This is a genomic window from Pseudomonas sp. F01002, assembly GCF_004402115.1.
GTDB lineage: Bacteria > Pseudomonadota > Gammaproteobacteria > Pseudomonadales > Pseudomonadaceae > Aquipseudomonas > Aquipseudomonas frigoris.
Genome location: NZ_SOPU01000018.1, coordinates 264,657 through 321,377, shown reverse-complemented (window position 1 = coordinate 321,377; position 56,721 = coordinate 264,657). Strand labels below are relative to the sequence as shown.

Genomic DNA, 56,721 nt, shown 5'->3' with positions numbered 1-56,721 from the left:
AGGGCAATCCCGCCATTTCCCGTTTTTTTCACATCTCGTCCGGATAATTCCGGGACTTGCCGCGTCTTAGCCGGTCCCACTTGTGCTATTACCCATAGCCTGAATTTCTGGAACGCATCCCTCGATGGTCACCCAACCACTGCCCAAGCTTAAAACTGCCCGCCGCTCGCGCTTTGTCATGCGTTGGTATTCCTGGCTTTTGCTGGTGGCCGCCGCCGCGTACGGCGTTGCGTTTGCCATGCATTGGGATGATCGTGGCGTGCTCTGGTTGCGCGAGCGTTTCGAAAGCCCGGCCAAGCGTCAGGCCAGTGTCTGGTTGCCGGATTACCGGGCAGTGATCGACGCCAAGCTACTGCCGGGCATGGAAAAGGACGAAGCGTCCGACCTGGCCTACAACCCTCAAACCAAAACCCTGTTCTCGGTCATGGGCAAGAACCCGTTCCTCGTCGAATTGACCCTGCAGGGCGACGTGCTGCGCAAAATGCCGCTGGTGGGCTGGAGCAACCCGGAAGGCGTGACTCTGATGGGCAACGGTCTGCTGGCCATCGTCGATGAACGTGACCACATGCTCTCCATCGTCAAGGTTGACGCTGACACCCGCGAGCTGAACATCGCCAACTTCCCGAAATACGACCTCGGCCCCTCGAAAGACCAGAACAAGGCCTTCGAAGCAGTCGTCTGGGATTCGCGCAATCAGCAGATGTTGCTGGGTGAAGAGCGTCCACCGGCGTTGTTCACCTGGAAAAGCAACGATGGCCAGACACTCACCGGTGACAAGCAAAAACTCGCCAGTGACCAACTGGACATCCGCAACCTCTCGGCGCTGGCCATCGACCCGCGCACTGGCCACACCCTGGTGCTGTCTGCCGACTCCCACTTGTTGCTGGAGCTGGACGAAAAGGGCGAGCAGGTCAGCTTCATGACCTTGCTGGGCGGCTTCAATGGTTTGAAGAAGACCATTCCTCGCGCCGAAGGCGTGACGATGGACGAGGCGGGGACGCTTTACATGGTGAGCGAGCCGAACCTGTTCTATCGCTTCGAAAAGCAGAAATAAGGCCTGAATGCGTCGACTTGCCCGCCCCAAGCCTCTGCTTTTGATCCTGTCGGTCATTGCGTTGATCGCGCTGGTTGCGGCCGGCCAGTACCTGCGCCTGTTCGAGCGCGCCTGGTTCAACCTGCACACGCTATGGCAACCGGAGAATGGTCAGTCCATCGCTCTGGATCAATACCAGGTGACGCTCGAAGCCCGAATTATCGAAGGCCTGGCCGACGATGTGTCGGCGCTGACCTTCGATCCGGTGCGCAAAAGCCTGTTCACCGTCACCAACAAAAACTCAGAGCTGATCGAACTGTCGCTGGACGGCCAGATTATTCGACGCATTGCGCTGGTCGGGTTTGGCGATCCGGAAGCGGTTGAGTTCATCAGCGCCGACACTTACGTAATCACTGACGAGCGTCAGCAGCGGCTGATCAAGATTCATCTGGAGAACGACACAACGTTCCTCGACGCAGCGGATGCCGAGCAGATGACCCTTGGCGTGCACATGAGCGGCAACAAGGGCTTCGAAGGCCTGGCTTACGACTCGGTGGGCAAGCGGTTGTTTGTCGCCAAGGAGCGCGACCCGATGCTGATCTACGAAGTGCAGGGCTTTCCCCATTACAGCCCGGAAAAATCCTACGCGGTGCACGTAGTGAACAACCCCAAGCGCGATGCCGGGATGTTCGTGACGGACCTGTCGAGCCTGCAATACGACGAGCGTAGCGGCCATTTGCTGGCGTTGTCGGATGAATCGCGGCTGATTCTGGAACTCGATGTCGACGGGCGACCGCTGAGCACCCTGTCACTGAGCAAGGCGCGTCAAGGGTTGCAGAAGACGGTGCCACAGGCGGAAGGGATCGCCATGGATGACGACGGTACGATGTACCTGGTGAGCGAGCCGAACCTGTTCTACGTCTTCAAAAAACCAGTACAACCCTAACCAACACCTTAAAACCAATGTGGGAGCGGGCTTGCTCGCGAAAGCGGTCTGTCAGTCGACATCTCTATCGACTGACACGGCCTCTTCGCGAGCAAGCCCGCTCCCACAGGTTTTGCTATGTGTTCGGCTTACTTTGCGCGCAGTGTTTTTACACCTTCGCTGGTGCCCAGCAGCAGCAAATCCGCTGGACGTGCCGCGAACAAACCGTTGGTGACCACGCCGACGATGGCGTTGATCTGCGTCTCCAGCTCCACCGGGTTGGTGATCTGCATGTTGAACACGTCGAGGATGATGTTGCCGTTGTCGGTCAACACGCCTTCACGGTAAACCGGGTCGCCACCGAGTTTCACCAGCTCGCGGGCCACGTGGCTGCGGGCCATCGGGATCACTTCCACCGGCAGCGGGAACGCACCGAGCACCGGCACCAGTTTGCTGGCGTCGGCGATGCAGATGAAAGTCTTGGCCACGGCCGCCACAATCTTCTCGCGGGTCAGGGCTGCGCCGCCGCCTTTGATCAGGTTCAGGTGTTCGTCGCTTTCATCGGCGCCGTCGACGTAGAACTCCAGGTCGCTGACCGTATTCAACTCATACACCGGAATGCCGTGGCCCTTGAGGCGGGCAGCGGTGGCTTCGGAACTGGCGACCGCGCCGTCGAACGCGCCTTTGTGCTTGGCCAGTGCATCGATGAAGCAGTTGGCGGTGGAGCCGGTGCCGACCCCGACAATGCTCTTGTCGTCGAGTTTCGGGAGGATGAAGTCGACGGCGGCCTGAGCCACTGCCTGTTTGAGTTGATCCTGGGTCATGCGGGCTCCGAAGCGGGCAAGGGGGGAACGGAAAGGCCGGCATTATAGCCCCATGCCGGGTTAAAACCTCTTGATTCGTGTGGTCGCCCGCCCAAAAGCCGGGTTAGACTCGTTGGCCCTGCCCAACCCGCTCAGTGATGCTTTCCGATGCTCGAACAGTACGTCAAAAAGATCCTCACCTCGCGCGTTTATGACGTTGCCGTAGAAACCCCATTGCAGACTGCCCGCCAGCTCTCCGAGCGGCTGGGCAACAGTATTTTGCTCAAGCGCGAAGACTTGCAGCCGGTGTTCTCGTTCAAGATTCGTGGCGCCTATAACAAGCTCACGCAGCTTTCCGAAGAAGAGCGCGCTCGCGGTGTAGTCACTGCTTCGGCAGGCAACCACGCGCAAGGCCTGGCCCTGGCGGCGAAAGTGTTGGGCGTGAAAGCGACCATCGTGATGCCCAAGACCACCCCGGAGATCAAAGTCGAAGGCGTACGTTCGCGTGGCGGCAAAGTGGTGCTGCACGGGGATTCGTTCCCGGAAGCCCTGGCCTACTCGCTGAAACTGGTCGATGAAAAAGGCTACGTCTACATCCACCCTTACGACGATCCCCACACCATTGCCGGGCAGGGCACGGTGGCGATGGAGATTCTGCGCCAGCACCCTGGCCGTCTGGACGCGATCTTCGTCCCGGTGGGCGGTGGCGGATTGATCGCCGGGATCGCGGCGTACGTGAAGTACTTGCGACCTGAAATCAAAATCATCGGCGTCGAGCCGGACGATTCCAACTGCCTGCAAGCTGCCATGGCCGCTGGCGAGCGAGTGATCCTGCCGACGGTGGGCCTCTTCGCCGATGGCGTTGCTGTGGCGCAGATTGGTCAGCACACCTTCGATATCTGCAAAGATTATGTCGATGAAGTGATCACCGTCAGCACCGATGAAATCTGCGCGGCGATCAAGGACATCTACGACGATACCCGCTCGATCACTGAACCTGCTGGCGCATTGGGCGTGGCCGGGATCAAGAAATACGTCGAGCAACGCGGCGTCACCGGTCACACCTTCGTGGCCATCGACTCCGGCGCCAACGTCAACTTCGACCGTCTGCGCCACGTCGCCGAGCGCGCTGAACTGGGCGAGGGCCGCGAAGCGATTATCGCCGTGACGATTCCCGAGAAGCCGGGCAGCTTCAAGGCGTTCTGCGAAGCCATCGGCAAGCGCCAGATCACCGAATTCAACTACCGCTACAACACCGGCAGCGAAGCGCACATCTTCGTTGGCGTGCAGACGCATCCGGAAAACGATCCGCGCAGTGCGCTGATTGCCAGCCTGACCGAGCAGGGTTTCCCGGTGCTGGACCTGACCGACAACGAACTGGCCAAGTTGCACATCCGCCACATGGTCGGCGGCCGTGCGGCTCATGTGGTTGATGAAGTGATTCTGCGTTTCGAATTCCCGGAGCGTCCGGGCGCGCTGTTCAACTTCCTCAACAAGCTCGGCGGGCGCTGGAACATCTCGATGTTCCACTACCGCAACCATGGCGCGGCGGATGGCCGGGTGGTCGCAGGTCTGCAAGTGCCTCACGATGAACGCCATCTGGTGCCCGCTGCGCTGGCAGAAATCGGCTACCCGTACTGGGATGAAAGCGACAATCCGGCCTATCTGCTGTTTCTCGGCTGAGCGGCTACGCTGATGGGCAAGCCATAAGGAGATCGAACAATGGAAACGTTAACCGCCCTGAAAGTCGCTCACATCGTGGCGACGGTGTTGCTGCTGGTCAGCGCACTGGGCTTGGCGATCTGGGTCTGGCGTACGCGCCGTAACGGTGACGCGACGGCTCACGCGCGCACGTTGCAACGGCCACGACTGTTTATCTGGCTGGTGATGGGGCTGGCGCTGCTGAGCATGCCGTTTACCGGCTGGTGGATGGTGCATCTGGTGGGCTGGCCGTTGGGGCAGACCTGGTTGTTGGCTTCCAGTGTGCTTTACACCGTCGCGGCGTTGGGCGGTTGCTGGTGCGGCTTAACAAGGTGCGCAAGGCGCCGGCAGCGGGCAATGGGCAATGGGAAATTTACCTTTGCCTTGGCGTTGTTCAGTTTTGTCTGCTTTATCGCAATTGCGGGGTTGATGGGCGCCAAACCGGTTTAAGGCTTGGGACCGCGGCGGCCCCTTCGCGAGCAAGCCCGCTCCCACACTAGATCTTCAGCGAACACAGATTTTGTGTACGACGCAGATCAAATGTGGGAGCGGGCTTGCTCGCGAAAGCGGTATCAGCCGCGCAGAGTAATCACCGGCCAGCCACGCTTCTCGGCTTCAGCACGCAGATTCGGGTCCGGATCGACAACGATCGGATGCGTCACCTGCTCAAGCAGCGGAAAATCATTCATCGAGTCGCTGTAGAAGTAACTGTCTTCCAACGAATATCCGGTCTCTTCCAGCCAGCGATTCAATCGCGTCACCTTGCCTTCACGGAAGCACGGGACGTCGGTGCTGCGCCCGGTGTAGCGGCCATCAACCATCTCGCATTCCGTGGCGATCAGGGTTTCGACGCCCAGACGCTGGGCAATCGGCCCGGTAACAAAACGGTTGGTCGCGGTGATGATCACAAGTTTGTCACCCGCCTCGCGGTGCTTGGCCAGCAGTTCGAGACCCTTGGGTAACACAATCGGCTCAATGCAATCGCGCATGTAATCCAGATGCCATTGATCCAGCGTGGCCATCTCGGTGCGGCCGAGCACTTCCAGGCAGAAGTTCAGGTAGGCATCGTTATCCAGTTTGCCGGCCAGGTAATCCTGATAAAACTCGTCGTTGCGTGCCTTGTAGGCGACGGCGTCGAGGAAGCCGCGTTCGCACAGGTAATCGCCCCAAGCGTGGTCACTGTCACCGCCCAAGAGCGTGTTGTCCAAGTCGAATAAAGCCAGCCGCATTGCAGTTACTCGCTGAAAAGTCTGTAGAAAGGCGTCCAGAATACGGACTTTTCACAAGAGTGCACATAAGGTAGACCGGCTCGTTGCTGCTATCACAACCTTTGTGGAACAATGCGGCGACATGCGTTTGCGAGGTTGTTGCCGTGATCGACCCCGATGGTTTCCGCCCCAATGTCGGGATCATTCTCACGAATGATGCCGGACAGGTGCTATGGGCTCGCCGTATCAATCAAGATGCCTGGCAGTTTCCACAGGGCGGGATCAACCCCCAGGAGACGCCGGAAGACGCCTTGTACCGCGAGTTGAACGAAGAAGTGGGTCTTGAACGCGAAGATGTTGAAATTCTCGCCTGCACCCGGGGCTGGTTGCGCTATCGTTTGCCGCAACGTCTGGTCCGCACGCACAGCCAACCGCTGTGCATTGGCCAGAAACAGAAATGGTTTCTCCTGCGCCTGGTCTCCAACGAGCAGCGGGTGCGGATGGATTTGACCGGTAAACCGGAATTCGATGGCTGGCGCTGGGTCAGCTATTGGTATCCGTTGGGCCAGGTGGTGACATTCAAGCGCGAAGTGTATCGACGCGCTCTCAAAGAGCTTGCCCCGCGCCTTTTATCGCGCGACTGACGACGGAGTTCGACCCCGAGCCATGCTCAATACGCTGCGCAAGATCGTCCAGGAAGTTAACTCCGCCAAGGATCTCAAGGCGGCGTTGGGGATTATTGTGTTGCGCGTCAAAGAGGCCATGGGCAGCCAGGTCTGCTCGGTCTACCTGCTTGACCCTGAGACCAACCGCTTCGTGCTGATGGCCACCGAGGGCTTGAACAAGCGCTCGATCGGCAAAGTCAGCATGGCACCCAACGAAGGTCTGGTTGGCCTGGTCGGCACGCGTGAAGAACCCCTGAACCTCGAAAACGCCGCGGATCACCCGCGCTACCGCTACTTCGCCGAGACCGGTGAAGAGCGCTACGCCTCATTCCTCGGGGCACCGATCATTCACCACCGCCGCGTCGTCGGCGTGTTGGTCATTCAGCAAAAAGAACGTCGCCAGTTCGATGAAGGTGAAGAAGCCTTCCTCGTGACCATGAGCGCGCAGCTCGCCGGCGTTATCGCCCACGCCGAGGCCACCGGTTCGATCCGGGGGCTGGGCCGTCAGGGCAAGGGCATCCAGGAAGCCAAGTTCATCGGCGTACCGGGTTCGCCGGGTGCGGCAGTCGGTACCGCGGTGGTCATGCTGCCGCCGGCCGATCTGGACGTGGTGCCCGACAAGACCATCACCGACATCGCCGCCGAACTTGGGCTGTTCAAGACTGCCATCGAAGGCGTGCGCGCCGACATGCGTGCCTTGTCCGCCAAGCTCGCGAACCAGTTGCGCCCGGAAGAGCGCGCGCTGTTCGATGTCTATTTGATGATGCTCGACGATGCCTCGCTCGGCAGCGAAATCACCACCGTGATCAAGACTGGTCAGTGGGCCCAGGGCGCGTTGCGTCAGGTGGTCACCGAACACGTCAACCGTTTCGAATTGATGGACGATGCCTACCTGCGTGAGCGCGCGTCGGACGTCAAAGACCTTGGTCGCCGCTTGCTGGCTTACTTGCAGGAAGAACGTCAACAGACCCTGGTCTACCCCGACAACACCATCCTGATCAGCGAAGAACTGACGCCGGCAATGCTCGGCGAGGTGCCGGAAGGCAAGCTGGTCGGTCTGGTGTCGGTACTCGGTTCCGGCAACTCCCACGTGGCGATCCTGGCGCGCGCCATGGGTATCCCGACGGTGATGGGCCTGGTCGACCTGCCGTATTCGAAAGTCGACGGCATCCAGATGATCGTCGACGGCTACCACGGCGAGGTCTACACCAACCCCAGCGAAGTGTTGCGCAAGCAGTTCGCCGAAGTGGTCGAGGAAGAGAAACAACTGGCCCTCGGGCTGGATGCACTGCGGGACTTGCCGTGCGTGACCCTCGATGGCCACCGCATGCCGCTGTGGGTCAACACCGGCCTGCTGGCGGACGTGGCGCGGGCGCAGAAGCGTGGCGCTGAAGGCGTCGGTCTGTACCGCACCGAAGTGCCGTTCATGATCAACCAGCGCTTCCCGAGTGAAAAAGAGCAACTGGCGATTTATCGCGAGCAGCTCGCCGCGTTCCACCCGCAACCGGTGACCATGCGCAGCCTGGACATCGGCGGCGACAAGTCGCTGTCGTACTTCCCGATCAAGGAAGACAACCCGTTCCTCGGCTGGCGCGGCATTCGCGTCACGCTCGACCACCCGGAAATCTTCCTGGTGCAGACACGCGCCATGCTCAAGGCCAGCGAAGGCTTGAACAACCTGCGGATCCTGCTGCCGATGATCTCCGGCACTCACGAACTGGAAGAAGCCCTGCACCTGATTCACCGGGCCTGGGGCGAAGTCCGCGACGAAGGCTGCGATGTGCCTATGCCGCCGATCGGCGTGATGATCGAAATTCCGGCGGCGGTTTATCAGACCAAGGAACTGGCGCGGCAAGTGGACTTCCTGTCGGTCGGTTCCAACGACCTGACCCAGTACCTGCTGGCCGTGGACCGAAACAACCCGCGGGTAGCCGACCTCTACGATTACCTGCACCCAGCGGTGCTGCAAGCCCTTCAGAGCGTAGTGCGTGACGCTCATGCCGAAGGCAAGCCAGTGAGCATCTGCGGTGAGATGGCCGGTGACCCGGCGGCGGCGGTGCTGTTGATGGCGATGGGCTTCGACAGCCTGTCGATGAACGCCACCAACTTGCCGAAAGTGAAGTGGATGCTGCGTCAGATCAACCTGAGCAAGGCCAAGGAATTGCTCGCGGAGCTGATGACCATCGACAACCCGCAAGTTATCCACAGCTCGCTGCAATTGGCGCTGAAGAACCTTGGGTTGGCGCGGATGATTAATCCGGCTTCGGCCAAGACCCTCTAAACGCTAATGGCCCCTTCGCGAGCAAGCCCGCTCCCACATTTAACCGAGTTTTCCCAGAAGAACGCGGTCGAATGTGGGAGCGGCGGTGCGACGACTCGACTTGCTCGCGAAGGCGTCAGTCCTGACAGCGCTAAACCCTGATCTCCACTTCCCCCAAATGCCCGCCATACGGCCCAAAACTCCGCTCAACCATCCACCGCGTCCCATCCGCCTGAACAATCAACGCCGTACTCGCCCGCGTCCCATAAGTCGGACTGGCAATAAACACACTCGACAGCAACGTCTCGGTGGCCAACCCGACCCCGGTATCCGGCAGTTCGGCAAATGGCGCCGTCTGCGGATCATTCAGCAACGCCAATAAAGCCTGGGGTTGCGGATCTTCCAGCACTTCCTCCAGCGCTTCCCGCGCCTTGAGCAGTTTCGGCCACGGCGTATCCAGCCCCGCGTTCGACAACCCATAAACCCCCGGTGGCAGCATCACGGCCTCAGTCTCCCGGGCATTGAAGTGCCACAGTTCGTTGGCATTGCCGATCAGCAGGTTAAACCCGGCATATTCCAGCGAACGTGCAACAACGTCGCTCAAATAGTCATCTATTGGCAAATCCCCGCTAAGAAATCGCGCCACCAGCTCGCCTCGCGACTTGCGTGCGGGCGGCTGGTGCGGATCGCGGATATTGGTCAGCGCGGCGAAGCGTCCATGGGCGCCAACACCGAGCCAGGTGCCCCCGGCCTCCAGATCGCGACCGGCATGCACGTGCGGTGCTTCGGTCCATTGCGCCAGCGGCAGGCTGGGCCGGGCATAGAATTCGTCGCGGTTGGCCGCCACGATCAGCGGCTGGGCGTGACCCGGTCGCCAAGCGAAAACAATCAGGCACATAAGGCAGTCCTTGTGTGTTTTCTGCTCACTCTACTCAGTCGTCGTGCGGGTATCCATCGCCATCCAGTGGAGCTTGAGGCCATGCATCCGTTACCATGCCGCTCTCATTTGGGGATGCGCATGGAATTTCTGCTCTATCTGGCGCTTGGCGCCTGTGCAGGTGTGCTGGCCGGGCTGTTCGGGGTCGGCGGCGGTATCATTATCGTTCCGGTGCTGGTCTACAGTTTCAAGTTGCAAGGGTTCGATCCGTCGATCCTCACGCACCTTGCGGTCGGCACGTCCCTGGCGACAATCATATTTACCTCGGTCAATGCGATCCGCGAACATCACCGTCGCGGTGCCGTGCGTTGGCCGATTTTTGCCTGGATGACCCTCGGTATTCTCATCGGCGCCGGTTTTGGGGCGCTGACGGCGGAGGCGATTTCCGGGCCCAACCTGCAGAAAATCATTGGTGTCTTCGCCTTGGTCATCGCCGCGCAACTGGCACTGGATTTCAAACCCAAGCCTTCTCGAACGGTGCCGGGTAAAGTCGGTCTGACCGTGGCCGGCAGTGTGATTGGCTGGGCCTCGGCGATTTTCGGGATTGGTGGCGGTTCGCTGACGGTGCCGTTCCTGACCTGGCGCAGCGTGCCGATGCAGCAAGCGGTGGCGACTTCATCCGCCTGCGGTCTGCCGATTGCCTTGTCCAGTGCATTATTTTTCATGATTCTGGGCTGGCACGATCCGTTGCTGCCGGCCCATAGTCTCGGTTTTGTTTATTTACCGGCGCTGCTGGGGATCGCCCTGACTAGCATGTTCTTCGCCCGCCTCGGCGCACGACTGGCCCACAGCCTGTCGCCGAAGTTGCTGAAAAAACTGTTCGCCGCTTTGCTGTTCTGCGTGGGCCTGAATTTCCTGCTCTGACGCAGCGCAATCCTGACTTAATCCTGGCGTGACAGCGTCGCCCGGGAATTTTAAAGGTTTCAACTCTAACGAGGAGTCGCAATGCTGCCTTACCCGCAGATCGACCCGGTGGCATTGGCCATCGGTCCGCTGAAAATCCACTGGTACGGCTTGATGTACCTGATCGGCATCGGCGGCGCCTGGCTGCTGGCGTCGCGCCGGTTGAACCGCTTCGACCCGACCTGGAGTAAAGAGAAACTCTCCGACATGGTGTTCTGGATGTCGATGGGGGTCATTGTCGGCGGCCGCTTGGGCTATGTGCTGTTTTACGATCTGAGTGCTTACATCGCCAACCCGTTGTTGATCTTTGAAGTGTGGAAGGGCGGCATGTCGTTCCACGGCGGGTTCATCGGCGTGATGCTGGCCGCGTTGTGGTTTGGTAAAAAGAACGGCAAGTCGTTCTTCCAGCTGATGGACTTCGTCGCACCGATGGTGCCGATCGGTCTGGGCGCCGGACGTATTGGCAACTTCATCAACGCCGAGTTGTGGGGCAAGGCAACCGATGTGCCGTGGGCGATGATCTTCCCGACCGATCCAGCGCAACTGGCGCGTCACCCGTCGCAGCTGTACCAGTTCGCGCTCGAAGGCGTGGCGCTGTTCGCCATTCTCTGGTTGTTCTCGCGCAAGCCGCGGCCGACCATGGCGGTGTCCGGGATGTTCGCGCTGTTCTATGGCATCTTCCGTTTCATCGTCGAATTCGTCCGCGTACCGGACGCGCAACTGGGCTATCTGGCCTGGAACTGGCTGACCATGGGTCAGGTACTTTGCGTACCGATGATCGTCGGCGGTCTGTACCTGATCTGGCTGGCGTATCACCGTGCACCGGCGGCTCCAGCGGCGGCCGTATAAATTCGAACCCCGGGGCGACGGTCCCGGGTTCAAGGACACAGGTAACTCATGAAGCAATATCTCGAACTGGTCGCCCACGTCATCAAGAACGGCACCAAACAGGCCAACCGCACCGGCGTGAACACCATCAGCTTCCCTGGCGCGATGCTGCGTTATGACCTGAAGGAAGGTTTCCCGGCGATCACCACGCGCAAGATGGCCTTCAAATCGGCCATCGGCGAGATGTGTGGTTTTCTGCGCGGGGTGAACAACGCCGCCGAATTCCGTGCGCTGGGTTGCAAGGTCTGGGATCAGAACGCCAACGAAAACGCCCAGTGGCTGGCCAACCCGTTCCGTCAGGGCGAAGACGACCTCGGCGAGATCTACGGCGTGCAATGGCGCAAATGGCCGGCGTACAAGCAGATCCCGGTCAGCAACCAGGCCGCCATCGAACAGACCCTGAGTCAGGGCTACCGCCAAATCGCCGAAGGCGAAGAAGACGGTCAAGCCTACGTGGTGCTGTACAAGGCGATCGACCAGATCCGCCAGTGCGTCGACACCATCATCAAAGACCCGGGCAGCCGCCGCATTCTGTTCCACGGCTGGAACGTCGCCCAGCTCGATGAAATGGCCCTGCCGCCGTGCCACTTGCTGTACCAGTTCCACCCGAATGTGGAGACCAAAGAAATCTCTTTGACTCTGTACATCCGCTCCAACGACCTGGGCCTGGGCACGCCGTTCAACCTCACCGAAGGCGCCGCGCTGCTGAGCCTGATCGGTCGCCTGACCGGCTACACGCCGCGCTGGTTCACCTATTTCATCGGTGATGCCCACGTCTACGAAAACCATTTGGACATGCTGAATGAACAGCTCAAGCGCGAGCCGTTCCCGATGCCGAAACTGGTGATTAGTGATCGTGTGCCGGAGTTTGCCAAGACGGGTGTTTATCAGCCGGAGTGGCTGGAGTTGATCGAGCCGAGCGATTTCTCGCTCGAAGGCTACGAGCACCACGCGCCGATGACCGCGCCGATGGCGGTTTAAGCCTTAACACCGACCAAATGTGGGAGCGGGCTTGCTCGCGAAAGCGGTATGCCAGTCGACATCATCGTTGACTGACACGACGCATTCGCGAGCAAGCCCGCTCCCACATTTGATTTTCGGTGTTTTTAGTGGCCGTGACTGCGGCCAACATGGGAATGCTCCACCTCCGTCGCCACAACCCCGCCGTTCACTTCAAGCCGCTGCAAAATCCCGCACTGATCAATATCCGGCCCCTCGCCACAACGTTGGCGCAGGTCGAGCAGTTGTGTCTGCAACGCCATCAACCCATCGATCCGCGCCTTCACGTGATGAATGTGCTCGTCAATCAACGCATTCACGCTTTCGCACTGATCCTGCGGACTGTCACGCAGGGCCAGCAGGCTGCGGATTTCCTCAAGCGTCATGTCGAGGGTGCGGCAGTTGCGGATGAAGGTCAGGCGCTCGGCGTGGGCCTGGGTGTAGACGCGGTAGTTGCCGTCGCTACGGGCCGGCTCCGGCAGCAGATTTTCGCGCTCGTAGTAGCGAATGGTTTCCACGGCGCAGTCGGTGAGTTTGGCCAGTTCTCCGATCTTCATGACGGCAATCTCCAAAAGGGTGCTTGACCCTATAGTGGCTATAGGGTCTTTACTTGGCAACAGGCACCTTTCCGGACGCGACCCAATGAGCGATTCCCTTCACACGCACAAACCCGAGGCTGATCACGATCACGATCACGATCACGATCACGATCACAGCCACAAGCTGCAGCCTGTACAGAAGCATGACCATGGCAGCCACGAGGATTCCTGCTGTTCGTCCAAAGTGGCGGCACCGTCGCTGATCAAACTCAGCGAAACGCCGACCGCTGGCGCGCGGCTGAGTAGCTTCCGCATCGATGCCATGGATTGCCCGACCGAGCAGACACTGATCGAGAACAAACTCGGCAAACTCGTGGGCGTGCAGCAACTGGAGTTCAACCTGATCAACCGCGTGTTGGGCGTCACCCATGACCTGCCGAGCACTGCTCCGATCATCGACGCCATCAAGTCCCTCGGCATGCAGGCCGAGCCGATAGAGCAGGGCGCTGAACCGTCAGCACCGGCTCCCGAGAAAAAGCCCTGGTGGCCCTTGGCGCTGTCGGGTATTGGTGCGCTGGCCGCCGAAGTGATCCACTTCACCAACGCTGCGCCGAACTGGGTTGTGGCAGTCATCGCGCTGATCTCGATCCTCAGCGGCGGCCTCAGGACCTATAAAAAGGGCTGGATCGCGCTTAAAAACCTCAACCTGAACATCAACGCGCTGATGAGCATCGCGGTGACTGGCGCGATTTTGATCGGCCAGTGGCCGGAAGCGGCGATGGTGATGTTCCTGTTCACCGTGGCCGAGTTGATCGAAGCCAAGTCTCTGGACCGGGCACGCAACGCCATCGGCGGTCTGATGCAGATGACCCCGGAACAAGCCACGGTGCAGCAGGCCGACGGCAGTTGGATTGAGCGGGATGTTAAAACCATCGAGTTGGGTGCGCGGGTGCGGGTGCGTCCGGGTGAGCGAATCGGCCTGGACGGTGAAGTGGTTTCGGGCAGTTCGACCATCGATCAGGCGCCGATCACCGGTGAAAGCCTGCCGGTGGAGAAGACCATCGGCGATAAAGTCTTCGCCGGCACCATCAACCAGGCAGGTTCCCTGGAGTACTCAGTAACCGCAGCGGCCAACAACTCGACACTGGCACGAATCATCCACGCCGTGGAACAGGCCCAAGGCGCGCGGGCACCGACCCAGCGTTTCGTCGACAGCTTCTCGAAAATCTACACCCCGGCGGTGTTCATCCTGGCTCTCGCCGTCGCTGTGATTCCGCCACTGTTCATGGGCGCCGTATGGTTCGACTGGATCTACCGGGCGTTGGTGTTGCTGGTGGTTGCGTGCCCATGTGCGCTGGTGATTTCAACCCCGGTGACCATCGTCAGCGGCCTCGCGGCGGCGGCGCGCAATGGGATTCTGGTGAAGGGCGGCGTTTATCTGGAGGGCGGTTACAAGCTCGATTACCTGGCCTTGGACAAGACCGGCACGATCACGCACGGCAAACCGGTGCAGACCGATTACCTGTCGCTTGATCCAACCGCTGACGCATCAGCCCCGGCGATTGCTGCTGCGCTGGCCGGTCGCTCCGATCACCCAGTGTCGTTGGCCATTGCCAACGCGGCTGTGGATAAACAACTCGCACCGCTGATTGTGGATAACTTTGCGGCGCTGGCCGGTCGCGGTGTACGCGGCGAAATCAATGGTCAGGTTTACCACTTGGGTAATCACCGTTTAGTGGAAGAACTGAACCTGTGCTCGCCTGCACTGGAGGAAAAGCTGTTCGCGCTGGAGAAACAGGGCAAGTCCGTGGTGCTGCTGCTCGACAAATCCGGCCCATTGGCGCTGTTCGCCGTGGCCGACACCGTGAAAGAGTCCAGCCGCGAGGCGATCCAGCAACTGCACGACTTGGGCATCAAAACCCTGATGCTGACCGGCGACAACGTCCACACCGCTCAGGCGATTGCCGCGCAAGTCGGCATCGACGAGGCCAAGGGCGATCTGCTGCCGACCGACAAGCTGCAAGCCATCGAAGCCCTTTATGCACAGGGCCATATCGTCGGCATGGTCGGTGACGGTATTAACGACGCCCCGGCACTGGCGCGGGCCGAGATCGGTTTTGCCATGGCGGCAGCGGGCACCGATACCGCCATCGAGACCGCCGATGTCGCCCTGATGGACGACGATCTGCGCAAGATCCCGACCTTCATCCGGCTGTCACGACAAACCTCAAGCATCCTCAAACAGAACATTGCCCTGGCATTGGTCATCAAAGCGATCTTTCTTGGGGTAACCTTCGCCGGGATCGCCACCATGTGGATGGCGGTGTTCGCCGACATGGGCGTGAGCCTGTTGGTGGTGTTTAACGGTTTGCGCTTATTGCGCAAATAGACGATGAGGAAAGGGTGTGCTGAGTGCCGAGCTGAAGGCGTTTTACATGGTTGCCCGCTTGGGCAGCATTACCCTGGCGGCGAAAAAACTCGGCCTGAGCCAACCCACGGTGACCACGCAGATTCGCAATCTGGAAAGCCAGTACTCGGTTGAGCTGTTCTACCGTGGCGGCCGCCGCCTCAGCGTCAGCGATGAAGGTGCGCGGCTGTTGCCGATGGTCAAGGCGCTGTTGCAGCAGGAAGCCGACATCGAGTTTTTCCTGCGTAACAGCGGTCAGGTCCAAGGCACGTTGCGTATCGCCGCGACCGCGCCGTATTACATCCTCGATCTGGTGAAGACCTTTCGCGAGCGCCTGCCACAGGTGGAAGTGTCGGTGGAGATCGGTAACTCCCAGCAAGTGCTTGAAGCCCTGGAGGATTACCGGGTGGATGTCGCGGCGTCGTCGCAGTTGCTCGACGATGCGCGGCTGATTCGCCGGGTGCTCGGCAGCGATCCGCTGGTGCTAGCTGTGCATCGCAATCATCCGTTGGCGGTCCACGACCATGTGCCGCTCAGTGCGTTGGCCGGGCATACGTTATTGATGCGCGAATCGGGTTCGACCACTCGACGTCTGACCGAGGAATTGCTGGCCAGCGCCGGGGTGAGTTTCGGGCCGCTGCTGGAAATTGGCAGCCGTGAGTCGATCCGTGAGGCGGTGTTGCGCAATATCGGCATCAGCATCATTGCCCGGCAGGAAGTGCCGCATGATCCGCAACTGCGCGTGCTGACCATCGAGAATGCGCCGCAGATCCCCGAGTATTTGTACTGCCTCAAAGAGCGAAAAGGCGCGCGGCTGCCGGCGGCGTTCCTGGGGTTGGCGCAGGAAATGGCTCCGGTCTGAGAGTTGCGCTGACTGTGCGGGCCTCTTCGCGAGCAAGCCCGCTCCCACAGGGGAAACGCATTCCAAAATGTGGGAGCGGGCTTGCTCGCGAAGGCGCCAGACCAGACAACCCATAACTCCAACCCAAATCCTTGAATACCACTATCAGCCGTTTTTGCCTCACTGCCACATGTCGGACGCATTACAAATCTAGGATGGCCTTCATCTGCTTGATGAGGCCTGTCCATGAACCACTCGATCGCAACTGCCCTGACCAACCCCGGCGCGCCGATGAAAGTGCGCGGCGTGCAGAAACGCTTCGGCGCCTTCACCGCGCTGGATAACGTTTCCCTCGACGTGGCGGCCGGTGAGCTGGTGTGTCTGCTCGGTCCGTCGGGCTGTGGCAAAACCACCTTGCTGCGCTGCATTGCCGGTCTTGAGAAGCAGGACAGTGGCGAGTTGTACCTCGGCAATCGCGACGTTTCCCATCTGGCGCCCCAGGCTCGGGACTACGGCATTCTGTTTCAGTCCTACGCGCTGTTCCCCAATCTTACCGTCGAAGCGAACATCGCCTACGGCCTCGCCGGCAGTGGTCGCGATGAAGTGCGCAAGCGTGTCGGTCAGATGCTGGAGCTGGTCGGCCTGATCGGCAGTGAGAAAAAGTACCCCGGCCAATTGTCCGGCGGCCAACAGCAACGTGTCGCACTGGCTCGGGCCTTGGCGCCGGCACCTTCGTTGCTGCTGCTGGACGAACCGATGTCGGCCCTCGACGCTCGGGTCCGCGAGCATCTGTGCACCGAACTGCGCCAACTGCAGCGCAACCTCGGCATCACCACCCTGATGGTCACCCACAATCAGGACGAAGCCATGCTGATGGCCGACCGCATCGCCGTGATGAACAACGGCAAGGTCGAGCAATACGCCACGCCGCAGGAAATCTACGACCGCCCGGCGACGCCGTTTGTGGCGGAGTTCGTCGGCCAGGGCAACTGGCTGCCATTCCAGCGCAGCAGCGACAGCCACGCCCAGGTCGGCGGGATGAACATGCGCCTGGCCGACGGCAGCGCCAAAACCGCGTCCGGACGTTTGTTCTGCCGCCCGGAAGCGATCAACGTCAACCCGCCCGTGCATGAAGAAAACCTGTTCCCGGCCAAGGTTCGCGAAATCACCTTCCTCGGCAACCGCTGCCGCATGAGCTTCGAACTCGATCAACTACCGGGTCATGCGCTGCTGGCGGAACTGGCGCCGGAAGCCATGCCGCGCCTCGGCGCGCAACAGATCATGGTCGCCTTGCCACCGCGCAGCCTGCAGGTGTTTGCCTGATGAGCGCGAACCTCGCGCTGCCGATACCGCACAAGCAGGTTCGGCAGACCTCCCGTGCCGAGATTGGCGACCGGGTGTTTGTGGTCGGGGGCAAGGCCCTGTTGTTGGTGTTGCTCGGCGTTGCGGTACTGATGCCGTTGCTGGCGATCTTCTGGCGCGGTTTCAGCTCTGAAGCCGGGCAGGGCGGCGGTCTGGTGGCCGCCCGTGAATTGGTTACCAGTGCCAATTTTCACTGGTTGCTCGGCAATAGCCTGAAGGTTTCCCTCAGCGTTGCGGCGATTGTCGTACCGCTGGCCTACCTGTTTGCCTACGCCCTGCAACGCACATTGATACCGGGCAAAGGCATCTGGCGTGGGATGTCGCTGTTGCCACTGATGGCGCCGTCGATGTTGCCGGGCATTGCGCTGGTTTATCTGTTCGGCAACCAGGGCATGTTGCGCGGTTTGCTCTCGGACAACATTTACGGCTTCTGGGGCATTGTTCTGGGTGAGGTCATCTACACCTTCCCACACGCGTTGATGATTCTGCTGTCGGCCCTGTCGCTGGCGGATGCGCGACTCTTCGATGCCGCCTCCAGCATGGGCGCCAGTCCGGCGAAAGCCTTTCGCAGCATCACTTGGCCGGCAACCCGTCAGGCCGTGTTCGCGGCGTTCTGTCTGGTATTCACCCTGACCATCACCGACTTCGGCGTACCCGTGGTGGTCGGTGGCGATTATCAGGTACTGGCGCTGGAAGCCTACAAAGCCGTGGTCGGCCAACAACAGTTCGGTCGCGGCGCGTTGATCGGCATGGTCCTGCTGCTGCCGGCGCTGTTCAGTTTTGGGGTCGACGCCTGGCTGCGTCGGCGTCACGGCGATTCCATGAGCGGTCGGGCGCAGGTCTTTCAACCGGCGCCGTCGAAACTGCGGGACGACTGCTACCTGGCCATCGTGCTGCTGATCTGCGCGGTGTTGCTGCTGGTGTTCGGCATGGCGGTGTATTCGTCACTGGTGAAATTCTGGCCGTACAACCTGTCGCTGTCGCTCAACCATTACCAGTTCAACGACACGGCGGGCGGTGGCTGGCTGGCCTACGGCAACAGCGTGAAGATGGCCTTGTGCACGGCGTTGATCGGCAGCGTGCTGATCTTCACCGGCGCCTACCTGATGGAAAAAACCAAGGGCCAGCGCGGGCTGAATCTGACACTGCGCATGCTCAGTTTCGTACCGATGGCGGTGCCGGGTCTGGTGCTGGGCCTGGGTTACGTCTTTTTCTTCAACCTCAGCGGCAACCCGCTGCATGTGCTCTACGGGACCATGACCCTGCTGGTGGTGTGCACCATTGCTCACTATTTGACCACCGCGCAAATGACCGCGACCACGGCGCTGCGTCAACTCGACGCCGAGTTCGAAGCCGCCGCGCTGTCGCTCAAGGCGCCGCTGTATCGGCATTACCTGCGCGTCACCGTGCCGATCTGCCTGCCGGCGCTGCTGGACATCGTGCGTTACCTGTTCGTCTCGGCCATGACCACTGTCTCGGCGGCGATCTTCCTCTACAGCCCCGACACCATCCTCGCGGCGGTGGCGGTACTGAACATGGATGACGCCGGCAACGTCGGCGGCGCGGCGGCGATGTCGACTTTGATTCTGTTCACCTCGGCGGGCGTGTCCCTGTTGCTGGCCTGGGCCTCGCGCGGTTTGTTGCGCCGCTCCCAGGCCTGGCGGCAGACCGCGCCAGGCCATTGATTCGCTTCAACCCCTCAACTCAAACAGGAAAAGATCATGTTCAAGCCTATGGCCCTGGCCGCTGCTGTCCTCACCGCTTTCAGCCTGAACGCCTTCGCGGCGAAAACCGAGTTGACGGTGTACACCGCCCTCGAAGCCGAACAACTGAAGACCTACAAAGAAGCCTTCGAAAAGGCCAACCCGGACGTCGAGATCAAGTGGGTGCGCGACTCCACCGGCATCATCACCGCCAAACTGCTGGCCGAAAAAGCCCGCCCGCAGGCTGATGCGGTGTGGGGCCTGGCCGCTTCGAGCCTGGCGATCCTCGACCAGCAAGGCATGCTGCAAAGTTACGCGCCGAAGGACCTGGGCAAGATCGGCGGCAACTACCGCGACGCCGCCAACCCGCCGGCCTGGGTCGGCATGGACGTCTGGGCTGCGACCATTTGCTTCAACACTGTCGAAGCCGAAAAGCAGGGCCTGAGCAAACCCGTGAGCTGGCAGGACCTGACCAAGCCTGAGTACAAAGGCAAAATCGTCATGCCCAACCCGGCGTCGTCCGGCACCGGTTTCCTCGACGTCAGCGCCTGGCTGCAAACCTTCGGCGAGAAGCAGGGCTGGCAGTACATGGACGACCTGCACCAGAACATCGGCCAGTACGTTCACTCCGGTTCCAAGCCGTGCAAGCTGGCAGCGGCGGGTGAATTCCCGATCGGTATTTCCTTTGAATACCCGGCCGTTCAGCTGAAGCGCCAAGGCGCGCCGCTGGACATCATCCTGCCGAAAGAAGGTCTGGGCTGGGAGATCGAAGCCACCGCCGTGATCAAGGGCACACCGCACGAGGATGCCGCAAAGAAACTGGCTGACTTCTCTGCCAGCCCGGCGGCGATGGAGCTTTATAAAGAGAACTTCGCGGTGCTCGCGCAGCCAGGTATTGCCAAGCCGCAGACCGAATTGCCGGCGGATTATGAGCAGCGTTTGATCAAGAACGACTTTGCCTGGGCGTCGAAGAATCGCGATGAAATCCTCACCGAATGGCGCAAGCGCTATGACGGCAAGTCCGAGAAAGTGGCTGCCAAGTAAGATCTTCATCGGCTGACAGGGCCCCTTCGCGAGCAAGCCCGCTCCCACATTTGGAATGCGTTCCCCTGTGGGAGCGGGCTTGCTCGCGAAGGCGGCTTCGAACTTTGGACACCTCTTCATGACACAACACAACGACATGCTGATCGTCGGCGCTGGCATTCTCGGCCTGTCCCACGCCTACGCCGCCGCCAAGCGCGGTCTGAAAGTCACCGTTTTCGAACGCAGCGAAACGCCTTTGGGTGCCTCGGTACGAAACTTCGGTCAGGCACTGGTCACCGGCCAACCACCGGGCCTGATGCTCGAACTGGCCAAAGCCAGCCGCGAGATCTGGGGCCAATGGGCCCAACTCGCCGGTCTGCAACTCAAGCGCAACGGCTCGTACCTGTTCGCCCGCACCGAAGCCGAAGAACACCTGCTGGAAGCCTTCTGCGCCGGTCGCGCCGTGGAACACGGTTACCGCGTCGACCTGTTGCGCGGCGCTGCATTGCGTGACGTATACGGCGGCCAGTTCAGCCATCACCGCGCCGCATTGCACGGAATGGACGATCAGCAACTGTATTCGCGCGAAGCGATTCCGGCGTTGATCGACTACCTGCACCGCGAACTTGGCGTCGCGTTTCACTTCTCCACCCTGGTGCGCGACATCGAGCCCGGCCGCTTGCACAGCACCGCCGGATCCTTCAGTGCCGAACAGATCATCGTCTGTTCCGGCCACGATTATCAGACGCTGCTGGCCGAGCCAATCGCCGAGCTCAACCCGCAAATCTGCCGCCTGCAAATGCTCCGCGCTCGACCGCAAATCAACCTCAACCTGCAACACGCGTTGCTCACCGGTCTGAGCTGCGTGCACTACGGCGCCTTCGCCGATCTGCCGGAAGCGGCGGCGGTGCAAGCGCAAATCCTGCGAGAGGAACCGCATCTGCATGAAAACGGCATTCACCTGCTGATCAGCCCGACGCCTTACGGTGAGTTGATCATCGGCGACTCCCACCATTACGGCAGCGACCCGTCGCCGTTCAATGCCGAGCAAGTGGACAACTGGATGATCGAACTGGCCGAGCAGACGTTGGGTTGCAAGGTGCAAGTGGTGGAACGCTGGCAGGGTGTCTATGGTTCGCGGGGACCCGGGCCATTCTCGTTTCTGCGTCCGATGCCGGGTGTGAGCGTGGCACTGATGCACACCGGTGTCGGCATGAGCGTCGGGCCGGCGATGGCTGAACGCAACGTAGCGACGTTGTTGGGAGAGCGTTGATGGACCGCAATGAGCAAGTGATCGCCGAGGTGTTCGCGTTATACGAGCGCTTTGGCGACAGCGATTACATTGGCGAGCCGGTGTCGCAGATCGAGCACATGTCACAGGCCGCCGAACTGGCCATGGCCGAGGGCTTCGATGACGAAGTGGTGCTGGCCGCGTTCTTCCACGACATCGGGCATATCTGCGCCGAGAGCGCCGAGACCATGGGCGGCTTCGGCGTGGTCAGTCACGAACGGTTGGGCGCGGATTACTTACGTCGCGCAGGTTTCAGCGAGCGCTTGGCGCGGCTTGTGGAATACCACGTTCAGGCCAAGCGCTACCTGACGCTCAAAGAGCCTGGGTATTACGAGAGATTGAGCGAAGCCAGTCGCCGGACGCTGGAATATCAGGGTGGCGTGATGACCGCTGAAGAGGCTGAAGCTTTCGAGCAGGATCCGTTATGTGCGGTGAGTTTGCGGATGCGTCAGTGGGATGAGCAGGCCAAGGAAATGGCGGTGCCGGTGATTGATCTTCGTCTCTTGAAAGAAAAGGCGTTGCGCCTATTGGTGGCGTAATGCAAATGAACCGAGGTGCGGCCTTCGCGAGCAAGCCCCACATTAGATCCGTGTCATACACAAATATTGGGTCACTGAAAATCAAATGTGGGAGCGGGCTTGCTCGCGAAGGGGCCGCCCCAACACCCAGACCTAAAGCTGCTGCGCCAATACCTCAACCTGCTCTTGCCTTTCCGCCTGATTCAACTTCGGATGCGGATCAAGCGACGACCACTGCGGATGCGCCCGCGCCTTGGTCAGTGCCTCGGGCAGTTTGCCTTCGCGCCAGGATTTGTCCTGGGGCGTGGCGACCTGAATGCTGTCCATCGCCGCATGCCCTCGCGCATTAAGCGCTTGCAGCAGTTGCCGCTGACGCAACGCCAATAGCCGCAGCACGCCGTCATCGACGGTCAGCTCTCGCTGGCCTTTGATCTTGCCCATTAACCGGCTGCCATAACTGCGCGCGGTTTGCAGGGCGCCGCCGGCAATTGCGCCGGCGAGTGCCGCTGCGCCAAGGGTCAGACCGCCTACCAGCAAGTCGACCCCGGCCCCGGCTGCCGCGCCGGCCGCGATACCGCCACCGACTCGCACGCCGAGCTGTTTCAGGGTTTCCGGGTTGAACAGGTCGTCACCCCAGCGGCCATCAAGCAGTGGCAGATCACTGGCCGCCGCGTCCTGTGGACGGAAAGCGTAGAGCTTGAGCAGCGCTTCGACGCAGCGTTGTTCCCGTTGTCGAACCGCTTTGCGCAGTTCGTTGATGGCCTGCTGTTCTTGCTCGGCTTCGCTGACCACGCTGCGTCGGCACGCGGCGCAGTCGATCAATAATTCGGCAATCAGCCGCGCCGCACTCTGTTGCCGGGCCTGGCGTTGGGCTTGCTGATCGGCGATCAGGCGCTCCAGTTGCGGGCGGGCGTTTTCCAGCAGCAGTGCGAGGCTTTCATACAGTCGACGTTCGCCATCCTCCGGCGGTGCGACGCTGTCGAAACGCACCAAGGCGTGCAAGCCGAGGCGTGCCAACGCTTCGCGCCAATCCGGCTCGCGGTGGTTGGCGCTGCTGACAAAGTTCAGCACCGGCAGCAGCGGTTTTCCGCAGCTGGCCAACACGTCCAGTTCGTCGCGGTACTTGGCCAGCACCGGTTCCCGGGCGTCGATCACGTAGAGACCGGCGTCGCAGGTCAGCAGTTGCCGCAGCACCTTGGCTTCCTGTTCGAAGCGCTGCCGGGCTTCGCTGCCCTCAAGGAATCGCGCCAGTCGTGCCGGGCCGTCGAGGCGTTCGCCGGGGCGTTCCAGACGCTCGAGGTAGTCGAGCAGGGCGATGGCGTCTTCCAGACCGGGGGTGTCGTAGAGGTCGAGCAAAGGTTCGCCGTCCACCGACAACCGCGCGCCTTCGACGTGTCGTGTGGTGCTAGGGCGATGAGACACCTCACCGAAACCGACATCGCGGGTCAACGTTCGCAGCAATGAGGTTTTGCCGACATTGGTGTGGCCGACCACGGCGAGCTTCAAGGGCGGTTTCCAGGGGTTAGTCATGACCGCTCTCCAGCCAGTTCAACGGCGCGCAATCGGCGAACGGCAAGTCCAGCTGTTGCAGCGCCACGTGCCAGTCACCCAGCCTTTCGGCATCCAGCGCTTCGCCCGGCGGTGCTTGCAGCAGCCAGACGCGGGTGGCGCTGGCGCTGCGGGCCAGTTCGGCGATCAGTGCCAGACTGCCACGGTCCGGAGAACGTCGCGGATCGCAAGCGATGGCCAGGCGGGCCGGGGGGAAACGGCTCAGTTGTTCGAGAAGTTTGTTGCGCGATTCGCGACTGTCGAGAATCCCGGCGTTGCCCACGGTTTTCGGTAATTGCGGCGGCCATGGACGTTGATCGTCCAGCTCGATGGCGACCAACAACGCGCCATCGCTTTGCAGGTCGCTGACGCCGCTTTCAATACGATGCAATTGCTCTGGCGCAGCGTCGCTGATACCCAGGCGTTCACTGGTCGGCATCAGCCGTTCGCGCAGTTGGGCGTAACCGGGCAGGTTCAAATCCAGACGCAATGCCGCTTGCCCGGTTTTCCAGCGCCACAGGCAGAACAGCGCCAGCAACAGTCGCGGCAAAACACCGTAGACCACCAGTACACCGACCAGCCATGTTGCCCAGGCCTGACGGGCGCTTTCGATGTTGAGCGCGGCATCGCCGCTGGCGCGGATCATTTCCACGGTCGGAACGTTGAAACCAAGCATGGCCGGCAGGGCGCCGAGGGCTTGAGTCATGGCGACGAAGGTGTCGCCGCCGAGGAGCGTGGTTTCCCAGACGAAACCGTAACGCCGGGTCGCCATCAGCAACAACAGCATCACCAGCGCGCTGAGCATCGCCAGCAACCACAAGCCGTTGACCAGTACGCCGACCGCCCAGCGATTGAGTTTCTGTCGTTGCAGCAATAGCAGCAGGGACGGGGCCAGTTGCGCGGCTTTGGCATCGCGAGCGAGTTTTTCGCTGAGCCATAACCATAATCGGCCGAGGGTGGCGCCGTGTTCGCCGGCGAAGGCCAGGCCCAACGCCCAGCTCAGCAATAGAATCAGGTTCAGTCCGAGCAAGCTGCCCAAGGCCCAGAACACATTGACCGGGGTTTGTCCGTCGCCCAGCGCGGCAATCGCCAGGCCGGCGCCGCTGGCAACGGCGAGAACAGCCAGCACCAACAGTGCCAGTCGCGAACCTTGCAGCCAGTGTTTGAGGGCGCTGGTCAGTCCATCGCGCTCGGCCAGCCACAGGGCACGGCGTTGAATGCGTGTCGGCAGGTCGCCGCCGGCGCTGCGGGCCAGTCGGTTGGCTTCCAGATCATCCAGGGGACCGGCGTGTTCTTCGCGCAGGCGCACCGTCTCGGTCAGCCAGAGGTTTTGCAGTGGAGTCAGTTCAGTCACGCGGCATCCCGTCGCTCAATTGAACGGTGAGCATAACCGCTGTGGCGCTTATCGGGGTACGGGAGGCTCTGGTATCCTCGCCGGCATGACTAAATCACTCCCCCTCAGCCTGATCGCAGCCCTCGGTGAAAACCGTGTGATCGGCGTCGACAACAGCATGCCCTGGCACTTGCCGGGGGACTTCAAATACTTCAAGGCCACCACCCTCGGCAAGCCGATCATCATGGGGCGCAAGACCTGGGATTCCCTCGGTCGTCCGTTGCCGGGCCGGTTGAACATCGTGGTCAGCCGTCAGGTGGATCTGCAGCTCGAAGGCGCGGAGGTTTATCCGTCGCTGGAAGCTGCAGTGGTTCGCGCCGAAGAATGGGCAAAGGAGCAAGGCGTCGATGAGCTGATGCTGATTGGTGGGGCGCAGTTGTATGCGCAAGGGATGGCGCAGGCTGATCGGCTGTACTTGACGCGCGTGGCGTTGAGCCCGGAAGGGGATGCGTGGTTTCCGGCGTTTGATTTGGGGCAGTGGAAGCTGGTGTCCAATGTTCCGAATGCGGCGGAAGGCGACAAGCCAGCGTACAACTTTGAGGTGTGGGAAAAGGCCTAAAAGCTTCGCGAGCAAGCCCGCTCCCACACTTGATCTGCGTCGTGCACAAATCCAATGTGGGAGCGGGCTTGCTCGCGAAAGCGGTCTCTCAGTCGCCGATTAAGCCTGAGCCAACTCCGAATGCTCATCCGCCTCCAGCAGCTCTTTATCGGTCTGCCGCATGATCTGGCTGGTGATCGCACCGGCGGTAATCGAACCACTCACGTTCAACGCCGTACGGCCCATGTCGATCAGCGGCTCAACCGAAATCAGCAACGCCACCAGTGACACCGGCAAGCCCATCGCCGGCAACACGATCAACGCGGCAAACGTCGCGCCACCGCCCACGCCGGCCACACCCGCCGAACTCAGCGTCACAATCGCCACCAACGTCGCGATCCACAGCGGGTCCAGCGGGTTGATGCCTACGGTTGGCGCAACCATCACCGCCAGCATCGCCGGGTACAGACCGGCACAGCCATTCTGGCCAATGGTCGCGCCAAACGACGCGGCGAAACTGGCGATGGACTGTGGAATACCCAAACGGCTGGTCTGGGCTTCGATGCTCAGCGGAATGGTCGCAGCGCTGGAGCGGCTGGTGAAGGCAAATGTCAGCACGGGCCAGATCTTGCGGAAGAACCGCAGCGGGTTGATCCCGGCCGCCGACACCAGCAGGCCATGGACCACAAACATCAGGCCCAGCCCGATGTAGGAAACCACCACGAAACTGCCGAGTTTGATGATGTCCTGCAGGTTGGAACCGGCGACCACTTTGGTCATCAGCGCCAATACGCCGTACGGGGTCAGCTTCATCACCAAGCGCACCAGGCGCATCACCCAGGCTTGCAGGGTGTCGATGGCGTTGATCACTTTCTGACCTTTGTCGACATCATCTTTCAGCAGTTGCAGCGCTGCGACTCCAAGGAACGCGGCAAAAATCACCACGCTGATGATCGAGGTCGGCTTGGCGCGAGCGAAGTCGGCGAACGGGTTTTGCGGAATGAACGACAGCAACAGCTGCGGCACATTCAGGTCGGCAACCTTGCCTGCGTAGTCGGTCTGGATGGTTTGCAGACGGGCCATTTCCTGAGTGCCGGCCACCAGGCCTTCGGCGGTCAGACCGAAGAGGTTGGTCAGGCCTATGCCAATCAGCGCCGCGATGGCGGTGGTGAACAACAGCGTGCCGATGGTCAGGAAGCTGATCTTGCCCAGCGACGAAGCGTTATGCAGACGGGCCACGGCGCTGAGGATCGAGGCGAACACCAGCGGGATCACGATCATTTGCAGCAACTGCACGTAACCGTTGCCCACCAGATCGAACCAGCCGATCGAGGCTTTCAGTACCGGGTTGCCGGCACCGTAAACAGTGTGCAGAGCCACACCGAACACCACACCCAGCACCAACGCGAGCAGGACTTTTTTCGCCAGGCTCCAGGTGGTGTGACGGGTTTGCGCCAGGCCAAAGAGCAGGGCGAGGAACACCAGCAGATTGAGGATCAGCGGCAGATTCATTGGAACTCCAAAATAGACTTGTGCCAGCTACCTTCCGGGGCAGCCGCGAACCGGCAAGCCTAACAGCTTGATATCTAATGAATTAATATCAAAAACATCTTGAAACTGTCGTTTTTGGAATAAGCGCGTGTCGCTGACAGAGATGCAGCTGGCGCAATAGGGACGCAAGCGGTCGCGGGTAGATGAGGGCTGTCACACTTATTTGTTAGCGTCGATGTCTTTAATTCAGGGAGAAGTGCCGATGAAACTTGCACCGAAATTTCTGGCTGCCGCACTCTGCTTGGGCCTCGCCGGCCAAGCCTTCGCTACGGATTTGAAGCATTGGCCAGCCGATCAGGCCAAGGCACTGGACGCAATGATCGCCGCCAATGCCAACAAAGGTAACTACGCGGTGTTCGACATGGACAACACCAGTTACCGTTACGACCTCGAAGAGTCGTTGTTGCCGTTCATGGAAAACAAGGGCCTGATCACCCGCGAGAAGCTCGACCCCTCCCTGAAACTGATGCCGTTCAAAGATACCGCCGACCACAAGGAAAGCCTGTTCAGCTACTACTATCGCCTCTGCGAAGTCGACGACATGGTCTGCTATCCATGGGTCGCGCAAGTGTTCTCCGGCTTCACCCTCCAGGAGCTCAAAGGCTATGTCGACGAGTTGATGGCGTCCGGTAAACCGGTGCCGGCGACGTATTACGAAGGCGACGTGGTCAAGAACCTCGACGTCAACCCGCCGAAAATCTTCACCGGCCAGAAAGAGCTCTACAACAAGCTGATGGAGAACGGCATCGAGGTCTACGTGATGACCGCCGCCTCTGAAGAACTGGTGCGCATGGTCGCGGCCGATCCGAAATACGGCTACAACGTCAAACCACAGAACGTAATCGGCGTGACCACGCTGCTCAAGGACCGCAAGACCGGCGAACTGACCACGGCGCGCAAGCAGATCACCGCGGGCAAGTATGACGAGAAGGCCAACCTCGGCCTCGAACTGACCCCGTACCTGTGGACTCCGGCGACCTGGATGGCCGGCAAGCACGCGGCGATCCTGACCTACATCGATGAGTGGAAGAAACCGGTACTGGTGGGCGGCGATACCCCAACCAGCGACGGTTACATGCTGTTCCACGATGTCGACGTGGCCAAGGGCGGCATCCACTTATGGGTCAACCGCAAAGACAAATACATGACCCAGATTAACGGCATGATGGCCAAGCACGCCGCAGCTCAGGCCAAGGAAGGGTTGCAGGTCACGGCGGACAAGAATTGGGTGGTTGTGACGCCGGCAGAAATCCAGTAAGCGAGATCAAGCTCACTCTCACTGGCAACACGGAGCAAATGTGGGAGCGGGCTTGCTCGCGAAGAGGTCGTCACATCCGACATTGATGTCGACTGATACACCGCTTTCGCGAGCAAGCCCGCTCCCACACTTGACCGAGTTGGCCGCAAAAAAAATGCCCCGCACTTGGCGGGGCATTTTTTTGTTCAACGGTTAAGCATCATAGCCCGTCGAGCATCGCCTTGTTACGCACGGCACCCTTGTCGGCGCTGGTCGCCAGTAGGGCGTAGGCCTTCAGTGCGGTGGTCACCTTGCGTGGACGTTTTTCCACAGGCTTCCAGCCTTTCTGATCCTGCTCGGCACGACGACCGGCCATTTCTTCGTCGCTGATCAACAGGTTGATCGAGCGGTTCGGAATGTCGATCAGCACTTTGTCGCCATCCTGCACCAGACCAATCGCGCCACCCGCCGCCGCTTCTGGGGAAGCGTGGCCGATGGACAGGCCTGAGGTGCCGCCGGAGAAACGGCCATCGGTGAGCAGGGCACAAGCTTTGCCCAGGCCTTTGGATTTCAGGTAGGACGTCGGGTACAGCATTTCCTGCATGCCCGGGCCACCTTTCGGGCCTTCGTAACGAATGATCACGATGTCGCCGGCCTTCACTTCATCCGCGAGGATGCCGCGTACGGCGCTGTCCTGGCTTTCGAAGATCTTCGCGTTGCCTTCGAAGACATGAATCGACTCGTCGACGCCGGCGGTTTTCACCACGCAGCCGTCCAGCGCGATGTTGCCGTACAGAACGGCCAGGCCGCCTTCTTTCGAGTAGGCGTGTTCGACACTGCGGATGCAGCCGTTTTCACGGTCGTCGTCCAGGGTCTCCCAACGGGTCGACTGGCTGAACGCGGTTTGGGTCGGGATGCCCCCAGGGCCGGCCTTGAAGAAGTGATGCACCGCTTCGTCGCTGGTCTGGGTGATGTCCCACTTGGCGATGCCTTCGGCCAGGGTTTTGCTGTGCACGGTCGGCAGGTCGGTGTGCAGCAGACCGCCACGGGCTAGCGAGCCGAGGATGCTGAAGATCCCGCCGGCGCGATGCACGTCTTCCATGTGGTACTTCTGGATGTTCGGCGCAACTTTGCACAGTTGCGGCACGTGACGGGAGAGACGGTCGATGTCGCGCAGGTCGAAATCGATCTCGGCTTCCTGGGCCGCGGCCAGCAAGTGCAGGATGGTGTTGGTGGAACCGCCCATGGCGATGTCCAGGGTCATGGCGTTTTCGAACGCCTTGAAGTTGGCGATGTTGCGCGGCAATACCGATTCGTCGTTGTCGCCGTAGTAACGCTTGCACAGCTCGACGATGGTGCGGCCGGCCTGCAGGAACAGCTGTTCGCGATCGCTGTGGGTGGCCAGGGTCGAACCGTTGCCCGGCAATGCCAGGCCGAGGGCTTCAACCAGGCAGTTCATCGAGTTGGCGGTGAACATGCCGGAGCACGAACCGCAGGTCGGGCAGGCGCTACGCTCGTACTCAGCGACTTTCTCGTCAGAAGCGCTGGAGTCGGCGGCGATCACCATGGCGTCGACGAGGTCGAGACCGTGGCTGGCCAGTTTGGTCTTGCCGGCTTCCATCGGGCCGCCGGACACGAAGATCACCGGGATGTTCAGGCGCAGGGCAGCCATCAGCATGCCTGGGGTGATCTTGTCGCAGTTGGAGATGCAGACGATGGCGTCGGCACAGTGGGCGTTGACCATGTACTCGACGGAGTCGGCGATGATCTCGCGGCTCGGCAGCGAATACAGCATGCCGTCGTGGCCCATGGCGATGCCGTCATCCACGGCAATGGTGTTGAATTCTTTGGCTACACCGCCGGCGCGTTCGATTTCGCGGGCAACCAGTTGGCCCAGGTCCTTGAGGTGGACGTGGCCCGGTACGAACTGGGTGAAGGAGTTGGAAATGGCGATGATCGGCTTTTTGAAGTCGTCATCTTTCATCCCCGTGGCGCGCCACAGTGCGCGGGCGCCGGCCATGTTGCGGCCATGGGTGGATGTTTTCGAGCGGTAATCAGGCATGAAGCACTCCGGGCGGCTAATCAGGTATCAAAAGGGAAGTGAGCTTCTATTGACGTCTGGAACACTCAGAAATGGCCGTGTGTCCGGAAGTTGCCGATAACTTTGCGGGATCGCCGCGCGCTTCAGCTTGAGCTCATAAACCCGCCGGGGGATGACTGGCGATGAATGTCGCGATTCTACACGGCTGGCGTCAGGAGGGAATGCCGGAAGAGGGTGATCCAGCGCCGACGGGGCGTGTGGGATGACGACCGGCAGGTATCACCCGCTATTCAGCGAGAGCTGCCGACGTGTGATCAGTGCATTGAAGGAAACGCCGACGGTGCTCAAGGCGAGGAAACTCAGTGCGAGAGTCGTTTGCAGATGGGCTCCACTCAGATTGATCAGGGCGCTGATCAGCCCGCCAGAGATGAAGACCAGCGTGTTCCCGGCCGACGCCGATGTACCGGCATTGTCCGGGAAAACTTCCATGGCTTTGGAGGTGGCGACAGGGCGGGTGATGGTCGTGCCAGCGGTGCAGATGATCATCGGGATCAGCACGGTCAGGGCTGAAAGCCCCAGCAGGTTTGAGAGCAAGAGCATCACCAGTCCAGAAATGAAGATCAGGCCCAGGCCGACGACTATCTGGGTATCGGCCGTGACCCGCCCGACGAGGACTCGAGCGACAATGCCGCCGATGATGTAGGCCACGCCATACAGCAGCAGCGTCAGGGAAAACTCGTAGGCCGAAAGCTGTAGCTGCTCCATGAAGATCAGGGGCGAGATGACAATGAAGGAAAAGTGGCAGGTGAAGGCGATTGCGGCGATCAGCCAATAGCCGAGGAAACCCGCATCGCGACAGACGCGCCGGTAGGACTGAAGAATGCTTGGGCGTGGGTTTGTGGCGGTGTGCCGGTTTTCAAGAAAGAAGCAGGCCTTAAGGAACACGGCGGCGGCAAGGGCAATAAAGACAATGAAACTTGCGGGCCAGTCCAGCGCCTGTTGCAACAGGGTGCCGGCCAGTGGCGAGACGGAAATGAAGATCCCGCTGGCGGTGACCATCAGAATTCGCAGCTGGTCTCGCTCCTTGCCGTCGAACAGGTCCTGGACCAGCGCCTGCGAGAGTACGAAGCAACCGCAGCCAATGGCCTGCACCACCCGGAACATCAGGAACCAGGCGTAGTCGGTGGACAGCACGCAACCAGTCGCACCGATCATCGAGACCGCCATTCCCGCCAGCAGCAGACTTTTGCGCCCGATGACATCCGAGAGCGGCCCGACCAGTAGTTGGGAAAGTGCGATCCCGATGGCAAACAGGCTGATGGAAAACGCGATGTCGCCTGGCGTGGTCCGGAAGTGTTCAGCCAGCGCCGGGAACGATGGCAGCAGAACATCGAGAGGGAAGACCCCAAGCATCACCATGGTCATTAATAGGGTGATCGCAGAGCGGCGGTGTTTGACACTGACCGCAGATTTTCCTTCATCCATCGACAAGTCCTGCCTGTGCGAAGAGCTGCTGGTTAAAAGGCAGGTCGAAAAAACCTGCCTTTTCCATTGCCTGTAGCGTCGCGCCTGCACCTGATCGGGCGCGCTGTAGGCGGGCTTGCGGGCCGGTCAGGGCACTGAGGATTTCTGCGACGCAATTCTCCCTGAGGCCCACGCTGTTCAGGCTTTCCTTCAGCCATCGCTCATCGACCTCAAAGAAAATCAGGAGGATGTCCACCAGCAGCTTCGCGGCGAACGTGCGTTGGCTGCTGTTCAGGGTCAGCCACAGATAATGGAACACTTCGCAAAAGTAACGACTGTGTCGGGCCTCGTCGGTGAGGTGGTCCCTGAGCATTTCCTGGACGCTGGACACCAGCTCGTTGCGACAAACCTCGAGCAGTTCCCTGGCGATGATGGTCTCGGACACGAAGCCGACGAGAAACCAGGCCAGCGCCTTATGCCTCTCTGGGCTGTGGTCAATCAGGGCGTTCAGTCGGGTAATGCGGCGCGGCATCACCGGGCGTTGGGTCATGCCGTATAGGTCGGCTATCTGCTCGGCGAGGCTATTGGAGAACAGGGCGTGATAACCCTCATCGGTGTACAGCTGGAGGGCGGCCGTTTTCATCCGTCGGGGGATGGACGCGCCGAGCTCATCGTGGACCGAGGCTCGGGTGTTCCAGTCGCCGAGGGTGAAGCGCTGTGCCCAGGCGTCGGGCAGTGACAGGTCGTCTGTGCGGGGCCCGGTCATTGTTGTGAGCCTCGGTTGCGCAGCAGCGCTTTCAATTCCTTGCACATCACTTGACCGTCACTCCGCCCGCAGCCCACAAAAAACAACGGCTGTTCGGCGCTGTCCTCGATCCCCAGCAACGTTTCGACCTGATCGTCCGCCAACGCACCGGTCAGCCAGGTGCTTAACCCGAGTGCGGTGGCCACCAGTTGAAAGGTCTGGGAAATATGACCTGCTTCGACGTAAGCCATTCGGTAGGCCCGCGAGTGTTCATATTTCCACCACAGTTTGTCGAAGCGAGCGGTGATGAACAGGCCGACTGGCAGGTTGTTGATGAAATGCTGCCCACACAACAACTGGCCCAAGGGTGAGTCAGGCACCGGATTGACGAAGCTCAAAGCATGTTTGTCGGGGTGGTAGGCGTAGAGCCCGGGATTCAGGCCGCTGACGTTCTGAACATGAAGAAAACCTTCGCAGGCATTCAACCCGCCACCGGATGGACTGCTGCGCCGGGCGCCGAGACCTTCAGCGATGGTTTCGTCGATGTCGTTGTCGCGCTCGCGTAGATAGCCAAGGGACAAATACAAAAGAGCGCCCACATCGTCGAGAGAAACCCCTTCACCCGTGAAGGAGCGGCAGGTCTTTCGGTCGATCAAGGTCTTTGCAAGTGCGCTTTGCGGCAGACAGGAAGGTTGGGGCAGGGCAATCCGCTCGCTTGTCGGGCGTTCTGTGAGTCTGACCTCCGGGGCAGGAGTGGCCAGTACTTCGGCGCAATGGTCCAAATAGTGTATTGACCATTCATTAATATCTTGGGGAACATATTCACACGGGATGTTCTTGGTGCCGATATGAAATATCTTCGATAGTTCATCCCAGCCCCATTCAAGAGGGTCTTGTATTGAAGGTGTTAGTATTCCTGCGCTTACAAATTGATTGTCTATTGTATTGTTTTGGTCAAACCTTTCGGGATTGTAAATAAGGTGTGCGAGACGGGTTGAGTATTCCAGGTTTAATTCGAATTGTTTGTGGTTCTTGTAATCCCAGACTATTTGGCCCGGCGAACGAGGCAGTATGAATATATAAGGGTTAATCTGCATGTTTGGCAACTCACTCTGGTCCGTACTATAGAAAACGCTGGGTAGCCGGCACTCCCCAGCGTCTCATTTACTTAGCGGGCTTTTGGAGCAACCAGAAAAGACAGGTTGGCGATTTTGTTTGCTTCCAGAGTAATTGCTTTCATGTTTTGAACTCCTTGTAATGGATAGTGAGTGTCACTCCTTTGTGACGACTTAATCATAGTTTGTAATGAGTTCTTATCAAGGGGAGATTGAGTAGGAATGTTCCAGTAATCTTGTCGGATCAATCTGAGGGTTGGATGAATCTTGTAAGTTCTGTCCGCTAAAATAAAAGACAAAGCGAAACGTCCTGCAAGTCATTAAGACCGCTGGAGTAGGAAGTTGGAGAATTCAATTACAGATAACAGAACGGGGAGCCGGCTGGCTCCCCGTCAAACCGGCGTAATCAGCTGTTTGGCAGCAGACGGCAGGTGATGCTCTTGATGTAGCGAGTTTCGGCGATGGCCGGGTGAACCGGGTGATCCGGGCCCTGACCGCCACGCTCCAGGATCTGGATGTTGCGGTCCAGGTGACGGGCGCTGGTCAGCAGGATGTTCTGCAGATCGTCTTCCGGCAGGTGCATCGAGCATGAAGCGCTGACCAGGATGCCGTCCTTGCTGAGCAGGCGCATGGCTTGCTCGTTCAGGCGACGGTAGGCACCTTCACCGTTTTTCATGTCTTTCTTGCGTTTGATGAACGCCGGAGGATCGGCAACGATCACGTCGAAACGCTCTTCGCTGGCTTTCAGCTCTTTCAGGGCTTCAAACACGTCGCCTTCAATGCAGGTCATCTTGTCGGCGAAACCGTTCAGCGCGGCGTTGCGCTCGACGCCGTCGAGGGCGAAGGCCGATGCGTCGACGCAGAACACTTCACTGGCGCCGAACGCAGCCGCTTGCACGCCCCAACCACCGATGTAGCTGTACAGGTCCAGCACGCGTTTGCCTTTGGCGTAAGGTGCCAGACGCGCGCGGTTCATGCGGTGGTCGTAGAACCAGCCGGTTTTTTGTCCCTGGATGACGGGCGCTTCGAATTTCACGCCGTTTTCTTCCAGGGCAACCCACTCCGGCACCAGGCCGAACACGGTTTCGACGTAGCGGTTGAGGCCTTCGGCATCACGGGCAGCGGAGTCGTTCTTGAACAGAATGCCGCTAGGCTTGATCACTTGGGTCAGCGCTGCGATCACGTCTTCTTTATGGGCTTCCATGGTTGCCGAAGCGATCTGTACCACCAGGATGTCGCCGAAACGGTCGACTACCAGACCTGGAAGCAGGTCGGAATCGCCGTAGACCAGGCGATAGAACGGCTTGTCGAACAGGCGATCGCGCAGGGACAGCGCGACGTTCAGGCGATGCACCAGCAGCGACTTGTCCAGCGGCAACTTGATGTCGCGCGACAAGAGGCGGGCGCAGATCAGGTTGTTCGGGCTCATGGCAACGATGCCCAGCGGCTTGCCGCTGGCTGCTTCGAGGATCGCCTGGTCGCCGGCCTTGAAACCGTGCAAAGGAGTAGCAGCTACATCGATTTCGTTGCTATAGACCCACAAATGGCCGTTTCGCAGGCGACGGTCGGCGTTGGCTTTGAGGCGCAGGCTAGGCAGGGACATGACGTCGCTCCGGAAAAAAGAGCGGGAGTATAGCGTGTTGCGCACGGCCACGGTTTGGCGGATGGACATGCGGTGAGGAAGGGCCGGCATTTGATGAAACTTCAGACGATGGGCCGGCCAAGGTGTCGGATCCAACTTTATAAGGGTTAGAATCGCCGCCTGTCCCAGAGTGTGTACTTATGTCCCCAGAGCTGACTACCGAACAGATTCAACAGTCCCTGCAAGGCATCAGCGTGCCGGCCCAGCCGCAAATCATGGTGGATTTGCAGATGGAACAGTACATGCCCGATCCGGATCTGGAGGTGATCGCGAAGCTGATCTCCCAGGATCCGGGTCTCTCTGGCGCCTTGTTGAAAATCGTCAACTCGCCGTATTACGGCTTGAGCAACAAGATCGCCTCGATTCAGCGTGCGGTGAATCTGCTGGGCAGCCGCTCGATCATCAACCTGATCAACGCGCAGTCGATCAAGGGCGAAATGAACGACGACACCATCGTCACCTTGAATCGTTTCTGGGATACCGCTCAGGACGTGGCGATGACCTGCCTGACCCTGGCCAAGCGTATCGGCGCCCAGGCCGGCGATGAAGCGTACGCCCTGGGTCTGTTCCATGACTGCGGCGTGCCGCTGATGCTCCAGCGTTTCCCCAACTACATGACCGTTCTGGAAGAGGCCTACGCCAGTGCCAGCGCCGAATGTCGGGTGGTGGACACTGAGAATAGGGTGTTCAATACCAATCATGCGGTGGTGGGTTATTACACCGCCAAATCCTGGCGCCTGCCGGAGCATGTGACCGCCGCCATCGCCAATCACCACAATGCGTTGGCGATCTTCAGCGATGAGTCGTCGCGCAACAGCCAGCTGAAAAACCTGCTGGCGATCCTGAAGATGGCCGAACACATTTGTGCGTCCTACCGGGTGCTGGGCAACCAGACCGAGGATCATGAGTGGAACAGCATCGGGCCTTTGGTTCTCGATTACGTTGGCCTCTCGGACTACGACTTCGAGACCCTCAAACAAACGATTCGTGACCTTGGCGCTCACCGCTGAGCGTTGCACCGCCTGACTCGAGAGCACCATGCCGGAACTGCCTGAAGTCGAAACCACTCGCCGCGGGATTGCGCCGCACCTGGAAGGCCAGCGCGTCAGCCGGGTGATCGTGCGTGAGCGGCGCTTGCGCTGGCCGATTCCCGAAGACCTGGATGTGCGGCTGTCTGGCCAGCGCATCGTGCTGGTGGAAAGACGCGCGAAGTACCTGCTGATCAATGCCGAAGTCGGCACGCTGATCAGCCATTTGGGGATGTCGGGAAATCTGCGTCTGGTGGAAATCGGCACGCCGGTGGCCAAGCATGAGCATGTGGACATCGAACTGGAATCCGGTCTGGCCCTGCGTTACACCGACCCGCGACGGTTCGGCGCGATGCTCTGGAGCCTTGACCCACTCAACCATGAGTTGTTGATTCGCCTGGGGCCGGAGCCGTTGACCGACCTGTTCGACGGCGAGCGCTTGTTCCAGCAGTCCCGCGGGCGATCCATGGCGGTCAAACCGTTCATCATGGACAACGCGGTGGTGGTCGGCGTGGGTAATATCTATGCAACCGAAGCGTTGTTCGCCGCCGGTATCGACCCGCGTCGTGAGGCCAAAAGCATCTCTCGGGCGCGTTATCTGAAACTGGCGATCGAGATCAAACGCATCCTGGCGGCCGCTATCGAGCGCGGCGGCACCACGCTGCGAGACTTTATCGGCGGTGACGGTCAGCCGGGATATTTCCAGCAGGAACTGTTCGTGTACGGCCGTCGCGGTGCGCCCTGCAAGGTCTGCGGCACGGAGTTGCGGGAAGTGAAGCTCGGGCAGCGCGCCAGCGTCTTTTGCCCGCGTTGTCAGAGCTGATACGCCCAGGGTCTATAGTCAGTGTTCTGACTGCTTAGCCCAAGGACCGTGCCATGAACCTGTTTCGAACCCTTGTCGTCGTTTTGCTGCTGAGCGTCGGTGCGCCAGCGCCGGCAGCAAACACGGGCAGCGGCGACCCGCGTTACACCATCCAGAATCCCCCGGCGTACGCCATGCTCGGCGATTTGCTGATCGCCCGACCTTTGTTGGTCGTGGCGACGGTGATTGGTGCCGGAGCGTTTGTGGTGTCGTTGCCGTTTACCGCGTTGGGTGGCGGCGTTGGCGATGCGGGGCAGGCGTTGGTGGTCGACCCGGCGAAAGCGGCGTTCGTGCGGTGCTTGGGGTGTATCGGAGAAGGGTTTGAGCAGCGGGAGTGAAGTCGGTTAATTCTTGGGTGTGGCTGATGGCCTCATCGCGAGCAAGCTCGCTCCCACATTAGACCGCGATCAACTGTGGGAGCGAGCTTGCTCGCGATGAGGCCCTTACAAACGCTACAAAAATCTCTGACTCAAGCCTTGCCAGTAATCTTCCGGTACTTCTCCATCAACTGCTCTTCAGTCTCCGGGTGCGCCTCGTCCAGCGGAATGCAATCCACCGGGCAAACTTGCTGGCACTGAGGTTCGTCGTAGTGGCCGACGCACTGGGTGCACAGGTTCGGGTCGATCACGTAGATCTCTTCGCCCTGGGAGATGGCGGCGTTCGGGCACTCGGGTTCGCAGACGTCGCAGTTGATGCAATCGTCGGTGATGATCAGGGACATGCTAACTCCAGCCAGGGCGGAAGGCCCGGGCGCAATAAACCAATGCGCACAATTGTGCCGCATTGGCGCCCGCAGTGCACGCGGGCGCGATCAAGGGAAAAGATCGCAGCCTGCGGCAGCTCCTACTTTTTGAAGCGTTCGTTCAGGGCGTCCGCCACCACAGGGTGGACGAACTTGGTGATATCACCGCCCAGGGCTGCAATTTCACGGACCAGCGTCGAGGAAATGTACGAATAACGCTCGGACGGGGTAAGAAACAAACTTTCCACATCCGGTGCCAGCTGACGGTTCATGTTGGCCAGCTGGAATTCGTATTCGAAGTCCGATACCGCACGCAAACCACGCAGGAACACGTTGGCGTTCTTCTCTTTGGCGAAATGCGCCAGCAACGTCGAGAAGCCGACGACTTCAACGTTCGGCAGATGTTTAGTGACCTCGCGGGCCAGCGCCACACGCTGTTCCAGGGGAAACAACGGGTTTTTCTTCGGGCTGGCGGCGACGGCGATGATCACATGATCGAACAGGCGCGCGGCGCGTTCGACCAGATCGCCATGGCCCTTGGTAATAGGGTCGAAGGTACCTGGGTACAACACTCGGTTCATCGCGTCGTCCTGGCGGGAGTCCGTTGGGGAGTCGGATGGTATCGCAGCCTTCCCGGTCGGCCAAGTCGCCTTTTGGGTAAGAAAGCACTATAGACCATTGGAATATTCTCCATTTTCATGGGTTTTTCAAACGTTCGGCCAAAGAAGTTGCCAGCTGCGCCGTCAGCCCGTAGAGCGACAATTGTGGGTTTGCGCCAATGCTGGTGGGGAACAGCGAGCCGTCATGAATCGACAGGTTGCCTAACTGATGATGCCGGCCGAGGCTGTCGGTCACGGCGTTTTTCGGGTCTTCACCCATGGCACAACCGCCCATCACATGGGCGCTGCCCAGGCGTGTGCGATACAGCTCAAGGCTCAGGCCGTCGATCAGCGTGCGCGCTTCGGTCAGGGTTTTCACGTAGCGAGCATCCGCGTGCATTGGCATTACCGCATGGGCACCGCCCGCGAACTGGATCTCGGCCATGCTGTGGAACGCCCGACGCAATCCGTCCCAGGCATAGGGTGAAACCTGATAGTCGAGCACCGGCGTGCCGTCACTGCGCAACTCGACGCTGCCGCCGGGGCTGTCCGGGTGAAAGCCGTCCCGCAGCAACGCCAACATGGCGTGGGTGTGGGGCAGGTTTTCCATGTGCTGGGCGTTTTCCTTGCCGAAACCGCCGAGCAACGTCGTGGCCAGTGCCGGGTGCAGCGGCGGCACTTCGAGTTTGTAAGACATTTTTCCGGAGGTGCCATCCTGCCATTGGAAATGGTCGGAATAGATCGACTGTGGCGCGCCATAAAACGGGTTGATCACCTCGTCGAACAGCCCAGCCGACATGTTCACCAGGTGTAGAAAAGTCCGTTTACCCAGCCGTTTGTGCGGATCCGGTGCCTCGGAGCGCATGAGCAACGCCGGGCTGTTGATCCCGCCCCCGGCCAGCACGTAATGCCGCGCCTTGACCGTGATCGTCTGTCCGGTAGGCGCGACGCAGCGGTCGTCCATCGCTACGCAATGCAAGCCCGTGACCTTGTCGCCGCTGATCAAGAGCTTTTCGGCACGAGCCAGATAGAGCAACTCCCCACCTTTTTCCAGGGTCGCCGGGATGGTTGTGACCAGCATCGATTGCTTGGCGTTGGTCGGGCAACCCATGCCGCAGTACCCGAGGTTCCAGCAACCACGCACGTTGCGCGGGATCACATGCCAGGCGTAGCCGAGTTTTTCGCAGCCTTTGCGGATCACGTCGTTGTTGGCGTTGGGCGGGACCATCCAGGGTGCGACGCCCAGGCGTTGTTCCATTTTCTCGAACCACGGCGCCATCTCGGCCGGCGCGTGGCCTTTGACGTCGTGTTCCTTGGCCCAGTGGTCGAGGGTCGGATCCGGCGTGCGAAAACTGGAGGTCCAGTTGATCAGCGTGGTGCCGCCCACCGCCCGGCCCTGGAGGATGGTGATTGCGCCGTCCTTGCTCATGCGGCCGATACCTTCCTGATAGAGGCTGGTGTAGGCCTGGTCTTCGAGCATCTTGAAGTCGCTGCTGGTCTTGAGCGGGCCTTCCTCGATCAGCAATACCTTGTAGCCCGCGGCGCTGAGGATTTCGGCGGTGGTGCCACCGCCCGCGCCGCTGCCGATAATCGCCACGTCCGCTTCGAGGGTCAGGTCCTGGGTCAGTTGTGAACCGTTATAGGTTTTCCAGCCACGGGCCTGGCCTTCGCGGAACGGATCGGGTACGGGCATCTTCAGGGTCTCTTTTTATTATTTGGAAGAAGTAGTGAGGCGACTGACGCCATCGCGAGCAAGCTCGGCTCCAGGGTTTACGCGGTCAATGTGGGAGCCGGGCTTGCTCGCGAAGGGGGCTCCATGGTTTCAGACCGTTGGCGGCCCGGGATACCCGCAATGCGCCCACGACTCCGCCCGGCTGTACCACGCCATCATCACCAGTTGCAGCAGCGAGCTATGGCCCATGCGCAGCAGACTTAACGAGCTGTTTTCCCAGCGATCGAGAAAGTGCCGGATCTCGTCGGCACTGGCGTTTTCCCAGCTGCCCCAGATCCCGGTCAGTGGGCCGCGGGTGATGCTCATTCCCAGCACATCGAATAACTGTCGGGTCAGCTTGAGCATTTCCGGCGACAGATGATTCAGACCGTTGTCCAGGCAGTGCAGGGTTTCACCGACGGCCGTCGGCATTTTCTCGATGGCCACAGCGCCGTCGAGCATCACCGGAATCAGTGCCCGCAAAAACAGCAAGTCACCGCTGCGCAGAATCGCGAAACCGCTGGCCGGCAGGCTCGATGAGCAACCGCTGAGGCTCGCTCCCAAACCGGCGGTGGCGAGAAAAGCGCTGGCACCCAGGCTGAATTTAAGCAAGCCGCGCCGTGACAGCGCGGGTGTATCGGACAGACTTGGGCTCATTATAGTTATTACCCGAAGGGGATGATCGTTAGCGGATAAACAGCTTCTGAATCAGCTTCTGAATGGATTTTCCGTACGGCGGGTAGATCAATTTCGCCGCATTGAACCGCTGTTTGATCAGCACACCTTTGGCTTTGCTGAAGGTCAGGAAACCTTCGTGGCCGTGGTAATGGCCCATGCCCGAGGCGCCGATCCCGCCGAATGGCATATCGTCCTGAGCGACGTGCAGCAGGGTGTCGTTCAGGCACACGCCGCCGGAATGGGTTTCGTGAAGTACGCGGTGTTGCTCACGCTTGTCGTAGCCGAAGTAATACAGGGCCAGCGGACGGGGTCGTTCATTGATATAGGCAAAGGCCTGATCCAGATCCTTGTAGGGAACGATCGGCAACAGCGGACCGAAGATTTCGTCCTGCATCACCATCATGTCGTTGCTGACGTTGAGCAGCAGGCTGTGGCTCATGCGGCGCCCCTGGCCCTTGTCGAACAGCGGAATCAGCAGCGCGCCCTTGCTGGTGGCGTCGCTGATGTAGCCGTTGAGGCGTGCCAATTGTCGGTCATTGATGATCGCGGTGTAGTCCGGGTTGTCGGTCAAGGTCGGATAAAACCCACGAACCGCCTGACGATAGGCTTCGACGAAAGCTCCGACGCGATCCTCCGGCACCAGCACATAGTCCGGGGCCACGCAGGTCTGCCCGGCGTTGAGCGTCTTGCCGAAGGCGATGCGTTCGGCAGCGTCCTTGAGCGGCACGTCGCGGGACACAATGGCCGGGGATTTGCCGCCGAGTTCGAGGGTCACCGGGGTCAGGTTTTCGGCCGCCGCACGCATCACGTGTTTGCCGATACTGGTGGCGCCAGTGAACAGCAGGTGATCGAAACGCAATCTGGAGAACGCTACGCCGATATCGGCTTCGCCCAGTACCACGCAGACCAGGTCTTGCGGGAAGATTCGGCCCAGCAGTTCCTTGAGCAACAAACCGGTGGCGGGGGTCGATTCGCTGAGCTTGAGCATCACCCGATTGCCTGCCGACAACGCGCCTACCAACGGGCCGATGGCCAGATACAGCGGGTAGTTCCACGGCACGATCACCCCGACCACACCCAAAGGTTGATAAACGACTTTGGCCGCCGCGGGTTGAAAGGCAATCCCGACCTTGCGTTTCGACGCCTTCATCCAGCCTTTGAGGTGCTGACTGGCGTAGTGAATGCCGTCCAGGCTGGGCATCAGTTCGGCGAGCAGGGTTTCATCGGCGCTGCGGTGGCTGAAATCCTGGCTGATGGCATCGATCAGAGCCTGGCGCTCATTGCTCAACAGATCGCGCAGGGCTTTGAGCCATTGCTGGCGCTGGGCGGCGGGTGGCATTGGGTTGGCGGCATACGCCGCGCGTTGGGCGTCGAACAGGGTCTGGAGCTCTTCCAGGGGCTGCTGCAGGTTCTGCAAGTAGGCGATGTCAGCAGTCATGGTAGGCTCCGGATTTATTGTAATAAGGGACTTTTTAGAGTCTATGCTCTAGAAAGTCAAATGACATCCTGGCGCAGCTTTGTTTTATCCACCTGCGGATAGGTCGTAAGATGCCGGTCAACGCACTTTGAATTAAAGCCCAAGCCATGGCCCCTCGGATCAAAACCAGCGAGCGCATCGTGCAGAACAGCCTGGAGCTGTTCAATCAGCAGGGTGAGCGCAGCATCAGCACCAACCACATTGCTGCCCACATGGAAATTTCCCCGGGCAACCTGTACTACCACTTCCCCAACAAGCAGGCGATCATCGCCGTGCTGTTCAGTGAGTACGAAAGCCTGGTGGACAGCTTCCTGCGCCCGCCCCAGGGCCGTGCCGCCACGGTCGAAGACAAGCGCTTCTACCTCCAGGAATTGCTGGCCGCCATGTGGCGCTACCGGTTTTTGCACCGCGATCTGGAGCACTTGCTCGACAGTGATCCGGAGTTGGCCGCCCGCTATCGGCGCTTTTCCCAACGCTGTCTGATCCATGGCACGCACATCTACGCGGGCTTCGTCGAGGCCGGCATCCTGCAAATGGACAAGGTTCAGATCGAATCCCTGACGCTCAATGCCTGGATCATCCTGACGTCCTGGGTGCGTTTTCTCTGCACCACCCGTGAAAACTCCAATCACCTGAGCGAACAGGCCATTAAACGTGGGGTGTATCAGGTGCTGGTGCTTGAGGCCGGTTTTGTCACGGATCAGTCTCGCGATTCGGTGAATGCGCTGTTCGAGGAGTTTTACGTGCCGCTGGCCCAAGCACTGGAAGAAGTGGGATAGAAAGTGCAGTAGGATCAACCATCGCCAAAATCGCAGGAGCCCGTTATGCCCATTGCGCAACTGATCAGCCCGCAAGCGTTGGACCTGAAAAAGGAGCAGCCGGGGCTGGTGATTCTGGATTGTCGTTTTGCCCTCGAAGACCCGGATTACGGTCAGCGCAGCTATGCCGAAGGGCATATTGCCGGGTCGAGCTTTGCCGATCTTGAGCGTGATTTGAGCGGGACATTGATCAAGGGTGTGACCGGGCGTCATCCGCTGCCTGAACCTGAAGACTTGATCGAACGTCTGCAAGCCTGGGGCGTCAACGCCGACAGCGATGTGATTTTGTACGACGACGGTCCGGGTGCCTACGCGGCGCGGGCCTGGTGGTTGCTGGCCTGGCTGGGCAAACGTGACGGCGTGTTCATTCTGGATGGCGGACTCAAGGCCTGGCACGCGGCCGGTTTGCCCCTGAGTCTTGATGCGCCGCAGATTGAACGGGGCACCTTCACGGGGACGCCGGACAACGCGCTGATCTTGAGCGCCGAACAGCTCCAACAACGTCTCGGCCAGCCTGCGCTGACCTTGCTCGATGCCCGCGGCTTGCCGCGTTTCAAGGGCGAAGTAGAGCCGATCGACCCGATTGCCGGGCACATCCCCGGCGCGCAATGTGCGGCGTTCACCGACAACCTGGGCAGCGACGGGCGTTTTCTGCCGGCCGATCAGCTCAAACAGCGTTTTGCCGAGAAGCTCGGTGATCGTTCGCCGACCGATCTGGTGGCGTACTGCGGTTCTGGCGTGACGGCCTGTCACAACCTGTTTGCGTTGTGTCTGGCGGGTTATCCGTTGGGATCGTTGTATGCCGGTTCATGGAGCGAGTGGATCAACGATCCTGCACACGGCATCGCCAAAGGCGATTAAACACAGATCCAATGTGGGAGCGAGCTTGCTCGCGATAGCGGACTGTCAGTCAACATCATTGTTGAATTTGATTGCCCCATCGTGAGCAAGCTCGCTCCCACATGGGTATTAGGTGCTTTGAGATATCACCGTAGGCGGGCGTTGCGATACGCGCCCGGCCCCACGCCGTAAACCTGCTTGAACTGCCGACTCAGATGACTCTGGTCAGCAAACCCCAACTGCGTCGCCACTTCCAACGGTAAGCAACCATTCTGTAACAGCGCTCGCGCCCGGGCGATGCGCTGCTGCATCAGCCAGGTGTGTGGCGGCATGCCAGTGGCGCGGCGGAACACCCGGGCGAAGTGGAAGGGCGAAAGGTTGACCGCCGCTGCCAGTTCCTCCAGCGAAGGCGGCGTCGCCAATTGTGCTTGCAGCAGATCCTTGGCCAGCGTCACCGCCCGATGTTCCTTGCCCGGCTTGCCTGCAATCGGTACCGCTGCGTGCCGTTGCAGCAGCAACAGCATCATTTCCCGCCAGACCGTTTGTTGTTGCAAGGCCGTGGACGGACTCTCCAGCAGACGATGCAGTTGGCAGAAACCCTTCACCAGATCCGGATCGCGATACAGCGTCGCGGCGAACGCCGGCAAGTTGTTGGTCGGCAGTTCCAGCTCCGCCAACAGCGACAGAATCTGACCGCTGTCCGGATAGAACGCCCGATACAACCAGCCATCCTCCGTGCCTTTATGGCCGGTGTGCAGTTCATCCGGATTGATCAGCACCAGCGTGCCGCTGCCCGCCAGGTGTTCGGCGCCGCGATAGCGATAGCGTTGGGCACCCGCCATGATCATGCCAATCACATAACCGTCATGCACATGAGGCGCGAAACGGTGTTCGATGTAGCGCGCGGACAATAACTCGACGCCGGCCAACGGCGCTGTTTGCCAGAATCGGATCGACTCGCCCTGGTCGACGTCCATGGCCTTACTGGCGCCCCACGGCGGTCAGCCATTGCGGGATGCGGCGTTCCAGGTAGTAACCCGGTTGCCTGAGCGAACCATCGACGAAGCCGACATGCCCACCCTTGGTCTGTAACTCGAATTGAGTGCAGGCGGACAATTCGTCGGCGTGCGGCAGGCTATGAGGAAAGACAAACGGGTCATCGGCCGCTTGAATGATCAGGGTCGGCGTACGAATTTCGCCGAGGAAATAGCGACTCGAAGCGCGGCGATAGTAATCTTCGGCATCGGCAAAACCGTTCAGCGGCGCGGTGACCCGGCCATCGAAATCCCAGAACGTGCGCATGTTCTCCAGTGAGCCCAGCGCGGCCAATGCCGCCAGTCCATCCTCGCGTCCGTCATGCTGAAACTTGCGTTGCTTGTTCTTGATGTAGGCCACCATCTCCCGCATGAAATGCGCCTGATAGACCTTGGAGAAACCCTGGCCGATACGGTCGGCGCATTGATCGAGACGAAACGGCACCGACACCGCCACCGCACCGACCACGCCACTATTGCTGCCGGATTCGCCCAAGTGCTTGAGCAACACATTGCCACCCAGGGAATAGCCGACCGCATACAACGGCGCGAGCGGTCGTTGGGCCTTCAGGTGTTTGATGGTTTCGGCCAGGTCTTCACTGGCGCCGGAATGGTAGCTGCGTGCCAGCAGATTCGGTTCGCCTGAGCAGCCGCGCCAGTTCAGTGCGACGCTGGCCCAGCCTTGGGCGCCCAGTGCTTTCTGCACCCCGGCCACGTAAGGCGAATTTGAAGACCCGGTCAGGCCGTGCAACACCAGCACCAGTGGCGCATCGGCGCTGTGCGGGCCGTGCCAGTCGAGGTCGAGAAAGTCGCCATCCTCAAGCCATAAGCGTTCGCGCTGGCGTTCGATGTGCGTGGTTTTGCGCCACAGCGGTCCCCACAAGGTTTGCAAGTGCGGATTACCAAGGCCGGTGGCCGGGGTGAAGCGTTCGCTGGGCTGGAGCACGATGTTTCTCTAAAAGGTCAAACAGTCGGAGGCAGGGCTGAAAAGCGTGGCCCTGGCGCCTATGTCCAAAGAAACTAACTTGCCACAATCCCCGTTTCGGCGCGACACATGCTCTGCGGTACCTCGTTGGTCGGGAGAGGCAGAGGCTGTTGTTCTACGGTCGGGCCTATGGTCACCACCGACCATTGGTCCGCGTCAAAGTGCTTGTTCAGGGCTGTTCTGACTTGCGCAACGGTCAGTTTCTGAGCCTGTTCGATTGAAAAATCCAGATTGAGCGGCAAGTCGTATTGGTTGATATTGACCAGCCGGGCAAGAATCTGTGAATTGCTGGCGCTGTTCAACGCGCTGCTGCTGCGCAGTTGGCGCAGGGTGTCGTCGAGCTCCTGTTGTGTCGGACCCGTTTGCAAGTAGTCGCGATACATTGACTGCACCAGCTTCACCGCACCTTCGCTGAACTGTGGGCTGGTATTCAGGCTGATGACGGCAGTACCACCTTCCTCCCAGAGGGTGTTCTTCAGTTGCACGTCATAGGTCAAACCGCGTTTTTCTCTCAGCTCCGTCATCAGTCGCGAAGAGATTTTCTGCTCACCGAAAATCATATGGGCCACTCTCAGCGCCATGTAATCGGGGTGCTGCGGTGTCACGCCAGGTTGCCCCAGCATGATCTGCGTCTGGTTCAGGGGGCGCTCGATATGCCGTGACGTTGCATCGACCTGTCGGCGCGGGACCGGAATTACGGGGGGCATTTTGGAACCTGCTGGCAGCGCGTTGATAACCTGCAGGCTCATCGCCTGGGCTTGTTCCAGTGTCAGGTCGCCGACCAGGGTAATCAGCACATTCCCCGCGCTATAGGCTTGCCGATGGAACGTCTGGACCTGTTCACGAGAGAGTGCAGCCAGGCTTTTTTCTGTGCCAAAGACTGGTTGGGCGTAAGGGTGTCCAGCCATTAGCAGGTCAATCATGGCTTGGGTGATTTGTGATTCGGGATCCTGCTGCTGGGTCTTGAGGATATTGGTCAGTTCTTTTTTGACGTTGACCAGTGCTTCGTCGGTCAGCAGGGGTTGGCCAAGTATCTGGGTAAACAGCAACAGCGCCGGGTCGCGCTTATCGATGGCAGTCAGGCTGCGCAAGGACAATGAGGCCCGATCCTGCTCGATGCTCATTTTGGTTTTTGCGCCAAGGCCATCAAAGGTTTCGATAATCGCTGAGAGATCCTTGCCCGGTACGCCTTCGTTAAGCAGGCTGAACGTCGTTGCCGCCAGACCGGAATGCTGACCATCTCGCGTGCTGCCGGCAGGAAAACTGACATGCAGGTCGAACATCGGCAGTTCTGGAGTGCGAATAAACAGCACCTTGCCACCGGACGGCGATTTCCAACCGTGGATTTTCAGGGCGCGCGAGGCTGGTGTCTGCGCGTCCAGCTCTGCCAGCGATTGCAGCCGTGGAGACTGAACCACAGCAGGAAGCTGCGGTTCGGTGTCGGCCAAGGCCAGACAGCCTTGCAGGCCTCCGATCACTAACAGCCACAGTGTCACGCAGGTGACCTTATTCATTAGCTTTCTCCACGAGGACATGGGCGGTGCTCAGGCGTTGTAGGGTCAGGTACGTCCGCGCGACGTGCTGAATGTCTGCGGGGGTTACCTGATTCAGTTCATTGACATCCTCTTCCATCAGTCGCCAGGAAAGGCCGATGCTCTCAAGTGCACCGAGGTGATCCGCCTGGTTTTCAATGTCGTCGCGGTTGTAGATCTGCCCGGCGATCAGCAGGGTGCGGGCGCGCTCCAGTTCGACGCTGTCGGGCGGTGCGGACTTGAGTTCGTTGAGCAGTTCCCAGATACGGGCCTGTGCTTGATCGAGGCTTTCATTGCGTTGGCTGTGGAGCTGGGCGGTGAGGGTAAGCAGACTGTCACCTCGATAAAGCGTGTTGTATTCGGACGAGGTGCTGGAAAACAGCCTGTCGGTAAATTGCAGGCTTTTACGCAGGCGTGCGCTGTTCGAACCGGCCAGCAAGGTGTTGAGTAGCCTTAATGCATGCACTGTTCGACGGTTTTCGGCGGTGGCAAGGCTCGGGACATTGAACGACATGATCAATCGAGGCGCCGGGATCGCCTGGTGCAGGATGATTTTTCGCTCTCCGGGCTCGGCCAACTCCATCGATGTCCTTGCCGCGACAAACGGTCTGGCCGCAAGTACGCCGAAGTAGCGCTCGACCAGGGGCTTCACCTTTTCCAGCGTGACGTCACCGACAATGACGAGCGTGGCATTACCGGGGGCGTAGTGGGTCTGGTACCAGTGACGCAGGTCATCGGCGTTCAAGCGTTGCAAGTCGTGCATCCAGCCGATGATTGGCGCGCCATAGCTGCTGGCGGGAAAGGCGATGCTGGTGAGGCGGTGTTGCGCGATTGCGTCGGGATCATCGTCGACTCGTAGCCGTCGTTCTTCCTGAATGACGGAAAGTTCCGGAATGAAATCCTCGGCTCGCAAATGAGCGGTCGAGATCATGTCGGCCATCAACTCGAACGCGACACCCAACTGGTGAGGCTGCACGGTCTGGTAGTAGGCGGTGACGTCCTTATCGGTAAAGGCGATATGTGACGCGCCCAGCTTGTCCAGAATGGCGGAAGCTTCACCTGCACAGGTCTTGCTGCTGCCTTTGTAGAGCATGTGCTCCAGCGCATGGGACAGGCCAGACTTCCCCGGCGGTTCATCGCTGGAGCCGACCTTGAGCCAGAGTTGTGAGGTCACTACCGGGGCGCGATGGTCCTCGCGCACCACCACTTTCAGGCCGTTGCTTAACGTGAACTCGTGGGTCGGTTGTGCGGGTTCGGCCAGTACCGTGAAGGGCAGTAACCAGGAAAAGAGCAGCATCCTGCTGCGGGAGATGTTCATCCGTGTTCATCCTCAGTGGTTTACGGAAATTGCGTAAACCACTGTGGAGACTTGGACGAGGCCGTTGGCGGTAATTATTTACCGCACTTGATGCCTTGTTTCACGCTACGTTGCGATAACAGTTTCAGTTTGCCAGCGGGCTGCGCTGCCACAGCGCGTAAAACACTCGCCCGGATTTCTGCTCCCGGTGCAGGCGCCAGTTACCCGGTAAGCCAAGCGCCGACGGTGCGTTTTCGCTTTCGGTGTAGACCCAGGCGTCATCGGCCAGCCATTGGCGCTCTTCGAGCAAGGCGCAAACGCCCGGCAACAGGTTCTGGTTGAACGGCGGGTCGAGGAACACCACGTCGTAAGCGGTCGCTGTCTGGGTTTCCAGGTAGCGCAGGGCATCGGCAGTCTGCACCTGGCCGGTGGTGCAGCGCAGCGTGCCCAGATGTTCCTTGATGCTGGCGACCGCGATGTTACTGGCGTCCAGCGCCTGACCCATGGCCGCGCCACGGGACAAGGCTTCGAGGAACAACGCGCCGCTGCCGGCGAACGGGTCCAGAACCTTGGCGCCAGCGACATATGGCGCGAGCCAGTTGAACAGGGTTTCACGCACCCGGTCCGGCGTCGGACGCAGGCCCGGTGCGTCCGGGAAGCTCAGCTTCCGGCTGCCCCATTCGCCGCCGATAATGCGCAGTTGGTTCACGCCGTTGTGTACGTTGTGAACGGGTTTTTTAGGACGAGTGGCCATTAATGCTCCGGAACCCCGAGCGGTTGCTCGGCAGGTTTATCAGTTGGGGCCGGTAACGGCTTTTGCGGCACGGTCGGGCCAGCGCTGACGATGACCATTTTATCCGTGCTCAAGTGTTTGTTCAGTGCGGTTTTGACCTGTTCGACCGTCAGGCTCTGGGACTCACGCATGAAGTCATCCAGATAACTCAGCGGCAGGTTGTAGAAGCCCATGGCGCCGAGTTGGCCGACGATATCGGCGTTGCTTGCGGTGGACAGCGGGAAGCTGCCGGCCAGTTCACGCTTGGCGTCGTCGAGTTCTTTCTGGGTCGGGCCGGTTTTAAGGTAGTCGGCGAGCACGTCCTGCACCAGTTTCAGCGTGCCTTCGCTCATCTCGGCGCGGGTTTGCAGGTTGATCATGAACGGGCCGCGTGCCTGCATCGGGGTGAAGCCCGAATACACGCCATAAGTCAGGCCGCGCTTCTCGCGCACTTCGCTCATCAACCGCGTGCCGAAGCCACCGCCGCCAAGAATCTGGTTACCCATGGACAGTGCTGCGTAGTCCGGATCGTCACGGTCGATGCCCAATTGCGCGAGCATCAGGTTGGTCTGCTTGGACGGAAACTCGATGTGGCCGATGCTGGCTTTCGGTTCCTCCGGTTGCGGGATTTTCGCCAGCTCCGGGCCTTTTGGCAGCGCGCTGGAGACTTGCGAAGCAATCGCCTCCGCCTCGGCACGAGACAGGTCGCCCACCAGCGCAATCACCACGTTGCCAGCCGCATAGGCCTTCTCATGGAACGCCTTCAGCTGAGCCAGTGTGATCGCTGGAACGGTTTTCGCCGTGCCGTCGCTGGAGTGCGCGTACGGGTGATCGCCGTACAGACGGTTCATCAGCTCCAGGCTCGCGAGTTTGCCCGGGTTCTGCTTCTGGTACTCGAAACCGGCGAGCATCTGGTTCTTGATGCGCGCAAAGGAATCGGCAGGGAAGGTCGGTTTGCCGACGACTTCAGAGAACAACTTCAGGGCCGGTTCGCGTTTGTCCGCGGCGCTGAGGCTGCGCAGGGACGCCAGGGCCATGTCCTTGAATGCGCCGTTGCCAAAGTCTGCGCCCAGGCCTTCGAAGCCCTGAGCGATGGCGCCGACATCTTTGCCGGCCACACCTTCGTTGAGCATGGCGTTGGTCAGCACGGAGAGGCCAGGTGCGTCGCCGTCCTGGCTGCTGCCGGCGGCGAAGATCAAGCGCATGTCGAACATCGGCAGCTCGCGGGCTTCAACGAACAGCACCTTGGCGCCCTCGGCGGTTTTCCAGGTCTGCACGTCCAGGGTGCGGTGGCTTGGCGCTTTGCCGTCGAGTTCAGCCAGCGATTGCAGCTTCTGGCTGGCCTTGGCCTTGTCGAGGGCTTCGCTGGCCTTGGATTCGTCGGTCTTTGAAAAGTAAAATGCGGCAGACCCGATCAATGCGACAGCGATCAGGCCCATCAGGGCCAGGCGCGGTTTTTTACGCTCACTCATGAGTCGTCTCCTCTGGCAGTACATGGGCGACACTGAGACGTTCGCGGGTGAAATACAGCTTGGCGGCTTTCTGGATGTCTTCCGGGGTCACGCTTTCCAGCTCGGCGAGTTCGGTGTCCATCAGCTTCCACGACAGGCCAACAGTTTCCAGTTGGCCAATGGCGGTGGCCTGGCTGGTGATCGAGTCCCGCTCGTAGACCAGGCCGGCGATGACCTGTGCGCGGACGCGTTCCAGTTCCTCAGTGGACGGCGCGGTGGTTTTCAGCTGTTCGAGCAACTTCCACAGGCCTGCTTCAGCCTGGGCCATGGTTTTGTTTTTCTGGGTATTGGGCGTTGCCGACAACGTGAACAGACTGTCGCCACGGGTGTAGGCGTCGTAGCTCGACGAACCGCCGGACACCAGCTCTTCGCCGCGCTCCAGTTGCGTCGGGATGCGTCCGCTGTAGCCACCGTCGAGCAGGGCGGAGATCAGGCGCAAGGCGTTGACCGAGCGTTTGTCTTCAGCGGTTGCGATGCTTGGCACGTTGAAACCCAGCATCAGGCTCGGCAATTGGGTCTTCACGTGCAGGGTGATCTGCCGTTCGCCGGGTTCGGCCAGTTCCAGCGGGATTTTCGCCGGTGGCACATCACGTTTGGCGATCGGACCGAAGTAGCGCTGGGCCAGGGTTTTGACCTCGTCCGGGGTCACGTCGCCCACCACCACCAACGTGGCGTTGTTCGGCACGTACCAGGATTGGTACCAATGGCGCAGCTCTTCGACTTTCATGCGGTCCAGGTCAGCCATCCAGCCGATGGTCGGCGTGTGGTAACCGCTGGCCGGGTAGGCCATGGCCTTGAAGCGTTCGTAGGCCTTGGACATCGGCTTGTCGTCAGTGCGCAGGCGACGTTCTTCTTTAATGACTTCGATCTCGCGGGCGAACTCGTCGGCCGGCAGACGCAGGCTGGCCATGCGATCGGCTTCCAGCTCGAAGGCCACGCCCAGACGGTCGCGGGCCAGCACCTGGTAATACGCCGTGAAGTCATCGCTGGTGAACGCGTTCTCTTCGGCGCCGAGGTCGCGCAGGATCAGCGAAGCTTCGCCGGGGCCGACTTTCTCGCTGCCCTTGAACATCATGTGTTCCAGAGCGTGGGACAAACCGGTCTGACCCGGGGTCTCGTAGCTAGAGCCGACCTTGTACCAGACTTGGGAAACCACCACCGGCGCGCGATGGTCTTCGCGCACGACGACCTTCAGGCCGTTATCGAGGGTGAATTCGTGGGTGGGTTGTGGATCGGCAGCCAGGGCCGAAAGGGGCAGACAAACTGTGCTGAGCAGCAGGCCTGCAGCGCGGCGGGCTAGAGCATTCATTCGTTTTTAAACCTTTGGGGCTGCCCGCTTGGTCTTAGCGTCGGCGGGCGAGAGGGTGCTAGGATACTGATCCGTTTTACTGGCGGCCACGCCTATCAGGCCTTTGATCAGTCAGCAGGTTGTTTGGGTTTACGGCTAAAGCTTTGAGTTTGTCAGCTAAACTCTGCGTTTTCGCCGACGATGCCGTTCCAGTCCTTCGTATTAGTCGACCTTTTAGGTGCTGTTTGCACCTCGACAAAATGTTGCGCGTGAACAAGCTGGGTCAATCGCAGTCTGTTCTGCATCGAATATTTATTTGCCGAGGCGCCCTTTGGCGCGTCGCTACCGTGAGATAGCCGTCCTCCATGTTTGGTTCCAACGACGACAAGAAAGCCCCAGCTGCGGCTGGTGAGAAGAAAAGCCTGTTCGGATGGCTGCGCAAAAAGCCGCAGGAACCCGTCGTCGAACAGCCACAACCACTTCCTGAGCCAACGCCTGCGCCGGTAATAGAAGAAGAGCCCGCGCCGATTGTCTTGCCGATCGCCGAGCCGGTGCTGCAACCGGTCACCGAGCCTGAGCCTGATGTCGTCGCCGAAGTCGTGGCCCAGGTGCCGCTCACGCCCGTTGCCGAGCCATGGCTGACGTTGCCAGTGGCGGAAGAGCCGGTGGCATTGGTCATAGATGAGCTGGCACCGCACGTTACACCACCCATTCCAGCCCCGACTGCCTTTGCTCCTGAACCCGTTCAAGCGCCAGTGGTTGAGCCGGTTGTCGCGCCAGTGGTGGTGGCCGAGCCTGAACCGGTTGTTCCGGAACCTGTGCCCGCATTCGTTGCTCCGGTTGCTCCGGTTGTTCAAGCGCCGGCACCGGTCGTCGCTCCCGTTGCCGCCGCACCTGTGGTTCCCGTCGAAGCGCCTGCCGAGCCCGCGCGTACTGAAGAAACCAAAGCCGGTTTCTTCGCCCGCCTGAAACAAGGCTTGTCCAAGACCAGCGCCAGCATCGGCGAAGGCATGGCCAGCCTGTTCCTGGGCAAGAAGATCATCGATGACGAGCTGCTCGAAGACATCGAAACCCGTCTGCTAACCGCCGATGTGGGTGTCGAGGCGACTTCGGTGATCATTCAGCGCCTGACCCAGAAGGTCGCTCGCAAAGAACTGGCCGATGCCGACGCGCTGTACAAGTCCCTGCAGGCGGAACTCGCGGCGATGCTCAAGCCCGTCGAGCAACCGCTGAAAATCACTTCGCAGACCAAGCCGTTCGTGATTCTGGTCGTCGGCGTCAACGGTGCGGGCAAGACCACCACCATCGGCAAACTGGCGAAGAAGCTGCAGCTCGAAGGCAAGAAAGTCATGCTTGCGGCCGGCGATACCTTCCGCGCCGCCGCCGTCGAACAATTGCAGGTCTGGGGCGAGCGCAACAAGATCCCGGTCATCGCCCAGCACACCGGCGCGGACTCGGCTTCGGTTATCTTCGATGCCGTGCAAGCGGCCAAGGCCCGGGGCATCGACGTATTGATCGCCGACACCGCCGGTCGCCTGCACACCAAAGACAATTTGATGGAAGAGTTGAAGAAGGTTCGCCGGGTTATCAGCAAACTCGACGCCGACGCGCCTCACGAGGTGCTGTTGGTGCTTGATGCCGGTACGGGGCAGAACGCAATCAGCCAGGCCAAACAATTCAACCAGACCGTCGAACTGACCGGCCTGGCGCTGACCAAGCTCGATGGCACCGCCAAAGGCGGGGTGATTTTCGCCCTCGCCAAGCAGTTTGGCCTGCCGATTCGCTACATCGGCGTCGGTGAAGGCATCGATGATTTGCGTACTTTTGAAGCAGAACCCTTTGTCCAGGCACTGTTTGCCGAGCGGGAGCGTTCATGATTCGTTTCGAACAGGTCGGTAAGCGCTACCCGAACGGTCACGTCGGCTTGCATGAGCTGAGCTTTCGAGTCCGTCGGGGCGAGTTTTTGTTTGTGACCGGCCACTCTGGCGCCGGTAAAAGCACCTTGTTGCGCCTGCTGCTGGCGATGGAGCGTCCGACCACCGGCAAATTGCTGCTGGCCGGGCAAGACCTGAGCACCATCAGCAACGCACAGATTCCTTACCTGCGGCGGCAGATCGGTGTGGTGTTCCAGAATCACCAGCTGCTGTTCGATCGCACGGTATTCAACAACATCGCGCTGCCCTTGCAGATACTTGGGCTGTCCAAGGCCGAGATCGCCAAGCGCGTCGATTCGGCGCTGGAGCGCGTGGCGCTGTCGGACAAAACCGATTTGTATCCTGGCGACCTGTCCACCGGTCAGCAGCAGCGCGTCGGCATCGCCCGCGCCATCGTTCACCGCCCGGCCTTGCTGCTGGCGGACGAACCGACCGGTAACCTCGATCCACGTCTGGCGGCAGAAATCATGGGCGTGTTCGAAGACATCAACCGTTTGGGCACCAGCGTGTTGATTGCCAGTCACGACCTGGCACTGATCGCCCGCATGCGCCACCGCATGCTGACCCTGCAACGCGGCCGATTGATCGGCGACGGGGAGGCCGGCGTATGAGTGCGACACGCAGCCCCAAGGTTTCCGAGCGCGTGGCCCCTAAGGCCGCCGATCAGCAACCTCAAAAGAAAAAACGCGACGATGATGACGGTCCGGATTTCGCCACATTGTTTCGTGCCTGGGTCGAGAGCCATCGCGCCAGCCTGCTCGATAGCTTGCGTCGTTTGGGCAAGCAGCCCATCGGTAGCTTCTTCACCTGCATGGTGATGGCGGTTGCCCTGAGTTTGCCGATGGGCCTGTCACTTTTGCTAAGTAACGTCGAGCGTCTTGGCGGTTCCTGGCAGCGTGCGGCGCAGATTTCCCTGTACCTGCAAATCGACACCAGCCCCGCTGAAGGCGAGTCGTTGCGCGAGCAGATTAAAGGCATGCCTGGCGTAGCTGATGCTGAATATGTCGGCCGCGATCAGGCGCTGGAAGAGTTTCAGCAGCAGTCGGGTTTGGGCGAGGCGCTCAAGGAACTGCCGGAAAACCCGCTGCCAGGCGTGGTTTTGGTGACGCCGAACGAAGTCGATAAGCCAGCCCTTGAAGCATTACGACAAAAACTTTCCGAGTTGCCCAAGGTACAACAGGCGCAACTTGATCTAGTCTGGGTCGAGCGTCTGGCAGCCATCCTCAAGCTGGGTGACCGTTTTGTCTTCGGTCTGACCGTGCTTCTGGTTTCTGCATTACTTTTGGTGATAGGCAATACCATTCGTCTTCATATTGAAAACCGCCGCACAGAGATAGAAGTGATTAAACTCGTCGGCGGCACTGACAGCTATGTGCGCAGGCCCTTTCTGTACATGGGTGCGCTTTATGGCTTCGGTGCGGGGATTCTTTCCTGGGGCGTATTGGCGTTCGGCCTTGATTGGTTGAACGACGCGGTGGTGGGGCTGGCCGGACTGTACGGCAGTGATTTCGCGCTGGCCGGAGTGCCAGTTGCCGACGGTCTGTCTCTCTTGCTTGGCGCGGTGCTGTTGGGGTATATCGGTGCATGGATTGCAGTCGCACGCCACCTGAGGGAGCTTGCGCCTAAGTAGTATCATTTTGCTCGTATTGACCTTTCAGCGTTTATGGGAACTTGTCTTTCGGTTTCCGGTCAATTTTCGCAGTGCTGAACTGCACGAGTTATGTAAGTGGGAGGTTTTTTCGTATGACCAATTCTTTGCAACCTGCATATGCTCTGGTCCCGGGTGCGAACCTGGAGGCTTATGTGCACACGGTGAACAGCATTCCATTGCTGACGCCGGAGCAGGAGCGTGAACTGGCCGAGAGTCTCTATTATGAGCAGGATTTGGGGGCGGCTCGGCAGATGGTGCTCGCCCACCTGCGCTTTGTTGTACATATCGCCCGTAGCTATTCCGGCTACGGTCTGGCTCAGGCTGACCTGATTCAGGAAGGCAACGTTGGCCTGATGAAGGCCGTGAAGCGCTTCAACCCGGAAATGGGTGTGCGTCTGGTTTCGTTCGCTGTGCACTGGATCAAGGCGGAAATCCACGAGTTCATCCTGCGCAACTGGCGCATTGTGAAAGTCGCGACCACCAAGGCCCAGCGCAAGCTGTTCTTCAACCTGCGCAGCCAGAAGAAGCGTCTGGCGTGGCTGAACAACGAGGAAGTCCACCGTGTGGCGGAAAGCCTCGGCGTAGAGCCGCGGGAAGTGCGTGAGATGGAAAGTCGCCTGACCGGCCATGACATGGCCTTCGACCCGGCCGCGGAAGCGGACGACGACAGTGCTTTCCAATC

The 56,721-nt window shown here is 60.1% G+C and carries 51 protein-coding genes (1 of these 51 cut by a window edge); 27 read left to right on the top strand and 24 right to left on the bottom strand.

Annotation, left to right across the window (positions count from 1 at the left end):
* Positions 1 to 124: 124 nt before the first annotated feature.
* Both E3W21_RS15285 and E3W21_RS15280 read left to right on the top strand, forming a co-directional pair.
* Positions 125 to 1,054, top strand: coding sequence for an SdiA-regulated domain-containing protein (locus E3W21_RS15285; RefSeq protein ID WP_134420756.1), 930 nt, complete (start codon positions 125 to 127; stop codon positions 1,052 to 1,054).
* 7 nt (positions 1,055 to 1,061) lie between these two features.
* Entirely contained in the window at positions 1,062 to 1,979 is a 918-nt protein-coding gene (locus E3W21_RS15280) for an SdiA-regulated domain-containing protein (RefSeq protein WP_134420754.1), read from the top strand.
* Positions 1,980 to 2,107: 128 nt separating this feature from the next.
* On the opposite strand, the gene rpiA is transcribed toward E3W21_RS15280, so the two are convergent.
* Positions 2,108 to 2,782: a ribose-5-phosphate isomerase RpiA gene (gene rpiA, locus E3W21_RS15270; RefSeq protein WP_134420752.1), complete on the bottom strand. Its 675-nt coding sequence runs from the start codon at positions 2,780 to 2,782 to the stop codon at positions 2,108 to 2,110.
* A 147-nt stretch (positions 2,783 to 2,929) separates the two neighbouring features.
* Here rpiA and ilvA point away from each other — a divergent pair, with 147 nt between their 5' ends.
* Both ilvA and E3W21_RS15260 read left to right on the top strand, forming a co-directional pair.
* Positions 2,930 to 4,444, top strand: coding sequence for a threonine ammonia-lyase, biosynthetic (gene ilvA / locus E3W21_RS15265; RefSeq protein ID WP_134420750.1), 1,515 nt, complete (start codon positions 2,930 to 2,932; stop codon positions 4,442 to 4,444).
* A gap of 39 nt (positions 4,445 to 4,483) precedes the next feature.
* Positions 4,484 to 4,912 (top strand): DUF2269 domain-containing protein, encoded by a 429-nt coding sequence (locus tag E3W21_RS15260; protein WP_134420748.1) that lies wholly within the window; start codon positions 4,484 to 4,486, stop codon positions 4,910 to 4,912.
* A 122-nt stretch (positions 4,913 to 5,034) separates the two neighbouring features.
* Here E3W21_RS15260 and E3W21_RS15255 read toward each other — a convergent pair whose 3' ends face one another.
* Positions 5,035 to 5,691, bottom strand: a complete 657-nt coding sequence (locus E3W21_RS15255) for an HAD family phosphatase (RefSeq protein WP_134420746.1) — start codon at positions 5,689 to 5,691, stop codon at positions 5,035 to 5,037.
* 143 nt (positions 5,692 to 5,834) lie between these two features.
* Between E3W21_RS15255 and E3W21_RS15250 the strand changes: the two genes are divergently transcribed.
* Positions 5,835 to 6,314: an RNA pyrophosphohydrolase gene (locus E3W21_RS15250; RefSeq protein ID WP_008150514.1), complete on the top strand. Its 480-nt coding sequence runs from the start codon at positions 5,835 to 5,837 to the stop codon at positions 6,312 to 6,314.
* A 22-nt stretch (positions 6,315 to 6,336) separates the two neighbouring features.
* Entirely contained in the window at positions 6,337 to 8,616 is a 2,280-nt protein-coding gene (gene ptsP / locus E3W21_RS15245) for a phosphoenolpyruvate--protein phosphotransferase (protein WP_033060547.1), read from the top strand.
* Between the two features lie 130 nt (positions 8,617 to 8,746).
* Here the strand turns inward: ptsP and E3W21_RS15240 are convergent, their stop codons facing one another.
* Positions 8,747 to 9,493 carry an NRDE family protein gene (locus E3W21_RS15240; protein WP_134420744.1) on the bottom strand — a complete coding sequence of 249 codons (747 nt, stop codon included), beginning with the start codon at positions 9,491 to 9,493 and terminating at the stop codon, positions 8,747 to 8,749.
* Between the two features lie 120 nt (positions 9,494 to 9,613).
* On the opposite strand from E3W21_RS15240, the gene E3W21_RS15235 reads away from it, so the two are divergent.
* From E3W21_RS15235 to E3W21_RS15225, 3 genes are all read left to right on the top strand, one after another.
* Complete coding sequence (locus tag E3W21_RS15235; RefSeq protein ID WP_134421236.1) at positions 9,614 to 10,396, top strand: sulfite exporter TauE/SafE family protein; 783 nt, start codon at positions 9,614 to 9,616, stop codon at positions 10,394 to 10,396.
* Between the two features lie 81 nt (positions 10,397 to 10,477).
* Entirely contained in the window at positions 10,478 to 11,284 is an 807-nt protein-coding gene (lgt, locus tag E3W21_RS15230) for a prolipoprotein diacylglyceryl transferase (RefSeq protein ID WP_134420742.1), read from the top strand.
* Between the two features lie 48 nt (positions 11,285 to 11,332).
* Positions 11,333 to 12,304 carry a thymidylate synthase gene (locus E3W21_RS15225; RefSeq protein WP_033060541.1) on the top strand — a complete coding sequence of 324 codons (972 nt, stop codon included), beginning with the start codon at positions 11,333 to 11,335 and terminating at the stop codon, positions 12,302 to 12,304.
* Between the two features lie 125 nt (positions 12,305 to 12,429).
* Here E3W21_RS15225 and cadR read toward each other — a convergent pair whose 3' ends face one another.
* Positions 12,430 to 12,879, bottom strand: a complete 450-nt coding sequence (gene cadR, locus E3W21_RS15215) for a Cd(II)/Pb(II)-responsive transcriptional regulator (RefSeq protein WP_129440262.1) — start codon at positions 12,877 to 12,879, stop codon at positions 12,430 to 12,432.
* An 85-nt stretch (positions 12,880 to 12,964) separates the two neighbouring features.
* Here cadR and E3W21_RS15210 point away from each other — a divergent pair, with 85 nt between their 5' ends.
* The 7 genes from E3W21_RS15210 (at position 12,965) to E3W21_RS15175 (ending at position 22,027) form a co-directional block, all read left to right on the top strand.
* On the top strand, positions 12,965 to 15,250 hold the full coding sequence (locus E3W21_RS15210) for a heavy metal translocating P-type ATPase (RefSeq protein ID WP_134420740.1): 2,286 nt from the start codon (positions 12,965 to 12,967) through the stop codon (positions 15,248 to 15,250).
* Positions 15,251 to 15,266: 16 nt separating this feature from the next.
* Complete coding sequence (locus E3W21_RS15205; RefSeq protein ID WP_134420738.1) at positions 15,267 to 16,130, top strand: LysR family transcriptional regulator; 864 nt, start codon at positions 15,267 to 15,269, stop codon at positions 16,128 to 16,130.
* A gap of 225 nt (positions 16,131 to 16,355) precedes the next feature.
* A complete protein-coding gene (locus tag E3W21_RS15195; protein WP_134420734.1) occupies positions 16,356 to 17,432 on the top strand; it encodes a putative 2-aminoethylphosphonate ABC transporter ATP-binding protein in 1,077 nt (358 codons plus the stop codon).
* Positions 17,432 to 19,156, top strand: coding sequence for a putative 2-aminoethylphosphonate ABC transporter permease subunit (locus E3W21_RS15190; protein WP_134420732.1), 1,725 nt, complete (start codon positions 17,432 to 17,434; stop codon positions 19,154 to 19,156). Before E3W21_RS15195 ends, E3W21_RS15190 begins: the two co-directional genes overlap by 1 nt.
* Positions 19,157 to 19,192: 36 nt before the next feature.
* A complete protein-coding gene (locus E3W21_RS15185) occupies positions 19,193 to 20,218 on the top strand; it encodes a putative 2-aminoethylphosphonate ABC transporter substrate-binding protein (protein WP_129440272.1) in 1,026 nt (341 codons plus the stop codon).
* 118 nt (positions 20,219 to 20,336) lie between these two features.
* Positions 20,337 to 21,470 carry a TIGR03364 family FAD-dependent oxidoreductase gene (locus E3W21_RS15180; protein WP_134420730.1) on the top strand — a complete coding sequence of 378 codons (1,134 nt, stop codon included), beginning with the start codon at positions 20,337 to 20,339 and terminating at the stop codon, positions 21,468 to 21,470.
* Positions 21,470 to 22,027 (top strand): phosphonate degradation HD-domain oxygenase, encoded by a 558-nt coding sequence (locus E3W21_RS15175; protein ID WP_134420728.1) that lies wholly within the window; start codon positions 21,470 to 21,472, stop codon positions 22,025 to 22,027. The genes E3W21_RS15180 and E3W21_RS15175 overlap by 1 nt, the downstream gene beginning before the upstream one ends.
* A 132-nt stretch (positions 22,028 to 22,159) precedes the next feature.
* On the opposite strand, the gene E3W21_RS15170 is transcribed toward E3W21_RS15175, so the two are convergent.
* Positions 22,160 to 23,536 carry a GTPase/DUF3482 domain-containing protein gene (locus E3W21_RS15170; RefSeq protein WP_134420726.1) on the bottom strand — a complete coding sequence of 459 codons (1,377 nt, stop codon included), beginning with the start codon at positions 23,534 to 23,536 and terminating at the stop codon, positions 22,160 to 22,162.
* Positions 23,529 to 24,908 carry a DUF2868 domain-containing protein gene (locus E3W21_RS15165; RefSeq protein ID WP_134420724.1) on the bottom strand — a complete coding sequence of 460 codons (1,380 nt, stop codon included), beginning with the start codon at positions 24,906 to 24,908 and terminating at the stop codon, positions 23,529 to 23,531. The genes E3W21_RS15170 and E3W21_RS15165 overlap by 8 nt, the downstream gene beginning before the upstream one ends.
* A gap of 85 nt (positions 24,909 to 24,993) precedes the next feature.
* Between E3W21_RS15165 and E3W21_RS15160 the strand changes: the two genes are divergently transcribed.
* Positions 24,994 to 25,506 (top strand): dihydrofolate reductase, encoded by a 513-nt coding sequence (locus E3W21_RS15160; protein WP_134420722.1) that lies wholly within the window; start codon positions 24,994 to 24,996, stop codon positions 25,504 to 25,506.
* A gap of 99 nt (positions 25,507 to 25,605) precedes the next feature.
* On the opposite strand, the gene E3W21_RS15155 is transcribed toward E3W21_RS15160, so the two are convergent.
* Positions 25,606 to 26,997: an L-cystine transporter gene (locus E3W21_RS15155; protein ID WP_129440283.1), complete on the bottom strand. Its 1,392-nt coding sequence runs from the start codon at positions 26,995 to 26,997 to the stop codon at positions 25,606 to 25,608.
* 241 nt (positions 26,998 to 27,238) lie between these two features.
* Between E3W21_RS15155 and E3W21_RS15150 the strand changes: the two genes are divergently transcribed.
* Complete coding sequence (locus tag E3W21_RS15150) at positions 27,239 to 28,294, top strand: haloacid dehalogenase-like hydrolase (protein ID WP_134420720.1); 1,056 nt, start codon at positions 27,239 to 27,241, stop codon at positions 28,292 to 28,294.
* A 199-nt stretch (positions 28,295 to 28,493) separates the two neighbouring features.
* Here E3W21_RS15150 and ilvD read toward each other — a convergent pair whose 3' ends face one another.
* The 5 genes from ilvD to E3W21_RS15125 all read right to left on the bottom strand — a co-directional run bounded on the left by ilvD (position 28,494) and on the right by E3W21_RS15125 (position 35,241).
* Positions 28,494 to 30,335, bottom strand: a complete 1,842-nt coding sequence (gene ilvD, locus E3W21_RS15145) for a dihydroxy-acid dehydratase (RefSeq protein WP_129440287.1) — start codon at positions 30,333 to 30,335, stop codon at positions 28,494 to 28,496.
* A gap of 258 nt (positions 30,336 to 30,593) precedes the next feature.
* Complete coding sequence (locus tag E3W21_RS15140) at positions 30,594 to 31,799, bottom strand: multidrug effflux MFS transporter (RefSeq protein WP_134420718.1); 1,206 nt, start codon at positions 31,797 to 31,799, stop codon at positions 30,594 to 30,596.
* Positions 31,792 to 32,544 carry a diiron oxygenase gene (locus tag E3W21_RS15135; RefSeq protein ID WP_134420716.1) on the bottom strand — a complete coding sequence of 251 codons (753 nt, stop codon included), beginning with the start codon at positions 32,542 to 32,544 and terminating at the stop codon, positions 31,792 to 31,794. Before E3W21_RS15135 ends, E3W21_RS15140 begins: the two co-directional genes overlap by 8 nt.
* Positions 32,541 to 33,620: a SagB family peptide dehydrogenase gene (locus E3W21_RS15130; RefSeq protein ID WP_134420714.1), complete on the bottom strand. Its 1,080-nt coding sequence runs from the start codon at positions 33,618 to 33,620 to the stop codon at positions 32,541 to 32,543. Before E3W21_RS15130 ends, E3W21_RS15135 begins: the two co-directional genes overlap by 4 nt.
* 424 nt (positions 33,621 to 34,044) lie before the next feature.
* On the bottom strand, positions 34,045 to 35,241 hold the full coding sequence (locus E3W21_RS15125; protein ID WP_134420712.1) for a class I SAM-dependent rRNA methyltransferase: 1,197 nt from the start codon (positions 35,239 to 35,241) through the stop codon (positions 34,045 to 34,047).
* Positions 35,242 to 35,474: 233 nt separating this feature from the next.
* Between E3W21_RS15125 and E3W21_RS15120 the strand changes: the two genes are divergently transcribed.
* The 3 genes from E3W21_RS15120 to E3W21_RS15110 are packed head-to-tail and all read left to right on the top strand — an operon-like array spanning position 35,475 to position 37,508.
* Positions 35,475 to 36,290 carry an HDOD domain-containing protein gene (locus E3W21_RS15120; RefSeq protein ID WP_166793837.1) on the top strand — a complete coding sequence of 272 codons (816 nt, stop codon included), beginning with the start codon at positions 35,475 to 35,477 and terminating at the stop codon, positions 36,288 to 36,290.
* Between the two features lie 28 nt (positions 36,291 to 36,318).
* Complete coding sequence (gene mutM, locus E3W21_RS15115) at positions 36,319 to 37,131, top strand: bifunctional DNA-formamidopyrimidine glycosylase/DNA-(apurinic or apyrimidinic site) lyase (protein WP_129440297.1); 813 nt, start codon at positions 36,319 to 36,321, stop codon at positions 37,129 to 37,131.
* A 53-nt stretch (positions 37,132 to 37,184) separates the two neighbouring features.
* Positions 37,185 to 37,508: a multidrug transporter gene (locus E3W21_RS15110; RefSeq protein ID WP_134420708.1), complete on the top strand. Its 324-nt coding sequence runs from the start codon at positions 37,185 to 37,187 to the stop codon at positions 37,506 to 37,508.
* A 131-nt stretch (positions 37,509 to 37,639) separates the two neighbouring features.
* Here E3W21_RS15110 and E3W21_RS15105 read toward each other — a convergent pair whose 3' ends face one another.
* The 5 genes from E3W21_RS15105 to E3W21_RS15085 form a co-directional block, all read right to left on the bottom strand.
* Positions 37,640 to 37,891, bottom strand: coding sequence for a YfhL family 4Fe-4S dicluster ferredoxin (locus E3W21_RS15105; RefSeq protein WP_003195146.1), 252 nt, complete (start codon positions 37,889 to 37,891; stop codon positions 37,640 to 37,642).
* Between the two features lie 122 nt (positions 37,892 to 38,013).
* Complete coding sequence (gene coaD / locus E3W21_RS15100; RefSeq protein ID WP_123368514.1) at positions 38,014 to 38,493, bottom strand: pantetheine-phosphate adenylyltransferase; 480 nt, start codon at positions 38,491 to 38,493, stop codon at positions 38,014 to 38,016.
* A gap of 115 nt (positions 38,494 to 38,608) precedes the next feature.
* On the bottom strand, positions 38,609 to 40,204 hold the full coding sequence (locus tag E3W21_RS15095) for a GMC family oxidoreductase (protein WP_134420706.1): 1,596 nt from the start codon (positions 40,202 to 40,204) through the stop codon (positions 38,609 to 38,611).
* 129 nt (positions 40,205 to 40,333) lie between these two features.
* The gene (locus E3W21_RS15090; protein ID WP_129440303.1) at positions 40,334 to 40,879 is read right to left on the bottom strand and encodes a twin-arginine translocation pathway signal protein; all 546 of its coding nucleotides are present in this window, start codon (positions 40,877 to 40,879) and stop codon (positions 40,334 to 40,336) included.
* 28 nt (positions 40,880 to 40,907) lie between these two features.
* Positions 40,908 to 42,338 (bottom strand): coniferyl aldehyde dehydrogenase, encoded by a 1,431-nt coding sequence (locus E3W21_RS15085; RefSeq protein ID WP_134420704.1) that lies wholly within the window; start codon positions 42,336 to 42,338, stop codon positions 40,908 to 40,910.
* A gap of 146 nt (positions 42,339 to 42,484) precedes the next feature.
* Between E3W21_RS15085 and E3W21_RS15080 the strand changes: the two genes are divergently transcribed.
* Both E3W21_RS15080 and E3W21_RS15075 read left to right on the top strand, forming a co-directional pair.
* Positions 42,485 to 43,156: a TetR/AcrR family transcriptional regulator gene (locus E3W21_RS15080; RefSeq protein WP_129440307.1), complete on the top strand. Its 672-nt coding sequence runs from the start codon at positions 42,485 to 42,487 to the stop codon at positions 43,154 to 43,156.
* 45 nt (positions 43,157 to 43,201) lie between these two features.
* Complete coding sequence (locus E3W21_RS15075; protein ID WP_134420702.1) at positions 43,202 to 44,056, top strand: sulfurtransferase; 855 nt, start codon at positions 43,202 to 43,204, stop codon at positions 44,054 to 44,056.
* Positions 44,057 to 44,181: 125 nt separating this feature from the next.
* Here E3W21_RS15075 and E3W21_RS15070 read toward each other — a convergent pair whose 3' ends face one another.
* The 7 genes from E3W21_RS15070 to E3W21_RS15040 form a co-directional block, all read right to left on the bottom strand.
* A complete protein-coding gene (locus E3W21_RS15070) occupies positions 44,182 to 45,012 on the bottom strand; it encodes an AraC family transcriptional regulator (RefSeq protein WP_129440311.1) in 831 nt (276 codons plus the stop codon).
* Between the two features lie 4 nt (positions 45,013 to 45,016).
* Positions 45,017 to 46,015, bottom strand: a complete 999-nt coding sequence (locus E3W21_RS15065; protein WP_134420700.1) for a hydrolase — start codon at positions 46,013 to 46,015, stop codon at positions 45,017 to 45,019.
* A 74-nt stretch (positions 46,016 to 46,089) separates the two neighbouring features.
* Positions 46,090 to 47,568, bottom strand: coding sequence for a pitrilysin family protein (locus E3W21_RS15060; protein ID WP_134420698.1), 1,479 nt, complete (start codon positions 47,566 to 47,568; stop codon positions 46,090 to 46,092).
* On the bottom strand, positions 47,561 to 48,904 hold the full coding sequence (locus tag E3W21_RS15055; RefSeq protein WP_134420696.1) for a pitrilysin family protein: 1,344 nt from the start codon (positions 48,902 to 48,904) through the stop codon (positions 47,561 to 47,563). The genes E3W21_RS15060 and E3W21_RS15055 overlap by 8 nt, the downstream gene beginning before the upstream one ends.
* Positions 48,905 to 49,028: 124 nt before the next feature.
* A complete protein-coding gene (gene rsmD, locus E3W21_RS15050) occupies positions 49,029 to 49,637 on the bottom strand; it encodes a 16S rRNA (guanine(966)-N(2))-methyltransferase RsmD (protein ID WP_134420694.1) in 609 nt (202 codons plus the stop codon).
* Positions 49,637 to 51,127 (bottom strand): pitrilysin family protein, encoded by a 1,491-nt coding sequence (locus E3W21_RS15045; protein ID WP_134420692.1) that lies wholly within the window; start codon positions 51,125 to 51,127, stop codon positions 49,637 to 49,639. Before E3W21_RS15045 ends, rsmD begins: the two co-directional genes overlap by 1 nt.
* Positions 51,120 to 52,475 carry a pitrilysin family protein gene (locus E3W21_RS15040; RefSeq protein WP_134420690.1) on the bottom strand — a complete coding sequence of 452 codons (1,356 nt, stop codon included), beginning with the start codon at positions 52,473 to 52,475 and terminating at the stop codon, positions 51,120 to 51,122. Before E3W21_RS15040 ends, E3W21_RS15045 begins: the two co-directional genes overlap by 8 nt.
* A gap of 344 nt (positions 52,476 to 52,819) precedes the next feature.
* Between E3W21_RS15040 and ftsY the strand changes: the two genes are divergently transcribed.
* The 4 genes from ftsY to rpoH form a co-directional block, all read left to right on the top strand.
* Positions 52,820 to 54,331 (top strand): signal recognition particle-docking protein FtsY, encoded by a 1,512-nt coding sequence (gene ftsY / locus E3W21_RS15030; RefSeq protein WP_134420688.1) that lies wholly within the window; start codon positions 52,820 to 52,822, stop codon positions 54,329 to 54,331.
* Complete coding sequence (gene ftsE / locus E3W21_RS15025; RefSeq protein WP_008152655.1) at positions 54,328 to 54,999, top strand: cell division ATP-binding protein FtsE; 672 nt, start codon at positions 54,328 to 54,330, stop codon at positions 54,997 to 54,999. The genes ftsY and ftsE overlap by 4 nt, the downstream gene beginning before the upstream one ends.
* Positions 54,996 to 56,018 (top strand): permease-like cell division protein FtsX, encoded by a 1,023-nt coding sequence (gene ftsX / locus E3W21_RS15020; RefSeq protein WP_134420686.1) that lies wholly within the window; start codon positions 54,996 to 54,998, stop codon positions 56,016 to 56,018. The genes ftsE and ftsX overlap by 4 nt, the downstream gene beginning before the upstream one ends.
* A gap of 113 nt (positions 56,019 to 56,131) precedes the next feature.
* A protein-coding gene (gene rpoH, locus E3W21_RS15015) for an RNA polymerase sigma factor RpoH (RefSeq protein WP_007897890.1) crosses the window boundary here: on the top strand, positions 56,132 to 56,721 show its 5' portion. The gene runs 265 nt beyond the window's last position; the window shows 590 of its 855 coding nt (coding positions 1–590); its start codon is at positions 56,132 to 56,134; its stop codon lies beyond the right edge, outside the window.

Bases quoted from the DNA above. Each gene is read 5' to 3' on its own strand.
- E3W21_RS15285 (WP_134420756.1), top strand. From the start codon at position 125: ATGGTCACCCAACCACTGCCCAAGCTTAAAACTGCCCGCCGCTCGCGC.
- E3W21_RS15280 (WP_134420754.1), top strand. From the start codon at position 1,062: ATGCGTCGACTTGCCCGCCCCAAGCCTCTGCTTTTGATCCTGTCGGTC.
- rpiA (WP_134420752.1), bottom strand. From the start codon at position 2,782: ATGACCCAGGATCAACTCAAACAGGCAGTGGCTCAGGCCGCCGTCGAC.
- ilvA (WP_134420750.1), top strand. From the start codon at position 2,930: ATGCTCGAACAGTACGTCAAAAAGATCCTCACCTCGCGCGTTTATGAC.
- E3W21_RS15260 (WP_134420748.1), top strand. From the start codon at position 4,484: ATGGAAACGTTAACCGCCCTGAAAGTCGCTCACATCGTGGCGACGGTG.
- E3W21_RS15255 (WP_134420746.1), bottom strand. From the start codon at position 5,691: ATGCGGCTGGCTTTATTCGACTTGGACAACACGCTCTTGGGCGGTGAC.
- ptsP (WP_033060547.1), top strand. From the start codon at position 6,337: ATGCTCAATACGCTGCGCAAGATCGTCCAGGAAGTTAACTCCGCCAAG.
- E3W21_RS15240 (WP_134420744.1), bottom strand. From the start codon at position 9,493: ATGTGCCTGATTGTTTTCGCTTGGCGACCGGGTCACGCCCAGCCGCTG.
- E3W21_RS15235 (WP_134421236.1), top strand. From the start codon at position 9,614: ATGGAATTTCTGCTCTATCTGGCGCTTGGCGCCTGTGCAGGTGTGCTG.
- lgt (WP_134420742.1), top strand. From the start codon at position 10,478: ATGCTGCCTTACCCGCAGATCGACCCGGTGGCATTGGCCATCGGTCCG.
- E3W21_RS15225 (WP_033060541.1), top strand. From the start codon at position 11,333: ATGAAGCAATATCTCGAACTGGTCGCCCACGTCATCAAGAACGGCACC.
- cadR (WP_129440262.1), bottom strand. From the start codon at position 12,879: ATGAAGATCGGAGAACTGGCCAAACTCACCGACTGCGCCGTGGAAACC.
- E3W21_RS15210 (WP_134420740.1), top strand. From the start codon at position 12,965: ATGAGCGATTCCCTTCACACGCACAAACCCGAGGCTGATCACGATCAC.
- E3W21_RS15195 (WP_134420734.1), top strand. From the start codon at position 16,356: ATGAACCACTCGATCGCAACTGCCCTGACCAACCCCGGCGCGCCGATG.
- E3W21_RS15190 (WP_134420732.1), top strand. From the start codon at position 17,432: ATGAGCGCGAACCTCGCGCTGCCGATACCGCACAAGCAGGTTCGGCAG.
- E3W21_RS15185 (WP_129440272.1), top strand. From the start codon at position 19,193: ATGTTCAAGCCTATGGCCCTGGCCGCTGCTGTCCTCACCGCTTTCAGC.
- E3W21_RS15180 (WP_134420730.1), top strand. From the start codon at position 20,337: ATGACACAACACAACGACATGCTGATCGTCGGCGCTGGCATTCTCGGC.
- E3W21_RS15175 (WP_134420728.1), top strand. From the start codon at position 21,470: ATGGACCGCAATGAGCAAGTGATCGCCGAGGTGTTCGCGTTATACGAG.
- E3W21_RS15170 (WP_134420726.1), bottom strand. From the start codon at position 23,536: ATGACTAACCCCTGGAAACCGCCCTTGAAGCTCGCCGTGGTCGGCCAC.
- E3W21_RS15160 (WP_134420722.1), top strand. From the start codon at position 24,994: ATGACTAAATCACTCCCCCTCAGCCTGATCGCAGCCCTCGGTGAAAAC.
- E3W21_RS15155 (WP_129440283.1), bottom strand. From the start codon at position 26,997: ATGAATCTGCCGCTGATCCTCAATCTGCTGGTGTTCCTCGCCCTGCTC.
- E3W21_RS15150 (WP_134420720.1), top strand. From the start codon at position 27,239: ATGAAACTTGCACCGAAATTTCTGGCTGCCGCACTCTGCTTGGGCCTC.
- ilvD (WP_129440287.1), bottom strand. From the start codon at position 30,335: ATGCCTGATTACCGCTCGAAAACATCCACCCATGGCCGCAACATGGCC.
- E3W21_RS15140 (WP_134420718.1), bottom strand. From the start codon at position 31,799: ATGGATGAAGGAAAATCTGCGGTCAGTGTCAAACACCGCCGCTCTGCG.
- E3W21_RS15135 (WP_134420716.1), bottom strand. From the start codon at position 32,544: ATGACCGGGCCCCGCACAGACGACCTGTCACTGCCCGACGCCTGGGCA.
- E3W21_RS15130 (WP_134420714.1), bottom strand. From the start codon at position 33,620: ATGCAGATTAACCCTTATATATTCATACTGCCTCGTTCGCCGGGCCAA.
- E3W21_RS15125 (WP_134420712.1), bottom strand. From the start codon at position 35,241: ATGTCCCTGCCTAGCCTGCGCCTCAAAGCCAACGCCGACCGTCGCCTG.
- mutM (WP_129440297.1), top strand. From the start codon at position 36,319: ATGCCGGAACTGCCTGAAGTCGAAACCACTCGCCGCGGGATTGCGCCG.
- E3W21_RS15110 (WP_134420708.1), top strand. From the start codon at position 37,185: ATGAACCTGTTTCGAACCCTTGTCGTCGTTTTGCTGCTGAGCGTCGGT.
- E3W21_RS15105 (WP_003195146.1), bottom strand. From the start codon at position 37,891: ATGTCCCTGATCATCACCGACGATTGCATCAACTGCGACGTCTGCGAA.
- coaD (WP_123368514.1), bottom strand. From the start codon at position 38,493: ATGAACCGAGTGTTGTACCCAGGTACCTTCGACCCTATTACCAAGGGC.
- E3W21_RS15095 (WP_134420706.1), bottom strand. From the start codon at position 40,204: ATGCCCGTACCCGATCCGTTCCGCGAAGGCCAGGCCCGTGGCTGGAAA.
- E3W21_RS15090 (WP_129440303.1), bottom strand. From the start codon at position 40,879: ATGAGCCCAAGTCTGTCCGATACACCCGCGCTGTCACGGCGCGGCTTG.
- E3W21_RS15085 (WP_134420704.1), bottom strand. From the start codon at position 42,338: ATGACTGCTGACATCGCCTACTTGCAGAACCTGCAGCAGCCCCTGGAA.
- E3W21_RS15080 (WP_129440307.1), top strand. From the start codon at position 42,485: ATGGCCCCTCGGATCAAAACCAGCGAGCGCATCGTGCAGAACAGCCTG.
- E3W21_RS15075 (WP_134420702.1), top strand. From the start codon at position 43,202: ATGCCCATTGCGCAACTGATCAGCCCGCAAGCGTTGGACCTGAAAAAG.
- E3W21_RS15070 (WP_129440311.1), bottom strand. From the start codon at position 45,012: ATGGACGTCGACCAGGGCGAGTCGATCCGATTCTGGCAAACAGCGCCG.
- E3W21_RS15060 (WP_134420698.1), bottom strand. From the start codon at position 47,568: ATGAATAAGGTCACCTGCGTGACACTGTGGCTGTTAGTGATCGGAGGC.
- E3W21_RS15055 (WP_134420696.1), bottom strand. From the start codon at position 48,904: ATGAACATCTCCCGCAGCAGGATGCTGCTCTTTTCCTGGTTACTGCCC.
- rsmD (WP_134420694.1), bottom strand. From the start codon at position 49,637: ATGGCCACTCGTCCTAAAAAACCCGTTCACAACGTACACAACGGCGTG.
- E3W21_RS15045 (WP_134420692.1), bottom strand. From the start codon at position 51,127: ATGAGTGAGCGTAAAAAACCGCGCCTGGCCCTGATGGGCCTGATCGCT.
- E3W21_RS15040 (WP_134420690.1), bottom strand. From the start codon at position 52,475: ATGAATGCTCTAGCCCGCCGCGCTGCAGGCCTGCTGCTCAGCACAGTT.
- ftsY (WP_134420688.1), top strand. From the start codon at position 52,820: ATGTTTGGTTCCAACGACGACAAGAAAGCCCCAGCTGCGGCTGGTGAG.
- ftsE (WP_008152655.1), top strand. From the start codon at position 54,328: ATGATTCGTTTCGAACAGGTCGGTAAGCGCTACCCGAACGGTCACGTC.
- ftsX (WP_134420686.1), top strand. From the start codon at position 54,996: ATGAGTGCGACACGCAGCCCCAAGGTTTCCGAGCGCGTGGCCCCTAAG.